Annotated in this window: 50 protein-coding genes (1 of these 50 running past the window's edge); 25 read left to right on the plus strand and 25 right to left on the minus strand. The window is 67.8% G+C overall.

Translation table 11 applies throughout. The features are described 5' to 3' along the window. The first annotated feature begins 149 nt into the window (after positions 1-149). Entirely contained in the window at positions 150-1,130 is a 981-nt protein-coding gene (locus tag QZ546_RS13940; protein WP_294238692.1) for a TonB-dependent receptor plug domain-containing protein, read from the plus strand. Beyond that, complete coding sequence (locus QZ546_RS13945; RefSeq protein ID WP_294238695.1) at positions 1,127-2,392, plus strand: TonB-dependent receptor; 1,266 nt, start codon at positions 1,127-1,129, stop codon at positions 2,390-2,392. The genes QZ546_RS13940 and QZ546_RS13945 overlap by 4 nt, the downstream gene beginning before the upstream one ends. 63 nt (positions 2,393-2,455) lie before the next feature. Here QZ546_RS13945 and QZ546_RS13950 read toward each other — a convergent pair whose 3' ends face one another. From QZ546_RS13950 to QZ546_RS13960, 3 genes are all read right to left on the minus strand, one after another. After that, the gene (locus QZ546_RS13950) at positions 2,456-5,365 is read right to left on the minus strand and encodes a TonB-dependent receptor (protein WP_294238698.1); all 2,910 of its coding nucleotides are present in this window, start codon (positions 5,363-5,365) and stop codon (positions 2,456-2,458) included. Positions 5,366-5,594: 229 nt separating this feature from the next. After that, positions 5,595-6,653, minus strand: a complete 1,059-nt coding sequence (locus QZ546_RS13955; RefSeq protein WP_294238701.1) for a PepSY domain-containing protein — start codon at positions 6,651-6,653, stop codon at positions 5,595-5,597. Further along, positions 6,653-8,785 (minus strand): TonB-dependent receptor, encoded by a 2,133-nt coding sequence (locus QZ546_RS13960; protein WP_294238704.1) that lies wholly within the window; start codon positions 8,783-8,785, stop codon positions 6,653-6,655. Before QZ546_RS13960 ends, QZ546_RS13955 begins: the two co-directional genes overlap by 1 nt. 370 nt (positions 8,786-9,155) lie before the next feature. Here QZ546_RS13960 and QZ546_RS13965 point away from each other — a divergent pair, with 370 nt between their 5' ends. Beyond that, entirely contained in the window at positions 9,156-11,498 is a 2,343-nt protein-coding gene (locus tag QZ546_RS13965; RefSeq protein ID WP_294238706.1) for an EAL domain-containing protein, read from the plus strand. Between the two features lie 65 nt (positions 11,499-11,563). Beyond that, positions 11,564-12,259: an aspartate/glutamate racemase family protein gene (locus QZ546_RS13970; RefSeq protein ID WP_294238709.1), complete on the plus strand. Its 696-nt coding sequence runs from the start codon at positions 11,564-11,566 to the stop codon at positions 12,257-12,259. 16 nt (positions 12,260-12,275) lie between these two features. On the opposite strand, the gene QZ546_RS13975 is transcribed toward QZ546_RS13970, so the two are convergent. Further along, on the minus strand, positions 12,276-13,478 hold the full coding sequence (locus QZ546_RS13975) for a heparan-alpha-glucosaminide N-acetyltransferase domain-containing protein (RefSeq protein ID WP_294238711.1): 1,203 nt from the start codon (positions 13,476-13,478) through the stop codon (positions 12,276-12,278). Positions 13,479-13,738: 260 nt separating this feature from the next. On the opposite strand from QZ546_RS13975, the gene QZ546_RS13980 reads away from it, so the two are divergent. The 6 genes from QZ546_RS13980 (at position 13,739) to QZ546_RS14005 (ending at position 17,280) form a co-directional block, all read left to right on the plus strand. After that, complete coding sequence (locus tag QZ546_RS13980; protein ID WP_294238714.1) at positions 13,739-14,071, plus strand: hypothetical protein; 333 nt, start codon at positions 13,739-13,741, stop codon at positions 14,069-14,071. 38 nt (positions 14,072-14,109) lie between these two features. Further along, positions 14,110-14,487, plus strand: coding sequence for a CsbD family protein (locus tag QZ546_RS13985; RefSeq protein ID WP_294238716.1), 378 nt, complete (start codon positions 14,110-14,112; stop codon positions 14,485-14,487). 10 nt (positions 14,488-14,497) lie between these two features. After that, a complete protein-coding gene (locus QZ546_RS13990; RefSeq protein ID WP_294238719.1) occupies positions 14,498-16,006 on the plus strand; it encodes a PAS domain S-box protein in 1,509 nt (502 codons plus the stop codon). Further along, the gene (locus tag QZ546_RS13995; protein WP_294238722.1) at positions 16,003-16,185 is read left to right on the plus strand and encodes a hypothetical protein; all 183 of its coding nucleotides are present in this window, start codon (positions 16,003-16,005) and stop codon (positions 16,183-16,185) included. The genes QZ546_RS13990 and QZ546_RS13995 overlap by 4 nt, the downstream gene beginning before the upstream one ends. Before the next feature lie 2 nt (positions 16,186-16,187). After that, entirely contained in the window at positions 16,188-17,069 is an 882-nt protein-coding gene (locus tag QZ546_RS14000) for a hypothetical protein (protein WP_294238724.1), read from the plus strand. 64 nt (positions 17,070-17,133) lie between these two features. After that, a complete protein-coding gene (locus QZ546_RS14005) occupies positions 17,134-17,280 on the plus strand; it encodes an entericidin A/B family lipoprotein (RefSeq protein ID WP_294238727.1) in 147 nt (48 codons plus the stop codon). 307 nt (positions 17,281-17,587) lie between these two features. On the opposite strand, the gene QZ546_RS14010 is transcribed toward QZ546_RS14005, so the two are convergent. Beyond that, the gene (locus QZ546_RS14010; protein WP_294238731.1) at positions 17,588-18,358 is read right to left on the minus strand and encodes a transporter; all 771 of its coding nucleotides are present in this window, start codon (positions 18,356-18,358) and stop codon (positions 17,588-17,590) included. A 198-nt stretch (positions 18,359-18,556) separates the two neighbouring features. Between QZ546_RS14010 and QZ546_RS14015 the strand changes: the two genes are divergently transcribed. Together QZ546_RS14015 and QZ546_RS14020 are read left to right on the plus strand one after the other, a co-directional pair. After that, positions 18,557-19,450 carry a DMT family transporter gene (locus QZ546_RS14015; protein WP_294238735.1) on the plus strand — a complete coding sequence of 298 codons (894 nt, stop codon included), beginning with the start codon at positions 18,557-18,559 and terminating at the stop codon, positions 19,448-19,450. Continuing rightward, entirely contained in the window at positions 19,447-19,926 is a 480-nt protein-coding gene (locus QZ546_RS14020; protein WP_294238738.1) for a GNAT family N-acetyltransferase, read from the plus strand. The genes QZ546_RS14015 and QZ546_RS14020 overlap by 4 nt, the downstream gene beginning before the upstream one ends. Positions 19,927-20,276: 350 nt before the next feature. Here the strand turns inward: QZ546_RS14020 and ppa are convergent, their stop codons facing one another. The 11 genes from ppa to QZ546_RS14075 all read right to left on the minus strand — a co-directional run bounded on the left by ppa (position 20,277) and on the right by QZ546_RS14075 (position 33,840). Then, on the minus strand, positions 20,277-20,855 hold the full coding sequence (gene ppa, locus QZ546_RS14025) for an inorganic diphosphatase (protein ID WP_294238740.1): 579 nt from the start codon (positions 20,853-20,855) through the stop codon (positions 20,277-20,279). Positions 20,856-20,965: 110 nt separating this feature from the next. Continuing rightward, complete coding sequence (locus QZ546_RS14030; RefSeq protein ID WP_294238744.1) at positions 20,966-22,891, minus strand: peptidase M61; 1,926 nt, start codon at positions 22,889-22,891, stop codon at positions 20,966-20,968. A 92-nt stretch (positions 22,892-22,983) separates the two neighbouring features. Then, positions 22,984-24,393: an O-antigen ligase gene (locus tag QZ546_RS14035; RefSeq protein WP_294238746.1), complete on the minus strand. Its 1,410-nt coding sequence runs from the start codon at positions 24,391-24,393 to the stop codon at positions 22,984-22,986. A gap of 133 nt (positions 24,394-24,526) precedes the next feature. Next, a complete protein-coding gene (locus QZ546_RS14040; protein WP_294238748.1) occupies positions 24,527-25,834 on the minus strand; it encodes an O-antigen ligase in 1,308 nt (435 codons plus the stop codon). Between the two features lie 131 nt (positions 25,835-25,965). Beyond that, a complete protein-coding gene (locus QZ546_RS14045; RefSeq protein ID WP_294238751.1) occupies positions 25,966-26,907 on the minus strand; it encodes a hypothetical protein in 942 nt (313 codons plus the stop codon). A gap of 79 nt (positions 26,908-26,986) precedes the next feature. Further along, positions 26,987-28,069 carry a glycosyltransferase family 4 protein gene (locus QZ546_RS14050; protein WP_294238753.1) on the minus strand — a complete coding sequence of 361 codons (1,083 nt, stop codon included), beginning with the start codon at positions 28,067-28,069 and terminating at the stop codon, positions 26,987-26,989. Beyond that, complete coding sequence (locus QZ546_RS14055; RefSeq protein WP_294238755.1) at positions 28,062-29,399, minus strand: hypothetical protein; 1,338 nt, start codon at positions 29,397-29,399, stop codon at positions 28,062-28,064. The genes QZ546_RS14050 and QZ546_RS14055 overlap by 8 nt, the downstream gene beginning before the upstream one ends. 97 nt (positions 29,400-29,496) lie before the next feature. After that, the gene (locus tag QZ546_RS14060; protein ID WP_294238758.1) at positions 29,497-30,633 is read right to left on the minus strand and encodes a glycosyltransferase; all 1,137 of its coding nucleotides are present in this window, start codon (positions 30,631-30,633) and stop codon (positions 29,497-29,499) included. Between the two features lie 120 nt (positions 30,634-30,753). Continuing rightward, complete coding sequence (locus QZ546_RS14065; protein ID WP_294238761.1) at positions 30,754-31,902, minus strand: glycosyltransferase; 1,149 nt, start codon at positions 31,900-31,902, stop codon at positions 30,754-30,756. 19 nt (positions 31,903-31,921) lie between these two features. Beyond that, positions 31,922-33,061, minus strand: coding sequence for a glycosyltransferase (locus tag QZ546_RS14070; protein ID WP_294238764.1), 1,140 nt, complete (start codon positions 33,059-33,061; stop codon positions 31,922-31,924). Between the two features lie 197 nt (positions 33,062-33,258). Continuing rightward, a complete protein-coding gene (locus QZ546_RS14075) occupies positions 33,259-33,840 on the minus strand; it encodes a putative colanic acid biosynthesis acetyltransferase (RefSeq protein ID WP_294238767.1) in 582 nt (193 codons plus the stop codon). Between the two features lie 309 nt (positions 33,841-34,149). On the opposite strand from QZ546_RS14075, the gene QZ546_RS14080 reads away from it, so the two are divergent. After that, positions 34,150-34,578 (plus strand): hypothetical protein, encoded by a 429-nt coding sequence (locus QZ546_RS14080; protein WP_294238770.1) that lies wholly within the window; start codon positions 34,150-34,152, stop codon positions 34,576-34,578. Then, positions 34,575-36,020, plus strand: a complete 1,446-nt coding sequence (locus tag QZ546_RS14085; protein WP_294238774.1) for an SGNH/GDSL hydrolase family protein — start codon at positions 34,575-34,577, stop codon at positions 36,018-36,020. Before QZ546_RS14080 ends, QZ546_RS14085 begins: the two co-directional genes overlap by 4 nt. 36 nt (positions 36,021-36,056) lie before the next feature. Here QZ546_RS14085 and QZ546_RS14090 read toward each other — a convergent pair whose 3' ends face one another. From QZ546_RS14090 to gmd, 4 genes are read right to left on the minus strand one after another with little or no spacing between them, the layout of a single operon-like run. Beyond that, a complete protein-coding gene (locus tag QZ546_RS14090; protein WP_294238777.1) occupies positions 36,057-37,493 on the minus strand; it encodes an O-antigen ligase in 1,437 nt (478 codons plus the stop codon). A 17-nt stretch (positions 37,494-37,510) separates the two neighbouring features. Beyond that, on the minus strand, positions 37,511-38,752 hold the full coding sequence (locus QZ546_RS14095) for a WcaI family glycosyltransferase (protein WP_294238778.1): 1,242 nt from the start codon (positions 38,750-38,752) through the stop codon (positions 37,511-37,513). 16 nt (positions 38,753-38,768) lie between these two features. Beyond that, positions 38,769-39,716, minus strand: coding sequence for a GDP-L-fucose synthase (locus QZ546_RS14100; RefSeq protein WP_294238781.1), 948 nt, complete (start codon positions 39,714-39,716; stop codon positions 38,769-38,771). A gap of 1 nt (position 39,717) precedes the next feature. Next, positions 39,718-40,785 carry a GDP-mannose 4,6-dehydratase gene (gene gmd, locus QZ546_RS14105; protein ID WP_294238783.1) on the minus strand — a complete coding sequence of 356 codons (1,068 nt, stop codon included), beginning with the start codon at positions 40,783-40,785 and terminating at the stop codon, positions 39,718-39,720. Between the two features lie 269 nt (positions 40,786-41,054). Here gmd and QZ546_RS14110 point away from each other — a divergent pair, with 269 nt between their 5' ends. Genes QZ546_RS14110 through QZ546_RS14120 form a run of 3 tightly spaced genes read left to right on the plus strand, consistent with a single transcriptional unit; the run spans position 41,055 to position 42,930 of the window. Continuing rightward, positions 41,055-41,477: a hypothetical protein gene (locus tag QZ546_RS14110; protein ID WP_294238786.1), complete on the plus strand. Its 423-nt coding sequence runs from the start codon at positions 41,055-41,057 to the stop codon at positions 41,475-41,477. Further along, the gene (locus tag QZ546_RS14115) at positions 41,474-41,770 is read left to right on the plus strand and encodes a hypothetical protein (protein WP_294238789.1); all 297 of its coding nucleotides are present in this window, start codon (positions 41,474-41,476) and stop codon (positions 41,768-41,770) included. Before QZ546_RS14110 ends, QZ546_RS14115 begins: the two co-directional genes overlap by 4 nt. Further along, positions 41,767-42,930, plus strand: a complete 1,164-nt coding sequence (locus tag QZ546_RS14120) for an acyltransferase (RefSeq protein WP_294238792.1) — start codon at positions 41,767-41,769, stop codon at positions 42,928-42,930. Before QZ546_RS14115 ends, QZ546_RS14120 begins: the two co-directional genes overlap by 4 nt. Before the next feature lies 1 nt (position 42,931). Here QZ546_RS14120 and QZ546_RS14125 read toward each other — a convergent pair whose 3' ends face one another. After that, a complete protein-coding gene (locus tag QZ546_RS14125) occupies positions 42,932-43,966 on the minus strand; it encodes a cell wall hydrolase (protein WP_294238795.1) in 1,035 nt (344 codons plus the stop codon). A gap of 66 nt (positions 43,967-44,032) precedes the next feature. Here QZ546_RS14125 and QZ546_RS14130 point away from each other — a divergent pair, with 66 nt between their 5' ends. Further along, entirely contained in the window at positions 44,033-44,431 is a 399-nt protein-coding gene (locus QZ546_RS14130; protein WP_294238798.1) for a Rap1a/Tai family immunity protein, read from the plus strand. Positions 44,432-44,516: 85 nt separating this feature from the next. Here the strand turns inward: QZ546_RS14130 and QZ546_RS14135 are convergent, their stop codons facing one another. Genes QZ546_RS14135 through QZ546_RS14145 form a run of 3 tightly spaced genes read right to left on the minus strand, consistent with a single transcriptional unit; the run spans position 44,517 to position 50,131 of the window. Next, on the minus strand, positions 44,517-46,715 hold the full coding sequence (locus QZ546_RS14135; RefSeq protein ID WP_294238801.1) for a GumC family protein: 2,199 nt from the start codon (positions 46,713-46,715) through the stop codon (positions 44,517-44,519). Positions 46,716-46,742: 27 nt separating this feature from the next. Continuing rightward, positions 46,743-47,480, minus strand: coding sequence for a polysaccharide biosynthesis/export family protein (locus QZ546_RS14140; protein ID WP_294238804.1), 738 nt, complete (start codon positions 47,478-47,480; stop codon positions 46,743-46,745). 56 nt (positions 47,481-47,536) lie between these two features. Further along, positions 47,537-50,131, minus strand: a complete 2,595-nt coding sequence (locus QZ546_RS14145) for an O-antigen ligase (RefSeq protein WP_294238806.1) — start codon at positions 50,129-50,131, stop codon at positions 47,537-47,539. A gap of 143 nt (positions 50,132-50,274) precedes the next feature. Between QZ546_RS14145 and QZ546_RS14150 the strand changes: the two genes are divergently transcribed. Both QZ546_RS14150 and QZ546_RS14155 read left to right on the plus strand, forming a co-directional pair. Then, on the plus strand, positions 50,275-51,765 hold the full coding sequence (locus QZ546_RS14150; RefSeq protein WP_294238808.1) for a hypothetical protein: 1,491 nt from the start codon (positions 50,275-50,277) through the stop codon (positions 51,763-51,765). Between the two features lie 83 nt (positions 51,766-51,848). Continuing rightward, entirely contained in the window at positions 51,849-52,088 is a 240-nt protein-coding gene (locus QZ546_RS14155) for a hypothetical protein (protein ID WP_294238809.1), read from the plus strand. 258 nt (positions 52,089-52,346) lie between these two features. On the opposite strand, the gene QZ546_RS14160 is transcribed toward QZ546_RS14155, so the two are convergent. Then, complete coding sequence (locus QZ546_RS14160) at positions 52,347-53,102, minus strand: metallophosphoesterase family protein (RefSeq protein WP_294238811.1); 756 nt, start codon at positions 53,100-53,102, stop codon at positions 52,347-52,349. Between the two features lie 253 nt (positions 53,103-53,355). Here QZ546_RS14160 and QZ546_RS14165 point away from each other — a divergent pair, with 253 nt between their 5' ends. The 5 genes from QZ546_RS14165 to QZ546_RS14185 form a co-directional block, all read left to right on the plus strand. Then, positions 53,356-53,946, plus strand: coding sequence for a hypothetical protein (locus tag QZ546_RS14165; protein WP_294238813.1), 591 nt, complete (start codon positions 53,356-53,358; stop codon positions 53,944-53,946). Then, positions 53,943-54,500, plus strand: a complete 558-nt coding sequence (locus QZ546_RS14170) for a glycosyltransferase (RefSeq protein WP_294238814.1) — start codon at positions 53,943-53,945, stop codon at positions 54,498-54,500. The genes QZ546_RS14165 and QZ546_RS14170 overlap by 4 nt, the downstream gene beginning before the upstream one ends. A 75-nt stretch (positions 54,501-54,575) precedes the next feature. Then, entirely contained in the window at positions 54,576-55,160 is a 585-nt protein-coding gene (locus QZ546_RS14175) for a polysaccharide biosynthesis/export family protein (RefSeq protein ID WP_294238816.1), read from the plus strand. Positions 55,161-55,228: 68 nt separating this feature from the next. Further along, complete coding sequence (locus tag QZ546_RS14180) at positions 55,229-56,533, plus strand: outer membrane beta-barrel protein (RefSeq protein ID WP_294238818.1); 1,305 nt, start codon at positions 55,229-55,231, stop codon at positions 56,531-56,533. A 60-nt stretch (positions 56,534-56,593) separates the two neighbouring features. Beyond that, positions 56,594-57,671, plus strand: the 5' portion of a protein-coding gene (locus QZ546_RS14185; protein ID WP_294238819.1) for an AAA family ATPase. Its footprint extends 1,037 nt past the window's final position; 1,078 of the gene's 2,115 nt are visible here — the first part of the coding sequence; it begins with the start codon at positions 56,594-56,596; its stop codon lies beyond the right edge, outside the window.

Below are 57,671 nucleotides of genomic sequence, written 5' to 3' on the forward strand. Positions count from 1 at the left end.
CGCCCGCGCCCTCGTCAAAGGCGACAAGCATCCCCGCTACCGGCGCCACCGCAAGGCGGCCTGCCGAACACGCTTACGACGATGCAATGGATGACTGATATGGTATAACACCGCAAATGGCGCCTTCGTTTCAGGGGGACAAGACACCGATGCTACCGAATCTCATCCTGCTGGCGGTTGCCGCAGGACCGACTGCCGTACCGCCCGAGCCTGCCACGTCGCCATCGACGATCGTGGTCGAAGGACAGCGGGATCATTCCTCCACTGTCCAGCAACTGTCGAGCGCTTCGGGCGCCACGGTCGACGGTGTGGAATTCGACCGGCGCAAGGCACCGACGCTGGGCGAGACGCTGGCGCGGGTACCGGGCATACAGAATGACTATTTCGGACCGGCGGTGGGGCGTCCGACGATCCGGGGGCAGACCGGCGGCCGGGTCGCGGTCCTGATCGACGGCCTGCCGACGCAGGACGCATCGGGCCTGGGCGCGGAGCATGCCGCGGCGGTCGAACCATTCCTTGCCGACCGGATCGAAGTGCTCAAGGGCAGCGCGGCGATACCCTATGGCGGTGGGGCGATCAGTGGCGCGGTGAATGTGGTCGATGGTCGCATCCCCACGCAGCGCCATGACGGCGCGCCAACGGGGCGGGCCGAAGTCCGCACCGGCGACAATGTCGGCGTGACGGCCATGGCGCGCCTCGATGGCGGTCGCGGCGCATTCGCGTGGCACCTCGACGGACTCTATCGCTATCAGGGGGATCAGGCGATACCGGGCCGGGCGAAGGCCGACGCATGCCGGATCTGGTCGTCGCTTGTATCGGACGTCCCGCTCCAGGCCTTGTGCCAGGTCCGATTGGCGCGACCGACCTATGCCTATGATCCCGCCATCAAGCGCTATGTCGATGCGACGCCGCTCTCGGGACAGATCATCACGAACTTCGACCCCATGGGCGATGCCGATGGACGCCTGCCCAACAGCGCGCTCCGCACGACGGCGGTCACGGCGGGTGGCAGCATCATCGTCGATGGCGGCTTTCTGGGCCTGTCGATCAGCCGCTACGACAACAGCTATGGCGTGCCCGGCTCACCCTCATCACCGCATCGCGAACCGGCGCCAGCCCGATCGGCGTGACCGTGGGGCAGACGCGCTTCGATCTGAAGGGCGCGCTGTACGATCCGCTACCCGGTATCGCGGCGGTGACGCTGCGCGCGGCGCATGTCCGGTCGCGCGACCGCGAACGCCTGCCCGATCGCGACTGGAGCCGGTTCGACGGCCATGGCGAGGAGATGCGGGTCGAGATCACCCACCGTCCGCTCGGCCCCCTCAGCGGAACGATCGGCGGGCAGATCGCCGATCGCAGCCTGCGCACCGCCGAGACGACCTCTTATCTGCCCAGCGTCGCCACGGCAGAGCGGTCGGCGTTTCTGGCCGAACGGCTGGTGCTGGCACCGCTGACGCTCAGCGGGGGCATCCGCTATGACGCGGTGCGCTACGACCTTGACGAAGCCAGCGTGCGCGCCGGTCGGGGACAAGGTGCGGCCTATGTGCGCGATACCGAATTCCATCTGCTGAGCGGGGATGTCGGCGCGCGCCTGTCGCTGTTCCGATCGCTCTATCTGCGGGGGCGCTGGTCGCATGCCGAGCGGGCGCCGGGGATCAACGAACTCTACGCCAACGGCAACCATTTCTCGATCCTAACCGAGGAGCAGGGCGACGCCCGGTTGCGCAAGGAGCGCGCCGAGACGGTCGAAGTCGGCGGCGGGATCGACACATCCTGGCTGTCGGCCTCGGTGTCCGCCTACAGCACCAGGTTCGTGGACTATATCTATCTCGGCAATACCGGCGTGTCGCGGACCCTGCCGGTACGCGAATGGCGCCAGGGCGATACGCATTTTCGCGGTATCGAGGGTGAGGCGACGCTCCGGGCGACGACGCGGCTCGGGCAATTCGCGCTGCACGGCTTCGGCGATTACGTGCAGGTCCGCCCGATCTTCACCCTGCCCGACGGGTATAGCCCGTTCGACAGCGGTTCGACGGCTGCCTTGGACCGACAATATTATCGGCAACGGCTCGACGGGGATTACCTGCCCCGCACGCCGATGTCGCGTTACGGCGGTGATCTCGGTTGGGAAAATGGTGCGTTGCGCGCGTCGATCGGCGCGGTGCGCTATCTGCGGCAGGCCGATGTGGCGAAGGGCGAGCCGATCTCGAACGGCTTCACGCTGGTCGACGCCCATGCCGCCTATCGCTTTGGCGCGGCGGCTCGTTACGAGGCGTTTGTCGATGTCGCCAATCTGACGGACGCAGAGGCGCGGGTGCACAATTCCTTCCTCCGGCTACGGGCACCTTTGCCCGGACGGGCGGTGGCGGTGGGCCTGCGCGCGGCGTTCTGACGCCGACCCACCCGTCGCGCCGCCTGCTGATGCGGCCGGGGGACAGCCCCCGGCCGCACAGTGTCAGAACTTGAAGCCCAGCCGGGCATAGCCGAACTGGCCCGGAAGGTCGTAGGTGGTCGGGTCGAACCCGCCACAGCTCAGGCAGTCGGGCGCCCGCTGGCCTAGGATATTGTTGACGCCCATGGTCAGGGTCAGCCGCTGCGACAACCAGGGCAGCGTCCAGCCGACCTGCGCATCCAGATATAGGATCGGCTTCATCTCGCGATTGTCATAGGCGGGCTCGACGACCTTGCCGATATAGCGGCCGGTCAGCGAGGCGAGGAACGTCTCGCTCGACCAGTCGATCGTCGCGGTGCTCTTGAAGCGCGGATAGGCCTGGTCGCCGCGTTCGGTGCCCTGGCGCGCCAGCGTGCTGCTGCCCGTCGCGGTCGGCAGCGTCGTCGAATATTCGAACAGGACGTTGCTCGCCCAGTTCAGGCCGAACGTTCCCGCCCCCACGCGCGGGCTGCGATAGAGGAGGGTGATGTCCAGCCCTTCGCTCTTCAGCGAGGCGATGTTCTGGAGCAGGCCGCGAATCTGGGTGATCTGGCCGCTGCCCGTCGCCGAGCGGGTGATCGCGCCGCAGCTGACCGCATCGCGCTGGTTGATGCAATTGGCCAGCAGCACGTCCGCCCCGACCGAGGCGATCGCGTCGTCCACCTTGATCGTATAATAATCCACCTCCAGGCTCAGCTGGCTGGCGAACCCGGCCTCGCGCGCCCAGCTCGGGCTATAGACGCCGCCCAGCACCCAGCTTTCCGACTTTTCGGGCTTCAGGGCGCGGTTGCCGCCGGTCAGGATCGGCAGCTGCAACCCGTTCTGGACGTAATTGACCGGCACGCCCAGCGCGACGCAATTCTGTCGCACCGTGCTGTTGGCGGGCAGGCTGGCCAGGCCGGAACAGGGGTCGATGACGTTGCCGTCGAAGCGCGACGGCGTGCCGAACAGCTCGCCGATGCTGGGTGCGCGGAACCCTTGCGCCCAGGTGCCGCGCAGGCGCAGGTCCTCGAACGGTTTCCAGCTGAGCCCACCCTTCATGACGGTACGGTTGCCGCTGGTCGAATAGTCCGAATAGCGTGCCGCGAACGATCCCTCGAGCAGGCGGAAGAAGGGTACGTTCTTGAGCACCGGGATGCTGAGTTCGCCGTAGACCTCGTTCACGTCGAACCGGCCCGCGCTGGGCTGTGCGGGAATGTCCGAGCCCAGGCCCGCCGCGACGATCGCGTCGGGCTGGAACGCGCCCGTCTGGCGTCGGAACTCATAGCCGGTGGCCAGGCCGAGCGGTCCTGCGGGCAGCTGGAACAGGGTGCCGGTCAGGTTCAGCGTCGCGTCCGCCATGGTCTGTTCGGACCGGTCGCGCTGGGTGAAGGTGACATAGTTGATCATCGCCGGGGTGATCGACCCGGCCCCGCCGAAGATGTTGAACGGCACGCACGCGCCGGTGCAGTTCGCCACCGGGCCGAGCGCCTGGGCGAGATTGGCGGCGTTCACATTGCCATGCGCGACCTGCTTGGCATGGTTTTCGGCATAGATCAGGTTGGCGTCCCAGTACCAGGTGCCCTCGCCGAGCGCGAACTGGCCGTCCAGCGTGCCGGACATGTACATGGTGTCGACGCGCTGGCTGTAATGGCGCGGGCCATTTTCGACGAAGCGCCGCCCGATAAAGCCGTAATTGGCGGGCGTGCCGTTATTGCCCGCGCTGAGCGTCGCGCCGAACGGGTTGAACGGATTGGTGCGGTCGATCGAGATGGTGTCGAGCAGATTGCCGTTGCCGGCATCGGGTCCGACGAACAGCGGCAGCGGCGCGGCCTGATTGTCCGAGGTGCGGCGGTTGTAGATGATCTTGGTGCTCAGCCGCACATTGTCGGCCAGCTCGCCGGTGAAGTTGACGAACGCGCCGAACCGCTCCTGCGGCGTCAGCAGATAGTTGTACGGGCGGAAATTGAAGCGATCGGCGACGGTGAACGCCTTGAAGTCGCTGTTCGCGCCGGTCGGGTCCGAGGGATCGAAGCGCGGCCGGGTCAGCGGGTTGCTCTTCAGCGTCAGGTTCATCGCCGCGCCCGTGACCGGGTTGTTGATGATGAACCGGCCATTGGGCGTGCCCGAGCTGCAGCTGGTGGTGCAGGCGGTCGCACCCGGATCGGGGAAGGCATAATAGGGGCGGTCGCCCGCGAAGACCGAACCCTGATTGATATAGTTCGCGCCCGCCACGATCGAGACGCGGCCGTCCTGCGTCCGATGGCCCCAGCTGAGCTGGTAATTCTGGGTAACGCCGTCGCCCTTGTCATAGCCGCCGAGCTGGGCGGTGGCGAGGAAGCCGTTCTGGCGCTTCTTGGTGATGATGTTGACGACGCCCGCGATCGCGTCCGAGCCATAGATGGTGGAGGCACCGTCGCGCAGCACGTCGACGCGCTCGATCATGCCGTCGGGAATGGCGTTCAGGTCGACCGCGCCGGGAATGCCGCTGGCCGCGCTGCCGTTAATGAAGCGCAGGCCGTCGACCAGCACCAGGGTGCGGCGGCTGCCCAGATAGCGAAGGTCGATCTCGGCCGATCCGGCGCCCACGCCGCCGCCATCGGGCGGATTGCCGTTATTGCCCGAACGGTTGAAGCGCGAATTGAGCCCGCCCGCGGCGCCCGGCAACCTTTGGAGCACGTCGCCGATCGAGGAAAGGCCGGTGCGCGCGATATCGGCGCTGTCGATCGCGGTCAGCGGCGCGGTCTGATCCAGCGGATTGCGGCGGATGCGGGATCCGGTCACCACGATGGTGTCGCCGGTCGTGTTCGAATCGTCGCCGACCGTGGTTCCGGCCGTACCGGTGGCGTTCGTCTGCTCGGCCTGCTGTGCCTGCGCCTGCACCGCCAGCATGAGCGTGCTGACGGCCACGCCGGTCAGCGCCCATCGCCGCATAAGGCCTGGTGAATATGCCATGATCTTCCCCCGTTTGCTGTCTGCCTGGACTCCCGTTCCTGCTGCTGACCTGGGCGACCTCTATCGGGTCGTCCCGAACTTCCACCGGGGACGGGTGGCGCGGCGCTGTCCCCTTCGCCTGACGCGCCGCACCAACGCCCATACCGGCCCTATTCGGTATACGGTATCAGCGACGAGTAATTGTCAATATGCCGCATGGAGAGGCGACCGAGCATTCGGGCCGCTGGTCTCAGTGCCGGCCTTTCCGGCGTCGGGCCCGGCGGATATTCGACCGGGTCCGCCAAAAGGCGTAGACCGACAGGCTGCCGAGCAGGGCCATGGCAATGCCCGACAGGCTTATCGCGAGTTTCCAGACCAAGCCGCCGGTCTTCGCCGCATGAACCGGGTACAGTTTCTCGCGAATCGAGGCGGCGGTGCCGCGCGTCGCCGGGTCGGCCACGCCGACCACGCGCAGCGTTGCCGGATCAACATAGAGGAAGGTCCGCCCGTTCGGCGTCCATTCAAAGGGCTGGCGAAGGCGCAAGGTGATCGGCTGACCGGCCTTGCGCGGCCATTGCAGGCGGCGAATTTCGGCGCCGGGAAACCGGGTGGCGGCATAGCGGAAGAGCGGCGTCACATCCCGGGGAGGCCCTTCGGCCCGAATGGCCGCGAGCTTGGGCGGGCGGGGCGCCGTCTCGGCAAGCCATGATCCGCCCAGCGCCGGAAAGACCATCAGTACCCCGGTCAGCAGCGACACGAGCAGCAAGGGCGCGGCCCCCACCCCCAGGTCGCGATGGTGATGCACGATCGCGCCCGGCTTCATCGAGGCGGGCCAGAGCCGCAGCCGGAAGCGGGTACGGGTTCGCCACCACAGGATGATGCCGGTCGCCACGAAGACCAGGCCGACCAGCCCCGCCACACCGGTGATCGCCTCGCCCATATCGCCAAGCAGCAGATGGTGATGAAGGTCGAACAGCCAGAGTTCCGGCCGCTGCCAGGATGTGGACCAGCGCGCGACGGTCTCGCCCGCCTGGCTGATATAGGCGCCGCTGCCATCGGCGAAGACGAGCTGATGCACGCCCAGGCCGTCGCCGGCAAAGGTGATGCGATCGACCGGTTGCGGGCCGTCCGCCAGCCGATCGGCGATCCGCGCGAGGATCGCCGGGTCGGCGCGGACGGGATCGCCCGCATGGGGCACGAAGGTGAGCTGGTTCCGCCAGACCAGCAGCGCGCCGCTCACCCCGATCAGCGCGAGCAGCAGGCCGCCGATCGCGCCGACCCAGCGATGCAGCAGCGACAGCAGCCGCATCAGAACCCGGCTTGCCAGCTCAGCGTAAAGTTGCGGCCCCGGCCGGTATAGAAGCGGGCATTGTCGGTCGGCCCCTGGGTATCGCTGTAATAGGTCACATAATCGGTATTACCGAGATTCTGCACGCTCAGCATTACGCGGCCTCCCGACACGTCATAGGCGATATAGGCGTCGAACAGCCGGTAGCCGACGAAATCATTGGCGATCGGCTGTCCCTGGAAGCGGCGCGACAGATAATAGCGGCCCTGCACGCGCGCGCTGAAGCGTCCGCGATTATAGTCGAGATTGAGGTTGAGCCGGTCGGGCGAGATATTGGCCCCGTCCAGGTCGGCGTCCATGATCCCGTCCCCGTTGGTGTCCGTGCGGCCGGTGACATGGCTGAAGCCGGTGCCGACCTTCAGGCCCGGCAGCGGGGTACGGACGGCTAGGTTCAGCTCGAGGCCGCTAATGTCGATCGGCTGGCGCGAGACGTTGAAAAAGCCGTCGCTGTTGCGCACCAGAAGCTGGCCCAGATCGCTGGACGACCAGTAATAGGTGGCGCTGGCTTCCAGCGGGCCCCGGTTCACTTCCACTCCGATCTCGCGATTGTTCGAGATGACCGGGGTCAGATCGAGGAAATTGGCGATCCGGATGTTGGGCTGGCTGATGCCGCGCAGGACGCGCCCGATATCCGCAATCGTATAGCCCTCGGCATAGCTGCCATAGGCGCGGATGCCCTTGACCGGCTCGAACACGACACCGCCATTCCACAGCGCCCGACGGAAGGAAGGCTTGCCGCCGATCACCGCGCGCGAGCCCGAGGTGGCCAGCGTGGTATAGTCGGGGATGTCGAGCTGTACATTCTCGTACCGGACACCGCCGGCCAGCCGGACCAGGCCGTCGAACAGCTTCAGATTGGCCTGCCCGAACGGCGCCAGGCTGCGGAAATCGGTCTGCGGAACCCAGGCTCGCCCGGTCTGCACCAGTTCCTGCCGCGTGCGGTCGAACAGCGCGTCGAACCCGGCGGTCAGCGTCAGCGCCTCCAGGCCCGGCACGGCGCGCTCATAGCTGATCTTGCCGCCCAGTTTCCGGGACACGTTGCGCGACTGGTCGAACAGCGTGCCGACAGGTGCGATCCGGGCGTCCTGGAAGGTCGCGATGATCCCGCCGCCAAAGGTGTCGCTGGTGCGATTATAGAAACCCTGCAGCGTGAAGGCGCCCCCGGCCAGATCGCCATCGGTCAGCGAGGCCGAGACCATCTGGGCAAGGCCGGTCGACGGCTGCCCCGGTGACGTGCCCGGACGGCTGGTCGCGGGAATGCCGAGCGTCCGGTTGCCGTCCACCGGGACATAATGATTATTGCCCTCCAGCCGGAAGCGGTTGGCGATCACCTCGAACCGGGCGGTGTCGGACAGATCGACTCCGACCCGGCCGAAAAAGGACAGGCTGTCGGTATCCTGGATCTCGCTCTGGTTGCCGTCCAGGCCGATGCGGCGGTCCCGCCCGTCGAGAAAGACCCCGCGCCGCTCGAAGGCGACGCCGCCGGTGGCATCGAACCGACCGCTGCGAAGGCTGACCAGCCCGGCGACCTTGCCGCCGAGCGACGCGCCGGAGAAATCATTGCCGCTATTGCCCTGAATCAGGGTGCGTCCGCTCCAGCCATTTTCCTTGGGCGCCTGGACCGTGACCTGGTTGACCACGCCGCCGGTCGCACCGATGCCCTGCAGGGCGTTGGAGCCATAGATCACCTCGACCCGGTCGATGAAGAAGGGGTCGATCGTATAGCCGTCGCGCGCGCCGTCGCGGATCGGCGTCGTCTGCGGAATGCCGTTGATCGCATAAAGCGGCGAGCGGCCGCGAAGCGTCTCGCCAAAGCCGGTGATCTTCTCCCGCGTGGGCGAAAAGGCGGGCAGGAGCGCGGACACCGCATCGACCACCGATCCGGACACGGCGACCTGACGCGACAGGGTCTCGCGGTCGATCACATCGACCGTCAGGGGCAGCGCGCTGGCGGGAAGGATCGTCCGCGCGGCCGTCACGACGACGTCTTCCCGCTTGGCGTCCCCGGCCTCGTCGCGGGTCTGGCTGTCCTGCGCGCTGGCGCTGCCCGTCCACAGGGTGGCGGCGGCGATCATACCGATTGCGATCTTCATGGTCTTCCCCTTCGGCGGGGCGCATAGAAGGTAGACGCTGTTTTTGCAACAGGCTCGCATTAGCGTTTGCGGGATGCTGCGAATCCTGTCGTGGATCGGTATGAACCGAACGGGCGCGAATCGCCTAGCTGCCCATTTCGGGCAGTGGCGAAAAGTTAAGGCAAGGCCGCAAAAAGACCCGATCTGGCAGGCCCGTGCTTCGATTCAGATTCCTCGATACGCGCCGCCTTCATGACGGGAAAGCGAGCCTTTTCGTCGTCGGCGATGCGACCGGGTTGATCATGGCCGGGGATCTTAACCAAAGGCTTTTACCAACTGCGTTAGCGGCGTGTTTAACGTATGTTTATAAATGCCGCGTCTTGGAGGAGAGATGCGTTTTTTGACCTGTCTGACGCATGACCATGATCTGCGTCTGGTGCTGTTGGCTGCGGCATTCTGTCTGATCGGCTCGGTCGTCACGATACGGCTTATCCAGCGGATGCAGTCGGCCGATCCCGGAACCCATCTGGCCTGGGTGTTCATGGGTGGCGTATCGACCGGCGCGACCATCTGGTGCACGCATTTCATCGCGATGATCGCGTATCAGCCGGGGATGGCGGTCGCCTATGACCCGCTCATCACCGGTCTGTCCCTGCTTATCGCCATTATGGGCAGTTCGGTCGCGCTGGCCCTGGCGGTCCGGCCCCGGGCGTCCGCGCCGGCGCTGGGGGGCGCGCTCTTCGGCCTGGCGGTCACCGCCATGCACTATACCGGCATGATGGCCTTTGCGGCCAAGGGGTTGATCCAATGGTCGACCGCCTATGTCGCGGCATCGGTCCTGTTCGCCATGATCTTTGGCGCGATGGCCTTTGTTCGCGCCTTGTCGAGCGGCGAGCAGGGCGATGTGTGGTCCGCGACCACGCTGATGGTGACGAGCATCGTCCTGCTTCACTTCACCGGCATGGCCGCGCTGGCGATCGTGCCCCTGTCGCCGGAACTGGGGCAGCCGGACAGCCATAGCGCGACGATGATCATGGCATGGGCGGTCGCGGGGGTCGGCATGCTGGTGCTCGGCACGGGCTTTTCCACCTATGTCCTGGACATCTCCGCGCGCGTCACGTCGCAGCGCCGCCTGGCACGGGTGATGGAGGGCAGCGTCGACGCCATGATCGTTGCGAAGGACGGTGCGATCGTCGCCGCGAACGGCGCCTTTGGCGAGCTTCTGGGCATCGACGACGATGTCGTGGGCCAGTCGCTCGGCCGCTGGGTGCGGGACATCGCCGCGATCGAGCCGGGTGCCCTGGCCCAGCGCACGCTCCAGGCCCCCGACGGCACCGCCATACCGGTCGAGATCGCCTTGCAGGTCGACCGCGAGCACGACACCGCCTATATGATCTATGCGCTTCGCGACGTGCGCCAGCGGCTGGCCCAGGAGCGTCGCATCGCGCATCTCGCGCGCAACGACAGCCTGACCGGACTGCCCAACCGCGCATCCTTCCTGGAATGGTCCCATCGCCAGACCGCGCCCGACGGGCCCGGCCAGCGCCTGGCGCTGCTGTCGATCGACCTCGATCGCTTCAAGGACGTCAACGACACGCACGGCCATGCCGCCGGCGATCATCTGCTGACGATCATCGGAACGCGCATGAAGCAGTTGCTGCGCCCCGGCGAGTTCATCGCCCGTCTGGGCGGGGACGAGTTCGTGGCGTTGATCCCCATCGTCGAGCATGAAGAGGCGATCGACCTGATCGACCGCCTGCGCGGCGCGATCACCCAGCCGGTCGATTACGATCACTCGTCGCTGAGTTGCGGCATGAGTGTCGGCGTCGCGCTCTGGCCGCAGGATGCCGGGGAGATATCGGCGCTGATCAACAATGCCGACCTGGCCATGTACCGGGCCAAATCGAGCATCGCGACCGACTTCTGCTTCTATGAGGAGGATATGGACCAGGCGGTCCGCGCCCGCCGTCGGATCGCGACCGAATTGCGCGACGCGCTGGACCAGGAGCAGTTCGCGCTCCACTGGCAGGTGCAGACATCGGTCGAGACCGGCGCGATCACCGGTTACGAGGCGCTGCTGCGCTGGACCAAGCCCGACGGTACCCGGGTTTCGCCGTTCGAGTTCATCGGGATCGCCGAGCAGACCGGCCTGATCCTGCCGATCGGCGAATGGGTGCTTCGACGGGCCTGCCAGGAAGCGGCGGCCTGGCCGGAGCCGTGGAAGATCGCGGTGAACCTGTCGCCGGTCCAGCTCGGCCATGTCGATCTGCCCCGGCTGGTCCATCAGATCCTGGTCGAGACCGGCATCGCGCCCACTCGGCTGGAACTGGAGATCACCGAGTCCGCGATGATTTCGGACCCCGAGCGTACGACGCATGTGCTGCGCCAGTTGAAGGCGCTCGGCGTGTCGATCGCGATGGATGATTTCGGCACCGGCTATTCGTCGCTGTCGACGCTGCGCTCCTTCCCCTTCGACAAGATCAAGCTCGACCGCTCGTTCATGACCGAACTGGACATTGCGCCGCAATCGGCCGCGATCATCCGGGCGGTGCTGGCGCTGGGCGAAAGCCTGTCGATCCCGATCCTGGCCGAGGGGGTCGAGACCACCGCGCAGCTCGACTTTCTCCGGGCCGAGGGCTGCAACGAGGCGCAGGGGTATCTGCTCGGCCGCCCCGGGCTGATCGACGTGGATGGGAGGGTCGTGGATCCCGGCGGCGCCCGGTGTGCCGCCTGACGGGGTTCCCAACCCGCGCGCACCATGATCTGATGGCAGGATAAAAGCCGGGAGCGACCTGCAGCATGAAGATGATCGGCCTGATCGGCGGAATGAGCTGGGAAAGTTCGGCCGAATATTACCGCATCATCAACCAGCGGGTGCGGGACCGGGTGGGGCCGACCGCATCGGCCCCCTGCCTCTTATGGTCGTTCGACTTCGCCGAGATCGAGGCGTTGCAGCACCGGGGCGACTGGGCGGGGCTGACGGCGCGGATGGTCGATGCGGCACGGCGGCTGGAGGCGGGCGGGGCGGAGGTGCTGCTGATCTGCACCAACACCATGCACCGCATGGCCGATGACGTTCAGGCGGCCGTGGGCGTGCCTTTGCTCCATATCGCCGATCCCACGGCGGAGCGGATCAAGGCCGCCGGTTTCGGCAGGGTCGGGTTGCTCGGCACCGCCTTCACGATGGAGCATGGCTTCTACAAGGGGCGGCTGGCCGACCGCCACGGGCTGGACGTCATCGTCCCCGGGCAAGAGGATCGGGCCACCGTCCATCGCATCATCTATGAGGAACTGGTCGCGGGAAAGGTCCTGCCCGCCTCGCGCGATGCGTACCGGGCGATCATCGCCCGCCTGGTCGAGGATGGCGCGCAAGCGGTGATCCTGGGCTGTACCGAGATCATGCTGCTGGTCCGACCCGAGGACAGTCCGGTGCCGATCTTCGACACGACCGCGCTCCACGCCGCCGCGGCGATGGAATGGGCGCTGAGCGGGTGATAGACCGCTCGAGGGATCAGAAATATTTGAGCCAGCCGATATCCCGGCGGCGCGCCTTCAGTTCGGCGAACCAGCGCGTGGGCAGATAGAGCGGGACGATCAGCGCGATCCACAAAAGCCAGACGGCGGGGATGGAGGGCAGGCCGAAGACCGATCCGTGATTGGCGCCCCACAGGCCGAGGCACAGCAGATAGAACCCGCGCAGCACATAGAGGTGGAACAGGTAGAAGAACATCGGCGCCCCGCCCAGCACCGCCAGCCAACCGACCGGCCGCGCGCCGGCGATCCCCTCGAACCACGCCAGCAGCAGCAGCCCGACTCCCAGTGTCGACAACAGGAACAGCAGCGACGGCGGATATTTGGTCAGTGCCAGGAAGCTCATGGCCGAACGGAGGGGCGATCCCGGCACCACGAACCATGGCGCGTCGCCATAGATGTTGAGCACGCGCAGCATGACGAACGCGATCAGCATCGCCGATCCCGCCCGCACCAGCCGCCGACGGCGCATCGCGGCGTCGCCCGACACGAACCAGGGACCGGCCGCCCAGCCCAGGCAGATGACGCCGAACCAGGGCAGCACCGGATAGCTGAACCGCACGGGGAAGCCGCCGAAATGGACGATGTCGCGATCGTGCAGCAGCGCCCATGGCAGATGGAGGGGATGGCCGGCCGACACGGCGATCGGATCGAGCAGGTTATGGCCCGCCACGACGATCAGCCCGATCGCCGCGACCATGGCATGGGGCAGCCGGATCAGCGCCGCCAGCACGATCATGCTGAGCCCGATCGCCCAGATGACCTGCAGATACAGGATCGTCGGCGGAAACTGTGCCCGCCACACGAAATTGACCAGCGTGAGTTCGAGCAGCACCAGGAACGCGCCCCGTTTCAGCAGGAAGGCGCTGGTTTCCGCCCGGCTGTGCTTCTGGGCGTAGAGATAGGCGCTGAGCCCGGTCAGCGCGACGAAGACCGGCGCGCACACGGTGCTCGTCAGCCGGGTGAAGAAATAGACGGGCCCGGTGGTCAGCGCGTCGACGGGATCGCCGACGGGAACCCATAGCAGGAACGTCTCGCGCACATGGTCGAGCAGCATCAGCAGCATGACGAAGCCGCGTAGCGCATCGATGCTCGTCACCCGCGACGTCGCCCGGGCGAGGACGGTGGACGGCGTTTGGGCGAGGGTGGCGGGGCGGCCTGGCACCGTCGAGATGCTCGCCATAAGCGGGACTCCAGCAAGATGATCGCATCCGCCAATGACATGGAATAACATCACGTTCAACGCCGGAAGGACATGGTGCATTTCTACCCCGCGCCGCCGGTGATCGGTCCCGATGACTCCATCTCGGGGCGCATTGAGGCGATTTTGGTACAAGACTACCCAGGGCTACCTGCAAAAATACCAGGAACGGCTTAACCTATCATAGGTTTATGCGGCCTGATCGGTTGCATCTTCGCCGCCGGTCGCACGGGAGACACCGGGTGGCCAAGTCCGCCGCAAAGACTGGCGCAAGCATCGGCCTCACCCTTGTGGTGATGGCCTGCACGCCGCCGTCGACGCGGATCGCCACCGGGCTGGAGCGTTATGGCCTGGACAGCCAGCGTTCGACCTGTGTCGGCCAGCGGCTGGAGCGCAACCTGTCGCTCGGCCAGTTGCAGCAGCTGGGCAACGCCGCAGCGGCCTATCGCGGTGACGATCCGAACCCCGCGCAACTGAGCGTCGGCGACCTGATCCGGGTTGCTGGCGAGATCAAGGATCCGAAGGTCGCGCTGGAAGTCGGCAAGGCCGCCGCGGGATGCGGCATTGCGCCCTGATCCCCGCAATCTCTTCCTTCTTCATACGGAGACGAACGATGAACAAGCATGAACTGCATGGCAATGCGCGCCATCTGGGGGGCAAGGTGGAGAAGGCCGTCGGGGATCTGGTCGACAGCCGCGACTGGAAGGTGGCGGGCGTCACCGACCAGGTCGCGGGCAGCGCCGAGCATCTGTTCGGCCGCGCCCAGTCGGTTGCTGGGGAGGTGGCGGACGCGACCCCCAGCCTGATCGAGGAGGCACGCGAACGCATCGGCGACGCCACCGATCGCTCGGTCGCTGCCGCCCGTCGCGGCTCGGACAAGGCGCTGAAGGCGGTGCGCGCCAATAACGGCAATAACGGCGTTGTCTGGGCAGTCGTCGCGGCGCTGGGCGGCTATGCGCTCGCCGCGCTGCTCCACGGGCGCCGGGACTGAGTCCAACGCCTTGGCCCCCTCGCTCGCCACCTTGCGGGATACGCTCGACTTCCGGCACCTGCGACAGATCGTCGCGGGGCTGGACGAGGGCGTGATCCTGATCGATCCCGACCAGAGCCTGCTCTGGGCGAACGAGGCTGCGCTCCGGATGCACGGCGTCGAGCGTCTGGAGCAGCTCGGCCGGTCGGTGGACGAGTATCGCGACCGGTTCCGCCTGCGCTATCGCAACAACCATCGGCTGGAGGCCGACGACTATCCCGTCGAGCGGGTGGCGGCGGGCGAGTCCTTCTCCGAGGTCGTGGTCGAGGTGATGGTGGCGGGCGAGACGGCGCCGCGCTGGGTCCATCAGGTGCGCAGCCTGGTGCTCAATGACCGCGATGATGGCGCGCCGACGTGCGTCGTGCTCGTCATCCAGGACGTCACCACCCGCTATGAGGCGGAGGACCGGTTCGAACAGTCGTTCAACGCCAATCCCGCGCCCGCCGTCATCTGCCGCCTGGCCGACCTGCGCTTCGTCAAGGTCAACCAGGGTTTCGTCGAGATGACCGGCTATCCACGCGACCAGGTGCTGTGCCGGACCGTCTATGACATCAACGTGCTGCGCGGGGCCGAGCGCCAGGAACTGGCCAAGGAAAGGCTGGCCGAGGGGCGGACCATCCCGCAGATGGAGGCCGAGCTGACGCTGCCCGGCGGCGGCACCAAGCTGGTCATCGTCGCCGGCCAGCCGATCGACATGGGCGACCAGCCCTGCATGTTGTTCACCTTCGCCGATCTGGAACCGCGCCGAAAGGCCGAGTCCGCCCTGCGCCACAGCGAGGAGCGGTTCACCCGCACCTTCCAGATGGCGCCGGTGCCGATGGCGATCGGCGCGCGCGACGGGCATGTGCTGTGCGAGGCCAATGCCAGCTTCACCGCGCTGACCGGCTATGGCCCGGCGGAGATCGTCGGGCGGTCGCTGGCCGATGTCGGCCTGTGGGCCAATGACACGGCCCGGGCCGAGATCGAGGCGGCGATCAATGACGGCCGCGACCTGCGCGGGGTCGAGGCGCGGATCGTCGCCAAGGACGGCGGGTGCAGCGACTGTCAGGTGTCGACCGAGCTGATCACGCTGGGCGACGATAGCTGCGTCCTCTGGGCGTTCCAGGACATCACCCAGCGCAAGGCGACCGAGCTGGAGCTGGTCGAGGCGATCGACGCGGTGATGAAGGACACCAGCTGGTTCAGCCGCTCGATCATGGACAAACTCGCCCGGCTGCGCGCCCCGCAGGAGGATCTGGGCGGTGCGGGTCTCGACGACCTGACCGCGCGCGAGCGCGAGGTGCTGGGCCTGATCTGCCGCGGGCTGGACGACAAGAGCATCGCGCGGACGCTGGGCGTGTCGGGCAATACCGTGCGCAACCATGTCGCGCGCATCTATGCCAAGATCGGCGTGAGCCGTCGCACCGCCGCGGCCGCCTGGGCCCATGCCCGCGGTTTCGACGGCGAGGGCGTGGTCGGCCGCCGGGAGGTCGCCGCATGACCAGGAAGAATTCCGGAACTCCGATCGACCGCGTTCGCCACGCCCAGGGGGCGGCGCGCGAGACGATCGGCAAGCTCATCGGCGATGATGCCGAGATCCGTCAGGGGCGGAAACAACAGGAGGCCGCCGGTCGCAAGACGTCGACCGATGCCGCCCAAGAACCGAAAGAACAGGAGTGAATATGGCAACGCACGCAACCCCCGGCTTCGTACCGGCAGAGGAGGGCGCGATCCTGCGCACCGCCCGTCGCATATCCTGGGGCGCGATCTTCGCCGGTGTGGTGATCGCGGTCGCGGTCCAGCTGGTGATGGGCATATTGGGCACGGGCATCGGCCTGTCGATGGTCGATCCGGTTCAGGGATCGACGCCGGGGGCGACCGGCTTCGGCATCGGGGCCGGGCTCTACTGGCTGATCACCACGATCGTGTCGCTGGGTGCCGGCGGCTGTGCCGCGGCGCGCGTCTCGGGCGTGACCGAAAAGTTCGATGCGCTGGTCCACGGCCTGGTCGTGTGGGGCGTCACCCTGATCCTGACGCTGTATTTGCTGACCTCGGCGGTCGGCGGGATCATCGGCGGCGCGTTCCGCACCGTCGGTGCGGTCGCCAGCGCCGCCGGTTCGACCGTGGGTGCTGCTGCGCCGAAGGTGGCGCAGGTCGCGGGTGTCGACCAGAATGACGTGCAGGCCGAAGCGGCGAAATATCTGACCGAAACCCCCGCCGACCCGGCGCAGATGACGCCCGAGCAGGCGCAGAAGGAAATCGCCAAGCAGCTGCCTGCCATGGCGCGCGGCGGCGTGGACGGCGCACGGGCCGAGGCGCGGGTAGTCGATATCGTCGCCGCACAGCGCAAGATCAGCCGCGACCAGGCTCAGGCCCAGGTCAATCAGGCCAAGGCCGACTTCGTGAAGGCCAAGACCGACGCGGTCCAGACCGCCAAGACGGCCGCGGATGCGGCTGCCGGCGCGGCGTCCAAGACCTCCTTCATCCTGGTGCTCGCGCTGCTGGTCGGCGCCGGTGCCGCCGCCTTTGGCGCAACGTCGGCCACGCGCCGCCGCCTGCGCTGAGTAGCCGCGGCGGGCCGGCGTATCGGGCCCGCTGCACCCCTTTTTCCGAAAAGAGGAGATCGTCATGACCAGGAAGATCGCGCTGGGTGCCACCTTGTTGGCCGTGCTGACGCTGACGGCCTGCAACACCGTCGTCGGCGCGGGCCGCGACCTTCGCTCGGCAGGCTCGGCCATTTCCGATGCGTCGGGCCAGGAAAAGCCGAAGAGGTGAGGATCGGGGCAGGGACCAGGGGTTCCTGCCTCGTCTTTATTTGGCCCGATCGACGTTCAGGGTGGCCTATTCTTCCCTCGCCCCTCGCAGAGGGGAGAGGGTTGCGCAGACTTAGGCTTTGCGAAAGCAAAGGCTTAGTCGGAGCTGGGTGAGGGGTGGGCGCTCGCTGGGGGCGAGCGCGCGAGCCCTTCGGGCTCGCTCAACCCCTCACCCAAGCTGCGCTAGCCAGCAAAGCTGGCAAGCTCCGCTAACCCTCTCCCCTGTCCAGGGGAGAGGGATGAATGACCGAATTGAATGCCGATCCGGCCTAGAGCCGCACCCCCAGCCGCAACCCTGCACCGACATCGGGCGCGCCCTTGCTGACCCCGGCGCTGCCCTGCAGGCCCAGCGACAGGCGCTGCGACAGGGCGGTGTCCAGCCCGGCGCCGATCTCCTGCCGGTCGGCCACCTGGTCGCTGACCCGCGAGGCGTAATTATACGACACGCTGACCTCGCTCGCCTTGCCGATGCCGACCGCGACGCCGCCGCGCGCGCTGGTTACGTCGCGCAGACGATAGCCGTCGGGCTGGCCGACAAAGGTGTGGCCGATCGCGGCAAAGGGCGTGATCTTGCCGGGCACCGCGGCCTCCGCCACCACCGAATAATCCGCCTTGCCCGTGCCCAGTCCGCGCGAGGCCGATGCGGTGGGCAGCTTCGCGCTGCCGGTCAGGGCCAGCGCCAGATGATGGCGGCGCGGCGGTACGACCTGCACCGAGGCGCCGACGACTGCATCGCCCAGCCCGCTGCGCTTCACGCGCGTGGCGGGGCGGGTGGGGTCGACCAAGATGGGCAGGCCCAGCGGCCCGCCCGGCGCGACGACATTGCCCGGTGCGTCGACCTGCACATAGGGCAGCGCGGCGAACACCGTCACGCGTTTGTGCTTGGCGCGCAGCGACGCGGTGGAACTGGCGCTGCGCACCTCCTGGGTCGTGCCGTACTTGCCCGAGGCATAGTCCGCGCCCACCGAGGCCGTGACCTGCGCGGTTGCAGGGGCCGCCAGCATCAGCGTCAGGCCAGTCGCGGCGAAAAGCGTCTTCATACCCTTTGTCCCTCGGTATCGTGTTCGACGGGGCAACGGATGCGAAACGGGGTTTAATCCCGGGAAATTCCGCCCCGGCACGGGGAGGGCGCTATCGAAAGGGCGATACCCCTCCGTCGCGCTGCGCGCGCCACCGCCCCTTACCGGGGAGGAATGCAATGCTCGCCTTTCGCCCCCCGCCCCGGTATCGCCCGTGGCATGACCGCGCGCCCGTCCCCCGTCATCGCCTTTGGCGCCGCCGCGCTCGGCATTGCGATCTATTCGGTGATGGACACGCTGATGAAGCGGCTGTCGATCGACAGCGGCGCCTATAGCGCGGTGCTCTGGCGGTCCTGGGTCGGGGTCGCGATCACGGGCGCACTGTTCCTCGCCCAGCGCGGGCGCTGGCCGGGACGCCACGCGCTGACCCTGCATATCGCGCGCGGGGCGACCGGCGGCGCGTCGGTGCTGCTGTTCTTCTGGGGACTGGCACGCGTGCCCATGGCGCAGAGCATCGCGCTGACCTTTCTCGCGCCGCTGATCGCGCTGTTCCTGGCGGCCTTCGCGCTGGGCGAGACGATCCGGCGGGCGGCGATCCTGGGCTCGCTGGTGGCGGGGGCGGGGGTGTTGGTGATCGCGACCGGGGAGGTACAGGCGCAGGCCTCTACCCAGGTGGTGCTGGGGTCGCTCGCCATCCTGGCCGCCTCGATCCTCTACGCGGTCAGCCTGGTGCTGCTGCGGCGGCAGGCGCAGGTGGCGGGCCCGGCCGAAGTCGCGCTGTTCACCATGCTGGTGATCGCGGTGCTGATGACGCCCGCCGCGCCCTTCCTATCCGGCTGGCCCGCCGTGCAGCAATGGCCGAGCATCGTCATCGCCGCCGCGCTGGGCAGCCTGTCCGCGCTGCTCCTCGCCTGGGCCTATGCGCGGGCGGAGGCGCAAGTGCTGGCGCCGGTCGAATATACCGCCTTCGTCTGGGCGGCGTGCCTGGGCTATGCGGTGTTCGGCGAGCATGTGTCGCCCTTCACGCTGGTCGGGGCGGCGCTGATTATCGGGGGCTGCGTCGTCGCGGTCCGCCAGCCTGGCCCCGGGCCGCAGAGCGAGGCAGGATTATGAGCATCACCCTCCGCGCGGCCGCGCCCGCCGACACCGCTACCATATTGGGCTTCGTCCGCGAACTGGCCGCCTTCGAGCGCGAGCCCGATGCGGTGGTCGCCACCGTGCCGATGCTGGCCGAGGCCCTGTTCGGTACCCGTCCGGCGGCCGAAGCGGTGATCGCCGAGCGGGATGGAGAGCCGGTCGGCTTCGCGCTGTTCTTCGCCAATTTCTCGACCTGGACGGGACGGCAGGGCCTGTATCTGGAGGACCTGTATGTCACGCCCGCCGCACGCGGGGCCGGGGTGGGTAAGGCCTTGCTGATCCATCTGGCGGGCATCGCGCGCGATCGCGGCTGGGCACGGTTCGAATGGTCGGTGCTCGACTGGAATAGGCCCGCGGTGGAATTCTACCGCGCGATGGGGGCGCAGGCGATGGACGAATGGACCGTCCAGCGGGTGTCCGGCGCGGCGTTGGAGCGGCTGGCGGGGCGGTAGGTTTGAGGTTCGCACGGAGGCGCGGAGGTGTCTGGCTTCCGGGTGTGCCGCATTCATTTTCCCTCGGCGGATGAATCCGCATTGCGCTCTAGGTCGGCGGCGGGCGAGCCACCTCTGCATCTCAGTGCGAACCGATCGTCCGAGCCGCCGCACACCCCCGCTCCGTTCGGCCTGAGCGAAGTCGAAGGCCAAGGGATTCCTGTCGCCAAGCCGCGATGATGGACCGTGCGCTTCGACTTCGCTCAGCGTGAACGGAGGAGGGGGAGCGTATTCGGGGCGCGCGACGGGCAAACAAAAACGCCCCGGTGCGGGTGGCACCGGGGCGTTTCTCAAACCGAAACCGGAAAGGATCAGGCGCGGCCGGGCACGTCGTGGTCGTGCGGCTCTTCGCCCTTGGCCTTGGCCTCTTCATAGCGCTCGATCGCCTCGACGACGATGCGACGCGCTTCGTCACGGTCGCCCCAGGTGCCGATACGCACCCACTTCTTCTTCTCCAGATCCTTGTAATGGGTGAAGAAGTGCTCGATCTGCTGGAACACGATCTCGGGCAGGTCGTCGCGACCGCCGACATTCGAATAGTAAGGGAAGGTCGAGTCGACCGGCACGCAGACCAGCTTCTCGTCGCCGCCGGCTTCGTCTTCCAGGTTCAGGACGGCGATCGGGCGGGCGCGCACGACGCAGCCCGGAATGAACGGGGTGCGCGACACGACCAGCGCGTCCAGGGGGTCGCCATCGGGGCTCAGCGTGTGCGGCACGAAGCCGTAATTGGCCGGATAGCGCATCGGCGTGTGCAGGATGCGGTCGACGAACAGCGCGCCGGACGCCTTGTCGAACTCGTACTTCACGGGCTCGCCGCCGGTCGGCACTTCGATCACGACGTTGATGTCGTCGGGCGGGCTCTTGCCGACGGGAATGAGGTCGATGCGCATCGAATCGGTCTTTCTTGCCTAGAAGCCGGAAGAGTTCCGGTGAAAAAACAATGGCGGGCGCGATAGCGCAACCCGCCATGTCGTGTCGATAGATGTCGGTTGGAACGGGCTCAGCGTGCCGTCAGCAGACGGTCGAGGCCGGTCTCGCCGCTGCCCACCTTCTCCAGATGCGGGTAACGCGGGCCACCGGTATAGTTCAGCGTCACGTCGCGGAACACATCCTGGTTCTTTATCACCAACTTGACCGGCTTGTTCGGATCCTTTGCCGCCACGATCGCCGCCTTCAGCCGGTCGCCGGTATAGGCTTCGCCGTTCACCGCCTGAATCTGGGTGCCGACGTCGATCCCGGCCTTGAAGGCGGGGCTGTCCCAAATTGAGCTGGTCACGTCGCCGCCGTTCGACACGATCATGCCCAACGAATAGCTGACATTGGTGCTGCCCTTCTCGCCCTGCTTGAAGGTCGGGGTCGGCTGGTCGGTATAGACCAGCTTGTAGCCGTTCATGGCAAAGCCCTGGATCGGCGCGGGCTGGCCGGTCTCGGTGATCCGCTGGCGCAGGAAGCCCGCCCAGTCATAGGGCACGATCTTGTTCAGCGTGTCGGCGACATCCTGGAAGGTGTACGTCACCTCGCCCCAGTCGCCATTGCGGATGCCGAAGAACGCCTTGGCGAAATCGTCGATCGACTTGGTGCCGCCCGACTTCTGGCGGAGCATCGCATCGACCTCCATCCACACCATCAGGCCTTCGTTGTAATAATCCTCCGACCGCTGCCAGCTGGTCCAGCCCTTGGGCTTGCGGGACGAGATGACGGGATCGTTGGTGGTGTCGAGCAGATTGCGCCACTGCCGCGCGGGCGCGGTGTCGTAGATGGCGAGGATCGCGGCATATTGGTCCAGCGTATCCTGCTTGGACACCATGCCCGACCGCGCCTGGAGCACATAGCCCCAGAACTGGGTCTGCCCCTCATAGACCCATAGCAGCGAGTCGCGCATCGGTGTGCGGAAATCGGGCGTCCACAGGTCGGCGCCGCGCCGGAACTTGCCGTCCCAGCTATGGGTGAATTCGTGCGGCAACAGGTTGCGGCGCCCCGGCCCGGCATCCCATTCGGTGAAATAGCCCGGCGTCACGCCGTTTTCGGACGAGCGATGATGTTCCAGGCCGATGCCGCCCAGCTGGTCGCTGATCGACAGCAGGAACTCGTAACGGTCGAAATGATGCGCGCCGAAGGTCTTTTCGGCCTGCTCGACCAGGCGGCTATGTGCCGCGATCTGCTCGGGCTTGGCGTTCAGCTCGGCGGCGTTGTCGGCAAAGACGTTCAGGTCGACATTGGGCGTCAGCGGAAAGACCTTGCCGTACTTGCCCGCCAGCACGGGGGAGTCGACCAGGACCTCGTAATTGGTCGTGTCATAGGTGTAGGTCGATCCCGAGGCCTTGGCCGGGACCGCGCCCGCCGCCGTCCAGCCCGCGGGGAAGGTCGCGGTCATCTGGATCGGGATCTGGCGGGTATAATAGCCCGCCGGATACAGGCTGACCGAATTGGGCTGCAGCGAGATCATCGTCGGGGTGACGGCGATGCGGCCCTGGTCGGGCTTGGTCGCCGACAGGAACTGGAACTCCAGGTCGAGCGCCTTCGCGCCCGAGGGCACGTCGATATGGAAGGCGAAGACGTCCACCGGGTCGCGCGTCCAGGGCAGGATGCGGCCATTCGCCTTGATGACCAGGCCCGCGAGCTTCTCGATCTCGCCGCGTGGGGAGTGGGCGCCGGGCAGCCATTTGGGGAAGAGCAGCGCCATCGGCCCCGCCTTGGCGACGGGGATCGTCTCCTTCACGCGGAAGATGCCGCGTTGCGTGTCGGTGGCGTCGACGACCAGCTTGATCGTGCCCGGATAGGGCGTGTCGACCGCATCCGGAATGGTGTTGACGAAGGGTTCCTGCGCGGCCGGGGCCGAATTGCCCGGTGGAACCTGTGCGATAGCGGCGGCGGTGGAGGCGAGCAGCCCGGCGACGAACACGGAACGAAACGCGGTGAGGAGCATGGAGGGCCTTTTGCGGCGAAAGGAGAGGCGCGCAAGTTAGGCATCCGATAGGCCAGTCGTCCAGACCTTTCGCGGGCAACCCCGAACCGGCTCTACACCTCGGGCGTCGCGGTTTCGCTGTCCTGTCGGGCGCGTTGGCGGCGGCGCATCGTGCGCATGACGTCGTCGCCTTCGGTCCGTTGCCGGGCCGCGGTCGCAGGCGCGCGGAAGGACAGGACGGTCGTGCCGTCGGTGCCATATTGCGCCAGCGCGGCGACAAGGAACAGGATCGTGCTGACGATGCCGTCGCGCTCGAACAGGCCGGACTCGGTGACGTTGTGGCCGATGCAGAACAACAGCATCGCCGCGATCAGCCCGCCCTGGCCCGGCGCCAGCCGGTTGCTCGCCAGCAGCCGCGCGAGCGGCCAGGCGGCGACCGCCAGCACCATCAGGACGACGCCGGGCACACCCACCGCGACCAGCTGGTCCAGATAGCCCGAATGGCCCACCGTGATCTGGCGGACATAGCCGATGCCATATTGGAAGATCGGGCTGGTCGCGTCGATGTTCCAGAAGGATCCGAATCCCGCGCCCAGCATCGGGTGGTCGCTCGCATATTTCAGCAGCGCCGACCAGATCAGCCCCCGCCCGGTAAAGGCCGAGGGGTTGAGCACGGTGGTCACGAACATGTCCTGATAGGCGCTGGTCAGCCCCCCGATCACCGCGGTCGCCACCGCCAGGATCGGCATCAGATAGGCACGCAGCCGAAAATTGACCGTCTCGAACACATAGCCGCCGAGCACCGCCATGACCAACATGCCCATCGAGGTCTTGGATTGCGAACGATAGAGGAAATAGCCCGCCGCCAGCACGACGAACAGCCGCAGCAGGCCCGGCAGGCGCCGGGCGTCGAACAGGAACATGATGATGCACAGCGCGCAGACCGCGCCGGCGAAATTCTTGTGGCCCAGGAAACCGCGCCAGTTGCCGACCAGCGCGGTCGGCATCTGCGTGTCGACCAGCAGGTGGATGCCGGTCGCGGGCAGAAGGACCACGACGCCGTAGGAGATCAGGACGGTCGCCAGCAGCGTATAGCGCAGCGTCTCCGTCGTGGTGCGATAGCCGCCCGCGCGGACCAGGTTGAACACCATCCAGGCGATCAGGTTGGTCAGGATCAGGCGGCGCACGGCGATGCTGGGGTCGAGCGCCCAGCCGATGCTGAGCCAGCACCATCCGAAAGCGATCAGGAGCGGCCCGCTGAGCGCGATCGCGTTGCGCCGGTTCAGCGTGGGCCAGGTGGCGTAGAGCGAGAAGGCCAGGATCAGCAGATAGCCGATCTGGCGCACCGCATTGCCCTCCGCCGAAATATTGCCGCCGCTGATCGTCATCAGCGGGCCGAGCATGACCATGGCGAGCAGGGCGACCAGTGCGGCGCGGATGGCGCCGTCGCGCGGCGGCGCGGCGGCATAGGTCGCATCGGCCGACGCGCCGCTCAGCCGACGCAGCCACTCATCGACACGCACCGAACCCCCGGGCGCCGGACGGGCCAAGGCCGATGGGAGCAGGGGGTCGGAAGAAGAGGGCAAGTCGGACCTCGAACTGGCGTATCGCCGCCGATACGTTACCCTTCTGCTATATCCCGGCGCCGGGGGCGCGTCATGCGCGCAAATTGCGCCCCTTTGGGACAGCTGGGGCGAGGGTGGCGAGCCTATCGTCATCCGCCGCGTCCCCCTCGTCCTCGTCACCCGCGTCCTCGACCATCTCATCCATGGTCCGGCGATAGCTGACGATCAGCATCAGCCAGGCGATGATCTGCAGCGACCACAGGATATTCTCCCGCATGAAGCTGGTCTCCTGCAGATTGTAGAACATCAGCGAGACGGTCAGCATCATGCCCGAGCGGAACAGGCCGTAATCGACCGACACGGTGCGCCCGACATCACGCAGCATCTTGCCCAGGATCAGCAGCAGCGCGACCCCGGCGATGACGCCGCCCTTGGCGGTGACGTCGAGATAACCGTCGTGGAAATGGGTGTATTTCTCGGGCGCATTGATCGTGCTGCGCGCCCAATAGGCGGTCAGATTGTCGTTGGAGATGCCGAAGGGGTGGTTCAGGATCGTGTCGATCCCCGCCGCCCAGATCTCCGGTCGACCCGATAGCGAATCGGTCGCGCCCTCGCGAACCCCGAAAAAGGGCAGGTTCATGCCCAGCGCCGACAGCGTGACCGCGCCGAAGCCGACCAGGCACAGGGCGATGACGAGCCGGGTGGCGATCGACGCTGGTCTCAGTCGCGATCCGCCCAGGATCCAGAACAGCGCGACCATCACCGCAATGGTCAACTGCGAGGTGCGGCTGTCGCTGAGGACCGTCGGGATCAGGATGACGATCGCCGCTATCCCGCCGCGCAACATGCTCCCCATGGTCCAGCGGTGGCGCGCCGCCAGCGACAGCAGCGCCCACATGCCCGCGATCCCGATCGCGCCCAGCAGATTGGGATGCCCCGTCACGCCGACCCAGCGCAGATTGTTCCACGCCGGATTGACCATGCCGCGGGCGGGCAGGACGATGACCGTCACGATCGACAGCGCCATGCAGGTCAGGCAGAACCAGAGCATCACGCGCAGGAACCGGTCATAATCCCCGCGAAAGGCCAGGTCGGCGCATACCGCCATCAGGAAGAGACCCAGGACATGGCCGCCGCGCAGCAGCGAGACGCTGCTGTCGCCGTTGAACGAGGTAGCGAAGACGATGACGCACAGCATCACGAAGGGCCACAGGCGCAGCAGGGTGCGTTCCAGCGTGCGATAATGGACGACCGCCATCGCGGCGGCAAAGGCATAGCTGGCGAAGAGGAGCGCCGTCTTCACCGGCGTTTCCTCGAACTGGGTCGCGGGCGCGATCGACAGCTGCACCGACCGCGCGGTCAGGTAGATCAGGAAGACGATGGTGGAGAAAAAGGGCATCGCGCCGTGATTATCCTCGGGACAGGTTAATGGCCCATAAGCGTGGTTGCCTGACGTTTATCGGTCGCCCCTGTTCGTAACTAGTGTGGATCGTGGCCGATCGCCGCCAAAGGGTAGCCGGTTCGACATCCTCAGTAATGCAGGTTGTGTCGGTCGTCGCGTTGAAAAACGCGGACCGATTTCAGTCGGATAGGCGTCGAATTGCTGCCCGCGATCAGGACCAGATGCTGGTCGTCCAGCGCCGCGAACGCTTGCCCTCCTCCCAACTGGGGTAGGCGGGTCGGGTCGCCCTTCGCCCAAGTGAAGGGGGCGGCGATCGGTTTGCCGTCGAAGAAATATTGCACATGGCCCGGCCGTCGATTCGTCGCGGGGCGCCACACCGCGCCCACCCGGTGCCAGTCGCGCCAGTCGGTGTCTTTCGGCACGATGCCCGGCATGGTGTCGAACGAGCGCTCGACGTCGCAGAAGGAGCGGCCCGGACATGTCCGGCGATACTGGCCGTACCAGTCGTGCATCGTGCCCAGATAGTCGGGCAGGGGACGTTTGAACGCCTCCATGATGTCCATCTCGATGAAATGCTCGAACCCGGCGGGTTGTCCGGGCATCTGGGCGCGGGCGCCATGCTGGTCGAGATGTTCGACCGCCATGGCCCAAAAGGCGGGAAACCCCTTGGCGGTGTCGATCGCGTCGGGATCGAACGCCATATCGGCCTCGACGCAGAAGCCGCCGCCAAAGGCGGTGCCCACCATATAGGGCGCGGTCGGGATCGCGGCCGCGGTCGCGATCTGGCCATTGGGGCCGCTGCGACCCGACACCGCGATCGTCCCGTCGCTGGCCGGGCTCAGCGTGTCGCTCGCGTGACCGCCGGAGAACCAGTTCCACCGATACCAGGAAAAGCCGGGGCGGTGGCTGTTCGCCAGATCGACCGACGTGGTGTCGAAGCGGTCCGTGGCGAAGGTCTGCATCTTATAGTCATTGGGGCAGATGCCGGGGGACGCGGGGCGGTCCGGCCGCTCGGGATAGGGCGTCGCCGGGGTCGGGGTCAGGAATGAGGACAAAATGGCGAGCAGCATGCCGCGATGATCCTTCAGGAAAGTGACGGCGCGGCGCGGCGCGGCGCGAAGACGCGTTCGCCCCGTCAACCGCCGGTCGTCACGCCGGTGTCCGCCGGGCGTTCGCCAGGCCGTCGCGATAGGCCGCCAGATGCTGCCGGGCGGCCAGGTCCGGCGCGAAGGCCGACAGGTCGCAGGTCGCGCCCTCGCGCCGCCGCGCCACGACCGTCCGCGCGCGCCGCAATATGTCGGTCGACAGCGGACCGTCATAGAGGAACAGCCATTCCTCGCCGACCAGGGCCTGTATCTCGCTGTTCACCGGGCTGCGCACCGCGATGACGGGCACGTTCAGCGACAGCGCGGTATAGATGGTGCCCGAGTTGAAATAATCGGTCCCCGGAAAGACGAGCACGTCCGAACAGGCGTGAAGCCGCGCCATCTCGTCCTCGGGGATGCGGTCATAGCGGCGCAGGCTGTTGGGATTGTCGGCCAGTATGGCCTCCAATTGCTCGCGCATATCGTCGGTGGCGCCGCCCGCCAGGATCAGGAAATTGCCGTCCTGCTCCAGGCCGCGAAACGCCTCGGCCAGGATCTCGGGCGACTTGTTGGCGCGCATCCGGCCCAGAAAGGCATAGACGAACTGCCCCTCGGCCGCACCGTAGCGGGCCAGCCCGGCGGTGTCGAAGGGCTGCGGCGGATAGACCGTGCGATAATGCGGGTGGCGTCCCAGATGGAACGGCTTGTCGCGCAGCATGGGCAATGCGGCCTTTACCGGGGCGATACCCGCCTCGGTCAGGCTGATGACCGCGTCCACCTCGTTCAGGAAACGGGCGAGCAGGCGGCTGGTGAAGGGATCGTCGCGCAGCCGCTGTTCGTGGGGCGTGATGTCATGCGCGGTCCAGACGAGCTTGCCGCCGCCGCGCTTGACCCGCCGGATCGTCCACCAGAGCAGTTGCGCCGCCCACCAGCCGCGCAGGCCCTGGCCGCGCCGGGCATGGATATGGCCCAGCACCTCGGGCCAATGGACGTGGAAGACGTCGGCAGGCCCTGAGGGAACCGCCTTTTTCCAGGGGCGGACCTCGACGTCCAGCGCGCGCAGACCGTCGACCAGCACGTCCAGATAGCGGTTCTCGCTGGCATTGCCCTGGGCGGGGAACATCAGGACGCGAAGGGGTTCAGGCACGGCCTTGCCTCCAGATGACGGGCATCAGGCCCGCGAGTCCCGCCCGCCAGTCGGGCAGGATGTCGAGTTGCAGCTTGCGGCTGTTGGCCAGCACCGGGAACAGCCCCGCCGTCGCCGATGCGCACAGCACGCTGACCGCGACGCCCTCCCCGCCGAAGAGCCACCCGGCCGGGATGCCCAGGACCAGCATGACGACCAGGGCCGAGATCGTGCCGATCGCATTGTAGCGCAGCACCCCTTGCGCGACGGCGGCATTTTCCACCGGCATGGCCCAGATATGGATGGCGGCGCCGATCGCGGTCAGCGCGGCGAACAGCAGATAATGGCTATGGATGCCGCCGAGCATGATCCAGGCGGCGAGCGGCGAGGTGAGTATGACGCCCACCGCCACCGCCGCCGCGCCCAGGCTGAAACGGGCATAGGTCAGCCGGTAGAAGGCGGCGAAGGCCGCCCGCCCCTCCGCCGCGCGATTGACGAGCGCCGGGCCCAGCGGCTGGGCGATATAGACGAACAGGACACGCGGCTGGTTGGCCAGGCGATAGGCGATCTCATACTGTCCCAGCAGCGCGGCGCCGCCGAAGCGCGACATCAGGAACCGGATCGAGGTTTCGAAGCCCGCCCACGCGATGGAGGGAATCTGCAACCCGGCGCCGAACCGTATGACCTCGCGCGCCAGCGTCGCGTCGAAGCGGAACAGCCGGCGCAGCCGCACGCCGCCCGAGAATTTGAGCAGGACGAACGTCCCCGCCAGCACGAAGCAATAGCCGACGATCTGGGCATGGGCGAGGCCGACCAGCCCCCTTTGCCCGATCCAGATCCACGACAATATGCCCTGCACCACCATGCCGGTCATCACCAGCTGGCTCTTGCGGAACCCCAGATGCAGGCCCGTCAGGCAGCCCGAGCAGGTCAGGGAGATGACCAGCAGGAAATAGCAGGCGGAGGAAAAGGGCAGGATCGCGCGTGCTTCGGCCAGCATGTCGGCCTGTACGATCGCGGGCAGCGCGACATACATGATCGCATAGATCGCGGCGGACACCAGCAGATAGAAGGGGATGGTGACGAACACGACGATCGCGATCACCTTTTCGATATCGTCGCGCAGGCCCTTGGCATGGGCGCGGGCCAGATAGCGGCTGATCCCGCCGGTCAGCCCGAAATCGAAGAACCCCGCCACCTGCGCGGCGGCCATCAGCACCGCCCACAGCCCCATCTGCGCCGTACCCAGCGTGCCGACGATATAGCGCATGACCAATAGCTGGATCGCGGTCACGGAGGCGAATTCCGCGACCACCCAGATCATGTTCGTCTTGAAGCTGGCCAGCCGCATAAATGGTCTTCAGTGCTCGGGATCATCGCTGTGTCGCACCTGGCGGCGATGATCGGCAAGGCGGCAAAACCGGCGCACCGTCCGGTTTCGACACGCTTCAGGCGGCGCTATGGCGATGAAAGGGGGCGGGGCGGGGGCCACGCGCATAGACATGCGCCATGATGTCCAACAGATAATGCGCACCCGCCTCGGCGCTGATACGCGACATCGCCCATTGGCGGCGGCGTTCGCGCATCGCGGGTGTCAGGCGATCGGGCTGGCCCGCCCTGACGATGGCATCGGCCAGCGCCCCCGGCGATCCTGCGGGCACGACTTCGCCGCGCAGCGGATCGTCGAGGCAGATCGACCCGCCGACCCGCTCGCTCGCCACCACCAGCGTGCCGGACATCAGCCCCTCGCTGACGACCGCCGCCCAGCCGTCGTTCATGGTCGTCGACGGCACGACCAATATGTCGAGCGCGTGCAGGAAGGCGGGGATCGCCGACATCGGCAGGACACCCGCATAGTCCAGCAGGCCCTGGTCCGCCGCCGCCATGACCGCCGGCTCCCGTTCGCCGCGCCCCGCGACGCGTGCGGCGAAACGGCCGGGCAGCCGGCGCAGCGCGGCCAGGAAGACGTCGATGCCCTTGCTCGGCGTCAACCGCCCGACATAGCCGATGCGGACGCGATCCGGATCCACCTGTCGGTCGGGACGGCGGACAAGGCCGGTGACGAAATAGGCGAAGTCGAAAATCCTGGCGCGGGAATAGCCCCCCAGCCGGAACCAGCGCGGGCCGTGTCGCCCCACCGCCAGCACGAAATCGGCCGAGCGACGCAGCCGTCCCTCGGTCAACCAGGTCTGGGCCAGGCGCGCCATGCCCGAAATCCCCTCCAGCACGCGGGGTTCGGAGAACAGGCCATAGCGGGCGCCGCGCTTCTGCGCCTCGGCCAGGGCGGCGACGATGACGGGCACGCGGCGCATCCCCATCATGATATGGATGGCATCGGCGGGCGCCGTGTCGAAGATATGGGCGATCGCGGCCGCATCCGGGGCGATCGTGACATCGACGCCCTGATGATCCGGTATCTGCCATCCCTGATCGACCCGCTCCGGCGCCAGATCGCATTGCGCGATCGACCGGATGGCGTTCACGCGCGGATCGCGGGACAAGGCCAGCGCCAGCGGCATCATGTGCGCCGATACTTCGGGTTCCCAGATGATGAACGTCCAGCCGCCCCCCGACCCCGCCCGCATGTCAGTCGCCCCCTTCAGCATAACTGGCCTCCGCCCTAATCGGCACATGATGACCCGACCATGAGGGATTGATCCATATTAGGAGAAAGTGACCAAAGTGGGTACTTCGACCGAAATATTCTAAAGCGTCCCTTCATACATGGCCAAAAGCGTCCGACCGACGCGTTCGGACGAATAAGTCCCTGCAATCAATCGGCGACTGGCCGCGGCACGTTCGGCATGGCGTTCCGGGCCTTCGTCCGCCGCCTGTGCCAGGGCCGATGCGATCCCATCAGGGGAGACATCGCAGCATATCGCCGCGCCGGTCGAAAAGCCCAGCGGCAGGTTGCATTCCTGCGTCATGATCGTCGGTACGCCGCCGCTCCACGACTCGAGGATCGCCAGCGGCAGGCCCTCGCTCTTCGAGGGCAGCAGCATGTAATCGGCGGCGGCGAAGGATCGCCATTTGTCCGCGCCATATTGCGGCCCGGCATAAAGAACGCTGCCGGTCTCGGATTGCGCCTCGGCCACCAGCGCCTCGAACTCGGGGAAATCATCGACCCAGCCGCAAAAGACCAGCAGCGCCTCGTCCCGCCATCCGCTGCGCGCGGCCGCCAGCCGGCGCCAGGCCTGAACCAACTCCTCCACGCCCTTCTTGCGGTGGATCCGGCCGAAGAACAGGAAGATCTTGCGACCGGCATGGCTGTCCGCCCACCAGCCGGGATGTTGCCCGTCATGCGGCGGTGCGGGGGGCACCAGATTGGGCACCTCGTCCAGCCGCGCCTGCGGGTATAGCGCGCGAACGTCGCGCCCTTCATTGTCGGTCAGGACGTGAACCGTTGCCGCCCGGCGGAACAGATCGTCCTGGAACAGCCGCGACACCCAATGCTTCAGCCGGGGCGACCGCTTCAGGATCCAGGGCTCGACCATGCCATGGGGGGCGATGACCACCGGCTTGCCGGTGCGCCGATGCCAGCGCAGCGCCGACCAGCCATGCGCGGCCCAGATGCCATGGACGTGCAGGACGTCGAGATCCGCGGCCTCCATCAGGCCCGCCAGACGCGGTGCGACGGGAAAGCGGCGCACGCCATAGGCCTTGGCCAGATGGACGGTCGCCAGGCCGTCGAAGCGGCGGCTGTCCTCCCGCGAATAGGCGTCCTCGGCGGCGAAGATGTGAAGCGCATGGCCTTCGCCGCGATCGGCGATCGCCTCGCAGAAGCGATGCATGGCCTCGCTGACGCCGCCATTGGCCCGGCTCATGCTCTGGGCGACCATTCCGATCCGCATCATTCCCCCCTTTGTGGCTCGCCTAGGTCACGCTGCGCCGGGCGTTCACGACCCGGTGCAGCGCCTCGGACAGGATCCGCGCCTGCGCCTTGGGATTCCACCGGTCGCGGGTCGTCGCCCGACAGGCCGCGCGCACCGTCGCGCGGTCGGGCGCCTGCGCCAGCCAGTCGGCGATCGTATCGGCCAGGCTCCCCGCATCGCCGTTGGTGAAAAAGGCGCCGGTCCGCCCCGGCTCGATCGCCTCCACCTCCGGCATCTGGTCGTCCAGCGTACCGTGGGTGATGGCGGGCGTGCCGTACATCAGCGAATGCAGCGCGGTCAGCCCGATCTTGCCCGGCGAGACGGTCAGGTCGGCATGATAGAGCAGCGGCCCGGTGATCGTCTCGTCATAACAGGCGCCGTGGAAGATCGCCGCGATGCTAAGGCGTCGCGCCTGGTCCTCCAGCGCCTGCCGCTCGGGCCCGTCGCCCAGCAGCAGGATGTTGATCGGCCGGCCCCGCTCGGCCAGCCGCGCGGCGGCGTCGAGCAGCAGGTGGAACCGGCATTTGTCGGTCAGCCGCGCGGTGCATACGATCAGCGGGCGATCGGGGTCGGCGAAGCGGCGCTGCGGGATATGGTCGTCCAGTTCGCCCCGTTCGATCCGGGCGATGATGGCGTCGGCCTGGTCCACCGACAGGCTGTTATAGACGACGGTGATATCCTCGTCCTTCCACCCCGCCGCCATGCCCAGCCGCTTTCCGCGCTCGGCATAGAGCAGCAGGTGATCGGCCAGGCGATAAAAACCATGGCGGAACAGGCGCTTCGGCCCTGTGTCCTGGCGCAGCCAGCCATGGCCCCAGAACAGGACGGGAATGCCGCGCAGCCGCGCCAGCGGGGCGGCGATCCATGTCGACAGGTGATTGGGATTGGCCAGCAGGACGATCGCGTCATAGCGTCCGGTCAGCGCAGCCCGAACCGCGCCTCCCTGCCACAACAGACGACCGATCGACGTCGACCGCGCGATCACGAACCGGCCGAGGCGCGATATGTCGAGATGCTCGATCCCCTCCAGCCGCTCGCCGCTTCCATAGAAGCTATAGGCGATGGCCGGGTCGGCATCCATTTCGAGCGCGACGGGCAGCCGGTAATGGGGCCATACCTGATAGATGACCGCTACCCGCATCCTCGCATCCTCCGCCCCGACATGGGCATATTCTGAAGTCGGGAAGACGGCATCGCAATGACGCGATGGGCCATGTTCGGGACGGAATAGGCGACTTGTCCCCATTTCGGGACGATCCCGGCACCTGTCTGCCATAGACGCCCGTCCCGACCGGCGGGTTGCCAAGGCTCGGACAGGCCGGGCGATGGAGGTTGCGGTCATGCGGCGTCGAACCGGATATGCCGCGGGCGGAGCGGCCGGGCCGGGTTGCCCGCCGCGATGGTCCAGGCGGCGATGTCGCGCATCGCCACCGCGCGCGCGCCCAGCACCGCACCGTCGCCGATCGTCACGCCCGGGCCGACAAAGGCCTCTGCCGCCACCCAGGCGCGGGTGCCGATGACGATCGGGCGGGTATGAAGCTGGAAGGCCGGGCTTTCGACGTCATGCGTGCCCGCGCACAGATGCGCGCCCTGCGACACGATCGCATAGGCGCCCAGCCGGATCGGCGCCATCGCATAGATGGTCGTGCGCGGCCCGATCACCGAATGATCCTCCATGGTCAGATTGGCGGGCGACCAGATCCGCGCGCTGCCATAGACGATCGCGGTCGGCGCGATCCGGGCGCCGAACAAACGCAGGATCAGGCGGCGCCAGCCGCGCAGCGGCGGCGGCGTCCAGGCGGCGAGCAACCCCCAGGTGACGATGAAGGCCAGCCGGTAGAGCCGATTGCGCCGTGAAAAGCTGGCCCCGCCGTCCCAGATGGTCTTGTCCCGCGTTTCCAGCGGCGTACCGGCTACCATGATCGTGCGATGCTCCCGGCCGCGACCGGGGGCGGCCGGGCGGCGGCGTACCGGTCCGAAGACGCCCTGCGCCTTCGTCGGATCGCTGCCCGCCCCTACCCCCCGGTTTCCACGGTGACGAAAGGGATCGCGTGCGGGCCGGACCCTGTCAACCGACGGCAGGACGCGGCTGTCCCTGAATGAGGCGGCCTGCCCATCCGGTCGGCCTTCGTCATTTTGTTGGATCGGCCAGACGGTCATGCGCTTGTCGTGTTGGAAATCCGGTTATAGATGGTTGCGCTAGAACAAATGGCGAACAAGGGGCGCGATATGGCTGGCCTGATCGATCAACCCGCGGAATATGTACCGCTTCACGCGCTCGCCTTCGGGGCGCTCGGCACGCCCGGCGTCGTGGTGGATGCGGGCAACCCGCTGCCCGTACGCGTCGCGGGCACGGCGTCTCCGGCGACACCGCTGGCCGGCGTGGCGACCGGCGCGGCGATCCTGGGGCCGTTTCTGCCCGCGCTGTCCTGGCCGATCTGGGTCAGCCTGTCCGGCGCATGGACGGGGCAGGTACAATTGCTGCGTTCGGTCGATGGCGGTGCGACGAAGCTGCCGCTGACCGTCGCGGGACAGCCCTGGGCCAGCTATACCGCGCCGGCCAACGAGATCGCCGTCGAGGAGACGGTTGCGGGCGCCAGCTATTATCTGTCGGTCGCGCTGACCGGCGGCACGCTGACCTATCGGGTGGCGCAATGAGCGCGGACGTCATCGCACGCGGGCTGGTGGCGCAGGCGCGACAGAGCGCCGCGACCGACCTGGCGCTGACCCGGTTGCGCGGGGCGATGCGCCAGGCGCGGGACGGCGCCGTCTTCGCCCAGCCGCCGCTGATCGCACCGCCTGCCTGGAGCGCCTCCACCGCCTATGCCAAGGGGCAGATGGTGGCCGCCAACGGCAATTGCTATGTCGCGGTGACGGCCGGGACGAGCGCATCGAGCGGCGCCGGCCCCGCCGCCCGGACGGTCAATGGCGGCGGCGCGATCGCGGATGGCGGTGTGCTCTGGACCTATTTCGGGCCGGTGCGGATCACCGTGAACGACGCCGCTGCGCCGACCCTGACCCAGAGCGCGACCGACCCGGCCTTCGGCATCACTATCACCTACAAGGCCTATCCGCAATCGTTCGCGCTCTACGGCGCCTATGGCTCGAGTTTCGACGGGGCAAACCGGCTGATCCCGAACGGCTTCGGTGCGAAGCCGGGCCAGCCCGGACCGGCGGCGGGGCGGCGGATCGAATTCTGTTCGGACGGCGCGAACGTGATGGTCAGTCTGGCCGGATCGAATGCCGCCAGCTTCTGCCGCGTGGCGGTCGACCAATATGACGGCCGGGGGCTTCGCCTCGTGACGCCGGGATCGCTGCTCAGCGCGTCGCCCTTCATCCGGCTGGGCTGGGCGACCGCGGAGAAGCGTCGTTACGTCGTCTTTCTGAGTACGGCCAATTACGATGTCTTTGCGGGCGTCCAGGTCGATAATGGCGCGACCGTCTGGGCGCCCGTGGTCGCCGATCCGCTGCGCGCCGTGCTGATTGCGGACAGTATCGTGGCGGGATCGGGCTTCGGGCCGTTCCTGGCGGGCAACGACATCGCCACGCGACTGGCGCTGGGCCTGGGCATCGCCGACATCTGGGGTTTCGCGGCTGGCGGCACGGGTGAGTTGAACCCCGGCGCGGCGGGGCTGTCCACCTTCGTGCAGCGACTGCCCGAGGCGATGGCGCTGAAGCCCGATCTGTGGCTGATTCTGGGGTCGTGCAATGATCGCAGCGCCAATGGCTATACGGGAGCGGCGCTGAGCGCGCAGGTGACCGCGACGATGCAGGCGATTCGCAGCGGCGGCGCGACCGCGCCGATCATTCGCGGCGGGGCGTGGCCGATCGCAGACAGCGCCGACATCGCGGCGTGCGAGGCGGCGATCAAGGCGGGCTATGACGCCTTCGCCGCGACCGATCCCTATCCGCATGGCTATGTGCCCGTCAGCGCCGCGACCCCGCCGATCATCACGCGCGGCTATAATAATGGCGGCGGCGTGCTGATGAGCAATGTGAACCAGTATCTGGGCGGTGACGGTCATCCCACCGACTGGGGCATCGCCCATGCCGCGAACCGCCTGGTCGAGGGGATTGCGGGCGCGCCGGGCACGGCATGACCTCTCCCCGCACCGGTGCTGGCGACGATCCGTGCGTCAGCGCCGCGTGGGCCGGTCAAGCGTCGCCCGGCCGTTGCGCGAACGGCGGCGCAGGATTGGGTCGATGGTGGGGACGGTTTCGTCCCGGCGCACCGCCCGGGGGCGGGCCGACATGCCGTTGCGGCGCAACAGCGCCGCGATCAGGCCCAGCGCCATCATCGCGAAGACCTGCGGCACCTGGTCGCCATCGAACAGGCTGGTCTCGGCCATGTTGTTCAGGAGGAAGAAGAGCAGCAGGGCAAAGCATAGTGCCCCCGTCCTCTTGTCCGCCTTCATCGCCTTGGCCAGCAGGTCGAGCGGCCAGGCGATGACCGCGAACAGCGCGATCAACAGGCCGGGCAGGCCGATCTGCACCGCCAGGTCCAGATAGCCGTTATGCCCCTGGGTCACGCCGCTCCACCGGCTGGCGTCGCGGATCATGCCCGGCGCGCCGGGATCGGCCGACGACCAGAAGGCGCCGAAACCCGCCCCCGACCAGGGATGCGACAGATAGGACAGGACCATCGGCTGCCAGATCTCGCCCCGGTTCGACCAGAGCGCGGGATTGGCGACCAGCTGTACGAACCAGTCGCCGCGCAGGGTGAGGAGGATCGGAAGGATCGCGGTCGTTGCCCAGGCGAGGGGACCGATCCGCCGGAACCATGTCGCCTCGTCTTGATCGCCCTTGCGCGCGATCGCATCGCCGTGACGGTGCAGCACGAAGGCGAGGATCAGGGCCAGGGCCGTGCCGATCATCGAGGCGCGCGAGCTGGTCAGCCCCAGGAACACCAGCGCGGCGAGCGCCACGCCGTAGCGCAGCCAGCGGGTCCGGACCGTGCCGTACAGCGCGAACATCAGCACGGTGATGCCCGATACCGTGCCCGCGATATTCTTGTGCCCCATGATCCCGCGCCAGGGGTTGTTCTGGTCGACGCCGTAATTGTGGATGCCCAGCCACGGATCGACCAGGACGGTGGCGTAATCGACGACCAGGGCGATCAGCAGCATCGCCTGGATCAGGCGGATCGACCGCCGCGCGCCCAGCCGGTCGGTGCACAGGAAACAGGTCCACACGACGATGGCGGTCAGCGCCCATTTGGCCAGCGACGTGGCGGGCGTCACCGACCATAACAGGCTCAGGCCTGCCCAGCCCATGGTGAGGAGGATGGGCAGGGGCAACACCATCCATTGCCGCTTGCCCGGCCCGGTCCACAGGGTAATCGCGGTCAGCGCCAGCAATCCGGCATAGGCCATCTGCCGCGCGGTACTGGTCACGCCGTGGTCGAACGCGCCGGTCAGGGTCAGCAGGGGGCGGGTCAGCGTCAGGCCGAACAGGATCGCGAGCGCGACCTGCAACAGGATCTTTTCCAGCCGGTCGTGCACCGGGCGTCCCGCCGGCCCGGCACCGATAGTGCGGTCCGGGGCGTCGGCTTCGGTGGGGGACGGCGCGGTCATCGGCGAAAATGGGTCGGTCAGGATATCGCGACGGCGGGGCGCGGGGCCAGCGCGGCGACGTCGCGTTCCAGCTTGGCCAGGATGGCGCGCTTGCTCCACCGTTCTTCGGCCCGGGCCCGCGCCGCAGCGCCGAAGGCGATCCGCGCGGGTTCGTCGTCGATCAATTGCGCGATCGCCCCGGCAAAGGCCGCGGCATCGCCCGGCGGCGTCGCCAGGCCACAACCCTCCACCTCCTGCGCCAGGCTGGTCCCCGCCGTCGCGGTCGCGACCACCGGACGGCCCGAGGCGAGCATGTTGGTCAGCTTGGACGGGAGCAGCAGGTCGGCCGCGCCCGCGATCTGCGGGAGCAGATGGACGGTCGCCAGCCCGACCAGTTCGGGCAGCAGTTCGACGGGCTGCAGGTCGAAGAAGCGGATATTGTCCAGCCCCTCGGCCATCGCCATCAGGTTGGCGCGATTGGGCCCGCCGCCGCAGATGGCGAACATCAGGTCGCGCCGATGCGTCAGCAGTCGTGCCGCCTCGACGATGATCTCGATGCCCTGCTTGTTGGCGATATTGCCCGAATAAAGCGCGACATGCGGCCGGTCGATGCCCCATTGTTCGCGCAGGACCGAGGGGCGCTGGAGTGGGCGCACCCGGTCGATATCGGCCCAGTTGCGGAATTCGATCACCCGCTCGGGCGAGATGCCGCGCTCGATCAGCTTGCGGCACATTTGCGGCGAGATGGTGCTGATCCGGTCGGCCTTCAGATTCCACCCCTCGAATCGGCGCGCCAGCCGCGCGACGACCCCCGTGGGCGCGAGCAGGCCGGTGGCGAAGGCGGCCTCCACCTCGAAATCCTGGAGATGGATCCAGTAGCGTGCGCCCGACAGCGCCGCGCCGATCCGCCCGGCGGTCAGCGAGATCAGCGAGGGCGCGATGCCGATGATCAGGTCGGGCCGGTCGCGCAGGATCTCGCCCAGCAGCATCGGCAGCGCATAGGCGGTGAAGCTGGCGTGATGGACCAGCCGTCGCGCGCCGCTGGGATGCGCGGGCACGTAATGCGGCAGGCGGATGACCTGGACACCCTCCTCGACCGAGCGCCGCGCGCCGCCCCCGGCAAAGGCGGGGTCCGCCTTCCACGCCGGATAATAGGGTTTGCCGCAGACGACCCGGACCTCATGCCCCGCCTCGACCAGCGACTGGGCGAGCCCGGTCGTATAGGGGCCGATCCCGACCGGCTCGGGGGCATAGTTGATGCCGAGGATGAGGATTTTCACGGCCGTCCTCCCCCGCTCAGGCCAGGGGCGAGTCGAGGAAGGTCCGATAGACCGCCTCCACCCCCTCGCGCAGGGCGATGCGCGGTTTCCACCCCATGGCCGCGAGCTTGTCGCCCGACATCAGCTTGCGCGGCGTGCCGTCGGGCTTGGTCAGGTCATGGGTGATCTCGCCCTCGAAACCGACCACCTCGGCGACCAGACGGACCAGGTCGATGATCGCGATGTCCTCGCCCGAGCCGGCATTGACATGCTCGTCGTCGGAATAGGTCTTCATCAGGAAGACGCAGGCATCGGCGAGATCGTCGACATGCAGGAATTCGCGGCGCGGCGTGCCCGTGCCCCAGATCTCGATAGCGGGCGCGCCGGCCTTTTTGGCGTCATGCGCCTTGCGGATCAGCGCAGGCAGCACATGGCTGGACGCCAGGTCGAAATTGTCGCCCGGGCCGTAAAGGTTGGTCGGCATCGCCGAGATGAAGTCGCGGCCATGCTGGCGGCGATAGGCCTGGGCCAGCTTGATCCCGGCGATCTTGGCGATGGCATACCATTCGTTGGTCGGCTCGAGCGCGCCGGTCAGCAGCGCGCCCTCGACGATCGGCTGCTCGGCGAACTTCGGATAGATGCACGACGATCCCAGGAACAGCAGCTTGGCGACATCGCTGCGGTGCGCCGCCTCGATGATGTTCGCCTCGATCATCAGATTGTCGTAGAGGAAATCGGCCGGATAGCTGTCATTGGCCAGGATGCCGCCGACCTTGGCCGCCGCCAGGAACACCGCGTCGGGCCGCTGTTCGTCGAACCAGCGCCGCGTCGCCGCCTGGTCCTTAAGATCGAGTTCGGCCCGCCCCGCGGTCAGTATCTCGCAGCCCTCGCCGCCCAGGCGCCGCACGATGGCCGAGCCGACCATCCCGCGATGACCCGCGACGAAGACCCGCTTGCCGGTCAGATCGAAGGGCTGTCCGATCATCTCAGGCGTCCTTGGCGATGGGGGCGTTTTCCATCACGATCAGGTCGGCCTGCACCATCTCGCGCGCCAGGTCGCGCACCGAGGTCTCATGGCTCCAGCCGAGCTTGGCCTTGGCCTTGGCCGGATCGCCGATCAGCAGCTCGACCTCGGTCGGGCGGAAATAGCGCGGGTCGATCTCGACCAGGCACTTGCCCGTCTCGGCGCAATAGCCCTTCTCGTCGACGCCCTCGCCTTCCCAGCGCAGGGTGATGCCGACATCCTCGAACGCCCATTCGACGAAGGTGCGCACCGGCGTCGTCTCGCCGGTCGCCAGCACATAGTCGTCCGCCTCGTCCTGCTGCAGCATCAGCCACATGCCGCGCACATATTCGCGCGCATGGCCCCAGTCGCGCTTGGCGTCCAGATTGCCCAGCCACAGCTTTTCCTGGCGGCCCAGCTTGATCGCCGCCACCGCGCGGGTGATCTTGCGCGTCACGAAGGTCTCGCCGCGCAGCGGGCTTTCATGGTTGAACAGGATGCCGTTCGAGGCGTGCATGCCATAGGCCTCGCGATAGTTCACCACGATCCAATAGCCGTAGAGCTTGGCCACGCCGTAGGGCGAGCGCGGATAGAAGGGCGTCGTCTCGCGCTGCGGCACTTCCTGGACCAGGCCGTACAGCTCCGAGGTCGAGGCCTGGTAGAAGCGGCAGGTCTTCTCCATGCCCAGGATCCGGATCGCCTCGAGCAGACGCAGCGTGCCGATCGCATCGGCATTGGCGGTATATTCGGGCGTCTCGAAGCTGACCGCGACATGGCTCTGCGCCGCCAGATTGTAGATTTCGGTCGGCTTCACCTGCTGCACGAGGCGGATCAGGTTCGTGCTGTCGGTCAGGTCGCCATAATGAAGATGGAAGCGCGCATTTTCGGTATGCGGATCCTGATAGATATTCTCGATACGGCCCGTGTTGAACGACGACGAACGCCGCTTCACGCCGTGAACCTCATAGCCCTTTTCGAGCAGCAGCTCGGAAAGATAGGCCCCGTCCTGACCCGTCACACCGGTAATGAGTGCAACCTTACGCTCCGTCATCGTCACCGTCCCCCACACACGTCGACATCGCAGGCGCGCATGGCATCATCCCCGTGATACCAATGCCCGCAATCGGCGCGGTTCGGGCCATCCGATCCGCGCGCCGCTGCTCCGCTCCCCCGCCATAAGGTCGAACAGGTTCGCCGGGCCTTGTCCAGTATCCGTGTTGCACCTGCGTCCCAAAATGAAAGAGGCGGGGCAGACTCGAGGGGCGCGGGGCATTTCTGACCGATTGCTACCCTGCAGCATCTCTGACACTGTCGCGCGTCATGGCAGATCACCGACCCGAGGGCGTGTTCCGTTCGCGATGGCCCGGATGGATCGGCCGGACCATCGACATGATCTGCCTGGGCGCGTTGCTGCTGGTGATCGGCACCGTCATCTATGGCTTCTGGCTGCGTGCGACCTGGGCGCATGGCTATTATCTGGCGGTCGTGGTCGCGGTGATGGGGGCGCTCGTGATCCTGATCGGCCTGGCGCAGCAGGCGATCGCCGCGCGCGACGCACAGACCTGGCGCGCCATGGCCGAATGGCAGGTGCACGCCGCTCGACGGCGGATCGGCGACGGGGCGCATGACGAGGATGTCGATCCGGCCTCGACCGAATATTATGAACTGCTGATCGGCACGCTAGTCCGCCAGGCGGCGGATGGGCCGGATGGGGCGGGCATCAGGGCCGGGGGGCAGGGATGAGCGACAATCCGCATCTCGAACTGGGCGAAAGCCTGCCGCGATTCCTGTCGCACTGGCTGGCCGCCTGTTTCGGCCATTTCCTGATGGTCCTCCTGCCGCTGATCACCAACTGGGTCGAGGTGCGCGATGCGACCTGGCCCGCCTGGTGGTATCTGCTGCTTTTCGCCAGCGTCACCTCGCTGATCGCGGCGGTCATCAACGCCAATCTGCCGGTCACCCCGCGCGAGCTGATCAAGAGCGTGGCGCTGGGCTTCGCGCTGAACGCCACCCTGACGATGCTCCGCATCGCGTGAGCCTGCGCGACCGGCTGTGGCGCGGGCCGGCCGATCCGGCGCAGATCGTGCCCCTGCAATGGCTGCGCGGCCTGGCCGCCTGCGCCGTCGTCGTCGAGCATCTGATCGAGCGTTATGCCAGGCGGGGCATCCTGCCGCTAGACACCCCCGATTTCGCGGGGCGCATGGGCCAGACGGGCGTGTTCGCCTTCTTCGCGATCAGCGGCTTCATCATGGTCCATATCTCGCTGCGATCGGAAAGCGGCGGGGGCTGGCGCGCGGGCGTGCGGTTCCTGCGCAACCGCTATCTGCGGGTCGCACCGCTTTATTATCTGACGACCCTGCTGATGATCCTGTTCGCGGGTGCGACCCGTTCGCTGGGCACGCATGGCGATTACCGGGCGCCGGGCGTGCGCGAGCTGATCCTGTCCTTCGCCTTCGTGCCGCATCGTGGGACCGAGGGGAATCTCCAGCCGGTCTATGGCCTGGGCTGGACGCTGAATTACGAGATGTTCTTCTATCTGCTGTTCGCGGGCGGCCTGATGCTGGGCGCGCGGCGAGGGGCCTGGGCGGTGCTGGCGCTGCTCGCCGTGCTGATCGCGATGGGCGTGGGATGGCGCGCGCCGGTCGAGGCGGTCGGCTGGCCGGTCCTGGCGTATGTCTATACCCGGCCGGTCATGCTCTATTTCGCGATCGGCATCCTGGTCGCGCTGCTTTGCGACCGGCTGAAGGTGCGGACGCCTGCATGGCCCGCCTGGGTCATGGCGCTGGGCGCCGCGGTCGCGCTGGCGATCGCGGTGGTCGGGCCGGGTGGCCCCGGCGGGTCGGAGATGGACCGCGCCCAGCCCGCGACATTGGCGGCAATCACCCTGGGGCTGATGCTCTGTACGATCCCGACCGTGCGACCCGGCGGCGCGCCGTGGCTGGAGCGGCTGTCGCGCGCCTTGGGCGACAGTTCCTACAGCATCTATCTGACCCACAGTTTCCTGCTCGGCGCGCTGGCAGCGCTGTCGGCACCGCTCATCGTCAAGGGCGGGATCGTGGCGCTGGTCGCCATGGCGCTGCTCGCCAGCCTGATCTGTTTCGTGGCCGGATGGCTGGTCTGGCGGCTGGTCGAGCGGCCGATCAGCGATGCGCTGCGGCATCGGCGGCTAAACCCGGCAGAGGCGGTGGCGCCCTGATCTAATGCCCGGCCGGGGCCTCGGCCATCGGCAGGATCCGGCGCTCGTCCAGGCCCACGATCGGCGCTGCGGCTTGCGGTGCGGTGGGCCGCATCGGTAGGATGGGACGGTCCGGCGTCGCCACCAAGGCGCCGGGTTCTTTCCGGCTCTCGTCCGGCTTTGCTTCGGTCGCCGGGACCTGCGCAATCAGCGAGCCCAAAGCGGGTTCGCCGCCCCGATAGCGGCCGCGAAAGGCCTGCGCCTCGCCCCAGCCGCCGGGCCAGCGATAGAAGATATGTGCGCCGATCGTCGCGACCTTCGACAGGCGGGCCGCCCAATAGGGGACGATCCAGTCGGCATGATAATGGGTCGCCCAGCCGACCGGCGCGAACACAGCGCCGCCCAGCGCCGAGGCCGCGATCCGCGAGGCGCGCCGCCACCCGGTGGCGGAGGGCGGCCGGGCGAGCGAGCCGTCGCAGGCGAAGCTGAACTGGCACCCGGTGCGCCGGGTCGCACCCTCGAACACCACGCCGCACACCGTCTTGGGATAGGCGGGGTGGCGCAGCCGGTTCAGCACGACCTGCGCGACCGCCCGCTCGCCATCGTCGCTCTCGCTCGCCGCCTCGTAATAGATGGCGGAGGTCAGGCATTGCAGCGAGCGGGCATAGTCGCTGCCCTGGGCGCCCTGCAGCAGGAACATGGCGGCGGGGACGGTGGGCGCGGCGCTGATCGCGACCCGCCGGTTCCAGACCCGCGCCTGTTCCTGCGACAAGGGGCGCAGCGTCGTGGGGGCAAAGGGGGCGTCGATCCGGGGCGGCAGGGCCCCTGTCGGATGCGTCTGCCCCGGAGCAGCGGGATCGGTATCCCGGGCGGTCAGCACCCGGAATGCCACGGCGCCCAGCCCGATCAGAAACACCAGCACCAGCGCCGCCGGAATCGCCACCCGCCAGGACCGCCGGGCCGGGGCCTCCACGATGATCGCGCGGTCCGCCACGGCCCGCGCCGCCAGGCGACGGTCGATCCGATCAGGCGAGGATGGGGCGGGCTGCGTCGTCATGGTGGCGAATGCTGGCCAAGCCATAATGGATTGCCGGTCGGGCCACCAGCGCGTAACGCGGACACCATGGTTTCGTCCGCCGCGATCCTGTTGTCCCTGGTGTCGATGCCGGTCCAGTCCGCGCCCGCCGCCGCTCAGGCGACCGAGTCGTCGGTGGCGGGCGGGCTGTTCACCGCCAATCAGCTGCGGGATCGGTGCAATGCCTCCAGCGCCGCCGACATCTCTTATTGTTTCGCCTATGTCACCGGCGTCCATGACAGCGCGCGCGCCTATGAGGTGTGGCTCGGCAAGCGCGAATTCTGCGCGCCGCCGCGCATCCCGCAGGGCGAGCTGCGCCACGCCTTTCTGGACTATCTGACCGAGCATCCGGGCAACGGCCCGGCCGCGGCTGCCTCGGTCGTGGTCGTGGCGTTCAAGCTGCGCTTCCCGTGCGAGGCCGACGCGAAGCCGGAGCCTGCCCGTTAGCGCGGATCGCGGTTCCCGATAGTTTCCTTTCCCTCTCTCTCCTCAGGAAGGGGAGAAGGGGAAAGGCTCATTCGACATATGGCTCTCAGGCTGAGGCATCCTCGTAGCGATAGCGGTAATAGTCCTGCGACCCGCTATAGCCCGCCCGCTTGGCGCTATATTTGGTGATGACCACGCCGATGACATTGCCGCCCGCCCGGGTCAGGCGCGACACCGCGGTGCGGACCTGCCCGAACAGCGCGCCGCCCGCCTGGGCGACGAAGACGGTCGCCTGCGCGATCGCGGTCAGCTGGGTCGCGTCGGCCAGCGCCAGCACGGGCAGCGCGTCGATCACGATCACCTCGTAATCCTCGCCCAGCCGGTCGAGCAGCGCGCGCATCGCATCGCCCGCGAACAAGGTGGCGGGATCGGGGGGCAGGCGTCCGGCGGGCAGGAAGCTCAGCCCTGTAAATTGGGTCGGCTGGATCGCCGATTCGGCGGGGTTCAGCTGGGCCAGGACGGTCGACAGGCCCCGATCGGGCAACGGCACCCCGAACACGCGGTGGAGCGACGGGCGCCGCAGATCGGCGTCGATGATCAGCACCCGCCGCCCCAGGCTGGCGAAATCGCGGGCGAGCGCGACCGAGGTGGTCGACTTGCCCTCCGACTTGTTGCTGCCGGTGACCAGGATCGAGCGCAGCAGACCCTGGTTCGACGACAATTCGATCGCGGCGCGGATCGCGTGATAGGCCTCGGCGATCTCCGACTTGGGATCGTCGAGCGCACCGACCGCGTCGCCGCTCCCCGCATCGGGCACCACGCCCAGCAGCGGCAGGTGCAGCTTGGCCTCGACATCCTGCGGATCGCGGATCGAGTCGTCGATATAGTCGCGGCCGATCGCGTAGAGCGCGGCGAGTGCGATACCGCCGGCCAGCGCGATCACCATGTTGAGCAGCGGCCGGGGCGAGGTGGGGCGGCGCGGCTGTTCGGCGGTGTCGACGATCGTGACGTTGTTGGACGCGACGCCCGCCTCGGCACTGACTTCCTTGAATCGCTGGAGCAGGCTTTCGTACAGCTGGCGATTGGTATCCACATCCCGCTTCAGGATGTTGTAGCGGATACCGCGATCCTGTTCGGCCAGCGTCGAGCTCTTGAGCAGCTGGACCTGCCCGGCGATCGCCCCCGCCTGGCGCGCGGCCGTGTCATACTGGCTGCGGATCGCGTTGCGGATCTCCAGGGCCTGGGTGCGTATTTCCTGGTCGAGCCCGGCGATTTCGGCCATCGCCTGGATGACGACGGGATGCTCGGGCTTCAGGCGGCGGCGGGTTTCGGCCAGTTCGGCGCGCGCCTCGGATCGCTTCTGCATCAGCCGCTGGATCGCTTCGTTCGCCTGGACCTCGGGCAGGGCCATCAGCGGCGTCGACCGGGCCTGTTCCCAGCGTGCGCCCGCCTTCAGTCGGTTGGCCTCGGCGATGGACAGATCGGCGTTCAGCTGGACCAGTTGGGACGTGACCAGCGAGCGCGGCCCCTCTGTCCCCTCTGCCCGTGTGCCCGCGCTGGCGTCGATCAGCCGGGCGCTGCGCGAATAGCCGATCAGGTCCCGCTCCGACCCCTCCAGCCGGGTCTTGGCGAGCGCCAGCTGGTTCTGGAGGAACTGGCGCGAATAGGCGGAGGTGGAGAATTTGCGCTGGATATTCCCCTCGATGAAATTCGCGGCATAGCTGTTGGCGATCTCGGCGGCGAGCGCGGGGTCGCGGCTGGCGAAGCTGACGTTCACGACACGCGAATTGCGGCGCAACTCGACGCTGAGGTTGTGCTGCAGCGTATCGAGCACCAGCGTTTCCAGCCCGCCATCCTCGGGCTTCACCTTGATCTCGCGCGCGCCGGTCATGCGGCGCAGGAAGCTGTCATTGCCCGTCAGGCCCAGGCTGTCCGACACGCGGCGCGCCATCGCGCGGCTGGTGAAGACGTCGATCTGGGTCTGGAGGAACCGGTCGGTATCGGGATTGCCCGCTTGCGGATCGCGATCCTCGGTGCCCAGCACGCGGGCGACCTGCTGGTCGATCTGGACGCTGGCATGGGCGGTATAGATGCGCGGCATCAGCACCGCCGAGGCCAGGCCGAGCAGCAGCGATATGCCGATGATCGCCGCCATCATCACCCGGTTGCGATAGAGCGTCGCCCAGAGTGCGCGGACGTCGATGACCGGCGCATCCTCTTCGTCCCGCAGGTCGTCGATGCCGACCGGAGCGGGACGATCCACCGGCCCCCCGGCCGTGGCGATCATGCCGTTGCCCATACCCATATTCCCCTATCCCCGCCGTCGGGCCGATCAGAATCGCGTGAAGACGCCAAACACGTTGAGCAGCGGTGCCGCGCGCAGCAGGTCGTGCCAGGCCGACTTGCTCGACGAATTGCCGACGATGATCGAATCGCGCGGCAGGATCGCCGGGTCGGGATCGTCGCCGCGCCGGATCCGCCGCATGTCGAACACCGCCCCCATACGCTGGCCGTTGACGTAGCGGACCACGATCACCTGGCGCAGCGCGGCATTCTCGTCCTCGCCCTTGGCCAGCGCCACCGCATCGAGCAACGTCATGGGGCCCGAGATCGGATAGATGCCCGGCTCCTTCACCTGGCCCTCGACCGTGATCCGCTGCGCCACCGACCGTGCGATCGACACCGTCACCTGCGGGTCGACATAGAATCGCTCGGCCAGCTTGGCGCGGAGTTCGTCGGCGAGCTGTGTGGTGGTCCGCCCCGCCGCCTGCACGCGCCCGATCAGCGGCATCGAGATCAGCCCGGCGGCATCCACCTGCGCCCCGCGCGTCGAGATATCGGCTTCCTGATAGACGGTGATGTCCAGCGCATCGAGCGGACCGATACGGTAATCCTCGACCTTGGGCTCGCCCTGCGGCGCGGGGATCAGGGCATAGGCCTTATCCCCGGTGCGAAGATTGGGGCCGACATTGGAATCGGCGCAGCCCGACAGGGCCGCCGCCGCCATGGCTGGCCCCAACAGGGCCGATCGGACCCATGGCACGACCCTCACCCGGTCGGTGCTCCGCATCGCTCGTTCCCCACCCATCCCCGAAGCCCCCACATCACATCGCGGCTCGCACAGCGTCAAGCCTGCGGCACGCGTCCTATCCGAACAGTATCGACAAACCATTTCACCGGCTGGCCCTCGCCCGCCGTCAGCACGACCCCGATCCGCTGTGCGACGCACCCCTGCGGCACCATCACCGCGCCCGACAAAGCGCGCCAATCGCGGCCGCCGGGGAAGGGCAGGGTCATGACCGGCGTCCCGTCGGCGCACAGCAGGACGAGCGCGGCGCGGTTGGCCGTGCCGTCCGCCATCGGCGCGTCCGTCATGTCGCCACCCCCCCGGACCCGCACCGCGATCCGGTAGCGTCCCGGCGTCAGCAGCAGCGGTTGTTGAAGCGCCATGCCGCTCGTCAGCCCATCGGCGGCGATTCGTACCCCCTTGCCCTCGGTACCGCGCTCGTCGGACGTGACATGCACCCCGGCCAGCGGCGGCGCGGACCAGCCATAGGGAATGGCATAGTCGGGCACGGGATCGGGCAGCGCCTCGAACCCGCCATCCTCGATCAGGCCGCGCCCACCGCTCGCGAGCCAGACGGCGCGGGCGCCGGCCATATCGCCATGCTCGGCCAGCTTCGCGCGCGCGCGGGCGGTCTCGGCGGGCGTCGCGGCCAGGCCCGCGCTCGCCAGTGCGCGCAGGAAGCCGGTCAGGCGGGCAGGATCGGCGACACCGTCATCGGCCAGCATCGCCAGGAATCCGCCGCGCCAGCCCGGCCGGTCGTCCAGCCGCTCGACCAGCGCCGCCGGACCGCCGGGCAGGCGATAGACGGCGAGCAAGCCCTGCATCGCCGCCTCGGGCGACTCGCGGCGCCGGAGCATCGCGTCGATCTGTTGCGCGGCCAGCGTCGCATCGCCGTTGGTCAGCGCGGTCTGCGCCAGCCAGCGCGCGATCAGCGTATCCTGCCAGCCCAGCCCGGCCCCGATGCGCAGCAGCGCCGCGCCCCGCTTCGGCGCACCGTTCAGCAGATCGGCATAGCCCTGCGCCCGCACCGCCCCGGCATCCAGCGGCGAAATGGCGAGCGCGCGGGTGGCGGCGGCGCGCATTGCGGTGCCGCCATGGCCCGCGCCCGTCGCATCGGCCAGCGCGGTCCAGGCCGCCGACGACCAGGGCGCGACCCGGGTGGCGGCCAGCGGCTGGCGACGGGCGACCAGCGCCTGGGCCAGGCCGTCCCCGGTCGCGACCAGGCCGATCAGCAGCGCGACCGCGCCGCTCGCATAGAGGGCGATCCGGCCGCCCTGCGCACGCACGCTCGGCGCGCGTCCGGTCATCGCGATGACGGCGACCATCGCGCCCGCGAGTCCCGCGATGGCGGGCATGCGCAGCGGATAGTCGACCAGCGAGAATAGCAGGATCATCGCCAAAGCGGCGACCGCGGCGACCAGGGGCTTGCGCTCCGTATCGCGCACAGTGCGTCGCCACGCCCGGGCGATCATGACGATCAGGACGACCAGCCCGGCGATCATCAGCAGCGCGCCCGCCAGCCCCGCCTCCATCAGCCATTCCAGCGCGTCGTTATGCGCATGGTTGACGGTCAGCGGCCCCACCTCGGCCAGCGGCTCGACGGTGCGATAGACGCGGTCGAAGCTGCCCAGCCCGGTCCCCCAGGGAAAGGTGCCGCGCACGACGAACCAGCTATTGTCCCAATATTGGTAGCGCGCCTCGGTCCCGATCCCCGCGAAACGCGCCAGGATCCGCTGCATCAGGTCGGTGCGCGACAGAATGAGGGCGCCCAGGCCATAGCCCAGCGCCAACCCCAGCGCCGAACGCCCGGCGCGCCGCCCGCCCGCGATCAGCCAGCCCGCCGCCAGCAGGACCAGCGGCAACAGGAGGAGCGCCGTGCGCGACCGGGTCGCCAACACGCCGAGCGTCAGAAAGGCGATCAGCGCGGCGCCGATCGCGCGCCGCCGCCCGAACAGGTCCGGGATCGCCGCGATCGCGATGGCGGCCAGCAGGAAGGTCGCCTGATGGTTGCGATTGACGAACAGGCCGATGCCGTCGCCCTGATGCGCGCTGTCATAGAGAAGCGGCGCGTCGCCCGCCCCGAGGCCCGCCTGCACCATCCCGATCGCGGCCCCGATCGCGGCGATGATGACGATCAGGCGCAGCGCGGCCATGCGGTCGGCGGCGGAAACCAGCGCCATGCCGGTCATCGCCGCAAAGGGCACCGCCAGCGCAGGCAGCATCGCCAACGTCGCATCGGGCGTCAGGCTCAGCGGACGCCACGGTGCCGCCTGGGCCAGCAGCGCGTCGATCGCCACGACCACCGCGCGGCCGGGCAAGGCGTGCCACAGGCCGGGGGGCAGGGGGACGATCTGGAGCAGGATCAGCAGCACGGTCGCGCCGAACAGGATGATCGGCGCGCGCAACGCCCGCGCCGTCTCCGCCTGGCGGGCCAGTTGCGAACCGGCGATGGCGGCGACGATCAGCGCCAGCCACTGGCCGATCATCGCGATCAGCGGATAGCTGCGCCCCGCGCCGCCGCCGATCCCCAGCGCGAGAAGCAGGGCAAGCGCGAACAGCCGCAGCCGCGCCTCGCGACCGAATAGCACCATCGACAGGATCGGCGTCGGACGTTCGGACCGATGGAAACCACGCCTGATGCTGCGACCGCTCATGCGCTTGGCATGGCACAGCAAGTTTACGATTTCACGCGCAAGTCCCGGTGGTGGCGAGCCCGGAGCGGGACAGTTTGCCGACTGTCGCGCAGGCCGCCAAGGCTTTACGATCGGACGCGGGGCATGGGGGAAGGCGGACCGAGGTGACGACCGGGCGGGGCGGCAGGATGCGGGCAATCGCGGTGGTAGCCATGGCCGCGCTGCTGCTGACGGCCAATCTGGCCTATCAATGGCCGGGCGCACTCAACCCCGACAGCCAGGGGCAGATGGCGCAGATCGCCAGCGGGCGGCTGCACGACTGGCATCCACCCGCCATGACCCGGCTGTGGCAGGCGCTGGGCCTGATATTCGGGCCGGGCCCTGCGCCGATGCTGGTCTTCGACCTCGCCACCTATTGGGCGGGGCTGGCGATCGTCGCGCTGCTGCTGGTTCGCGCCGGGCGTCCGCTCGGCCACGCGGCGGCGGTGCTGGCGGCGGGGGCGGTGCCGCTGTTCCTGATGCTCAACATCGCGATCGGCAAGGATGCGAGTTTTTGCGGGGCGTTCCTCCTGGGGGCGGCGCTGCTGATCGCGGCGCGGACCGTGCGCCGGTGGCGGGGGGCGGCATTGGCGGGCGGGGCAGCGATGCTCGGGCTGGCGGTGCTGATGCGGCACAATGCGCTGTTCGTGGCGGGGCCGCTGATCGCCTATGCCGTCGCGCCTGCGGCGTTGCGGCGACCGTTCTGGACGATGATCGGCTCGGTCCTGCTGGGGCTGGCGCTCGTGCCCGTGGCGGGGTGGGTCAATCATCGGCTGCTGGGTGCGGCGGATGCGCGGGCCATCGCCTCGCTGCAATATTTCGACCTGGCCGGGATCGCCGCCGCAACCGGCGACACAGGCGTGTTCGGAGCGGGCACCCGATTGACGGAGCGGGACGTGCGCTCCTGCTTCGCGGTCGAGATGTGGGATACGCTGTCGCCCTGGGGCCGATGCCCCTGGTTCACGGCCAAGGCGGGCGATCCGGTGCCTGCGTCGGTCGGGGCGGGGCAGGAAACCAGGTCGCCGATCAGTCTGGATCGCCTGTGGATCGCCGCGATCCTGCGCCATCCGTTCGCCTATGCCGGGGTGCGGCTTCGCCATTTCAATTCCGAGACCTATTTCTTCGTCCCCGAAGGCCATGTCCGCGCGGTTCGCGACAATCCCAAGGAGGATGTCGCCGCGCGGCGTTACCGGGGATCGCGCCTCTTCTATGCGCTGCGCGCCGCGCCGGTCTTCATGCCCGGGTTTTTCCTGGCGATCGCGCTGGCGGTGGTCGGGGTGTCCGCCGGGCGGCGGGACAGTGATACCGCCCTGGGGCAGGCCGCGCCGATGCTGGCGATGGCCAGCCTGTTGTACGGCGCGTCCTATCTGGTGGTCGGGGTGGCGACCGACCTGCGCTATTTCCTGACGAGCGATCTGGCCGCCCTGGTCTCGGCGATCCTCGCCTGGGGCGATCCGGGGACGCGCGGGGCCCTGCGGCGGGACGGGTGGCGCCGGGCGATGGCGATCGGCCTCCCCGTCCTCGCGCTCGTGGCGATGCTGCTCGGGCGGGTGATCCTGCCGGTACCGACGGTGCCGCCGCCGGTCCCGTCTTGTGTATCCGTAACGCAAACGTAACGAGTGGACAGGGAGGGCCGAATCGGTTAACCATATTGTCCGCACCCGGCCCGTCCGGGGGCTTTGAGCGGGATGGTACGAACATGATGTGGGCGATCGCATTATCGGGTATCGCCGCCGGGATGGTCGCGGCGGCCATCGTGGCTCGCGGCGCGGCCCAGCAGCGTCATCGTCGCCAAAGCCAGCGGGCGCGCAGACGGATCGACCGCGATGCCAACGCGCGGCTGAACGGCTGGCTCTACGAATGGCTATGGGCGCGTCATCGCCGCAAGCGGTTGACCTACAGGCCCGAGGGGCAGGCCTGGGACCGCATCGCCGACTGATTCGCTCCGATCCGGCCGTTTACCGCCTGTTCATTTTTTTTCGACATAAGGGCACCTGTTCGGGAGAAGCGTCTCCCGCGGGAGGCTGCTATGGAATCGCACGTCGAACATTCCTCGGTGGTGCAGGGCATCGTCCTGGCGATTCCGCTGTCGATGCTGATGTGGGGTGTGATCCTCGGGGCGATCCTGCGCCTCTGACGCACGTCCCCTCCGGCGCGAAAGGCGACGCTCGTGGCCGATCCCCGGCGACCCTTTTGCTCAGCGGCGGGCCGCACCGTCCCGAAATGGAGCGGGTGCGGCGCTGACCGACAGGATTTCCTGCCGATCATCTTCCAAATAAATCGCGGTCAGTGTTCCACTTCGGTACGCTCCGGTGTCGATCCCGATCCGGTTGGCGCGCCGGTCTGCGGTGCGCGTCACGCTGTGGCCATGGACGACGACCGCGCCATGATCGCGCGGGTCCTCGAGGAAATCCTCGCGAATCCAGAGCAGGTCCCGGCGCGCCTGGCGGTGCAGCGGAATGCCGGGACGGACCCCGGCATGGGCGAAGAAATAATCCCCCGATTCCGCGCTCAGCGGCAGGCCCGCCAGCCAGCTCAACCACGGCGCCGGAATGGCCCGGCGCGCCCGGCGCAGAAAGGCGCGGGAGGGCTCGCCGGGCTGTGGCGGCGCCACGTCGAAGCTCGCCAGCGTCTCCATGCCGCCCACCGCCAGCCAGGTGCGCAGCATATCCTCGTCGCCGTCCAGCGCCTGGACCATCGCCTCTTCGTGATTGCCCATCAGGGCGAGCACCTGGCCATTGCGGCGTTGCAGGTCGTGGACCAGCGCCAGAACGCCCGCGCTGTCGGGTCCGCGATCGACCAGATCGCCCAGGAATACCAGGTGCAGCGCGCGCGGCGCGGGGCGTTCGTCGCTATGCGCGCCGATCCGGTCGAGCATCTTCTGGAGCAGGTCCAGCCGCCCGTGAACGTCGCCGATCGCATAGATTCGCTCGCCCGAAATCGTGCTTGGCAACGAAAATCCTCCAGTATAGCGTTTTCAAGCGATTGGGCGCGTGGGGGCGGCTCGAACCATAGCGGCGGGGGCTGGCGGCGATCAATCGCCGGTTGCGCCATCGTGGCATCGGATGGGCGGGCATTCCATGGCGGATGATCGATTTTCGGGAGCGGAATGCGGGCCGGGGCTTGGGTCCGGGCGCGATCATTGGGGCGGTCACGGGGGATGCGGCAAGGGAAGGAATGCCGGTTCTGGCCCGGTGACGGCGCACATGGCGACATGGCCGCCGGTATCGGCCGCGACCATGACGCGGATCGGCATGGCCAGCTGGCGCACGCCGTTCGTGGCGGATGTGGCCATGGCGGCTGACCGACAGGCGGATCACGACGGTGGGCATGGTCTGGATGCGCGGCCCTTGCGCGTCCTGCTGGTCGCGTCTGCCGGGGGGCATTGGATCGAGCTGACCCGGCTGGTCGATGCCTTTGCCGGATGCGATTGCCAGTTCGTCAGCACCGCGTGCGGCATGACGCCGCCGCTGGGCACGCGGCCGGTGATTGTGGTCGCCGACACCGCGCGGGATGCGAAAGCCACGATCCTGGGGGCGATCCGCGGCTTGTGGGGCGCCTTTCGCCGGTTCGATCCCGATCTGGTCGTCTCGACCGGGGCGGCGCCGGGCGCGCTGGCGCTTTATGTCGCGCGTCTGTTCGGCGCGCGCACCATCTGGATCGACAGCATCGCCAATAGCGAGCGGCTGTCCCTGTCCGGTTCGCTGGTGCGGCCGGTCGCCGACCTGACCGTCACCCAGTGGCCCGAAGTGGCGGCGCGCCATCCCCGGCTGCGCTATCTGGGGCAGATCCTGTGATCCTGTTGTCGGTGGGAACCCAGTTGCCGTTCGACCGGCTGGTCGGCGCGGTCGACCGCTGGGCCGAGGCGCGGGGACGCGACGACGTTGTCGCCCAGATCGGGCCGACCACCTACCGCCCGCGCGCGCTGCAGGCCTTCGCCCATGCCGATCACGACCGGTTCCGCGAATTGCAGGCCGAATGCGCGCTGATGGTCAGCCATGCGGGCACGGGGTCGATCATCGCGGCGATGGAACTGGGCAAGCCCATCATCATCATGCCGCGCGATCACCGGCGCGGCGAGCATCGCAACGGCCATCAGCTGGCGACGTTGCGCGAATTCGGCACGCGCCAGGGCGTCTATCCGGCCGAGGACGAGGCGACGTTGGTCGACTTGCTCGACCGGGCCGACAGCCTGCAGGGCTGTCCCTGCCTGACCCCACGCGCGCCCGCCGATTTCGTCGCGCATCTGGCGGCGCATGTCCGGGCGCCGTCGCCGCCCACGCTGGTTCGGCGAATACGAAATCTTTGGCAGGGCAGTACTATTTCGGGGCAGGTCGGCCCGTGGAACTGATTTCAGGCCAACTTGATGCAGTGCGGCACGACTGATAGCCCTGATGCAATCATCCTGGGGCGGGGGCCAACCAAAGTGAGGAAAACAGCAGTCGTCCTGGTGGGCGTGCTCGCGACGCTGGCAGGTTGCTCGCATGGCGGATTGCCACCGATCTCGACCGGCGAGCGCTATGCCGCCGATGGGCCTTGCAACGAAAGCTATCCGCTGGCGCCGGGCGACAAGGTCCGGCTCGCCGTCTATAACGAAGGGCAGTTCAACGGCGATTACGCGGTCAGCAGCGACGGCAAATTGTCGCTGCCGTTGATCGGCGACGTGCCGGTGGCGGGCCATACGGTCGAGGATGTGGTGCGCGACGTCCGTGCCCGGCTGGCCGATGGCTATCTGCTCAATCCGCGGGTCAGCATGGAGGTGCAGACCTATCGCCCGTTCTTCGTGATGGGCGAGGTCAAGATGCCGGGGCAATATCCCTATTCGAACTGCCTGACGCTGTTCAACGCGATCGCGACCGCGCAAGGCGCCACGCCGCGCGCCAGCCTGAAGAGCGGGTCGCGGGTGGTCATCCAGCGTGCTGGCGAAACCTTCGCGCGCGAATATGTCGTGAAGCCCAATCTGCGCATCTATCCCGGTGATACGGTGCGCGTGAAGGAGCGGCTCTTCTGATCCAGCGCCGCGCCGTCGCGGCGGCTCGTGATCGGCGGAGCGTCGCCCCGGTGCGGCGTCGGCGGATCATGGCCAGGCCCATCGCCTGCACGCTGGTCGCGGGCGCGATCGCAGGCGGGGTGGTGATTCCCGGCATCGCCTGGGGCCAGGCGAACACGCTGCTGCTGCCGTCCGAGACCGCGAACACGCTCTATGATCGCGGCCACAATATCAGCGTGGCCGAGCGTCCGCGTCCCGAATATGATCCGCTGGGCATCCGCCTGGGCAGCTTCGTCGCCACCACCCAGTTGTCGACGTCCTGGGCCTATAGCAGCAACGTCTTCAACGATAACACCAACCGCCGGGCGGACAGCCTCCTGATCCTGCAGCCCTATGTCGGCATCTATTCCGACTGGAAGGCGCATCAGGCGCAACTGGTCGCGACGGGCGACCTGCGGCGCTATGCCAATACCACGATCCGCAACCAGAATGCCTGGTCGCTGGCACCGTCCGGGCGGCTCGATATCTCCGACGCGCTCAAGGTGCGGGTCGAGGGGCAGGTCGAGCGTGGTTACGAATCGCCCTTTTCGGGGGACGTGATCGCCAATCTGACCGTCCCGTCGCGGTTCCTGCACAGCAGCCTGGCGACGCGGGCGGTGTACGGCGTGGGCCGCTCGCGGATCAGCACGGCGCTGGAGCGCAACGCCTATAGCTTCGACGACCTGGTGTTCGCGGACGGCACCGTGCGGCAGCAGAATTATCGCGACCGGGTCGGCTATAAGGGGTCGCTGACCTACGAATATGGCTTTTCGCCCAGCGTCTCGCTCTATGCCCGGGCGGAGGCCGATCGACTGCGCTATTCCTTCCTGTCCTTTGGCCAGCCAAACCGCGATTCGAACGGCTATCGGCTGCTGGGGGGCGCCAATTTCGACCTGGCGGGCGTGGCGCGCGGGACGATCGGCATCGGTTATGGCGTGCGCAATTTCGATGCGTCCTATCTCTACCAGAATCTGCGCGGCTTTTCGGCCGAGGCGCGGGGCGACTGGTTTCCCAGCGAGCTGACCACGGTCAGTTTCCAGTTGCAGCGCGTGCTGTCCGATACCGAACTGACCAATGTCGGGGCGATGTGGACCAACCGGGCGCATGTCTCGGTCGACCATGAACTGCTCTACAACCTGATCCTCACCGGCATGGTCGAGGCGGAGCGCCGCGATTATCCGCAGCGCCAGCTCGCGACCAATGTGTACCAAGGCGAGATTGGCGCGCGCTATCAGGCCAGACGGGGCCTCGGTTTCCAGGCGGCCATCGGCTACGGTTCCAGCCGTCCGGCACGGGGGTTGGCCAATTCTTTCGACGAGTTGCGGGCGCGCGTCTCGGTAATCCTGCGACGTTGATGGGGGACAAGGTGATGACCTTGGCATGGGTCGCCGACTGGCGGTTGGGGGATCGTTGACATGAAAGTGGTGAAGACGGCCGGCTATGAGACCCGGCTCGGCGATCTGGTCCGCGATGCGCGCGATCTGCTGCGCCGCCGGTATCTGATGCTGCTGGCGATCGCGGCGGTCGTGACCGTCATCGGCGTGGCGCTGACCACCCGTATCACGCCGATCTACAAGGGCACGGCGCGGGTCCAGATCGACCCCAGCCGCAACCCGCTTCTGCGCGCACAGAGCGAGGAGCAGGCGCAGCTGGCCAATGAGGCGATCGAGACGGAAGTCTCCGCCATGTCGTCGGGCGACCTGGTGCGCGACGTGGTCAAGCGGCTGAACCTGGCCAACGACCCCGAATTCGTGCCGGCCCCGGCCAGCGGCAAGCCCCCGCTCACCCCCGAGCAGAAGATGGCCGCCGCGATCGGCGCGGTGCGCGGCCGGGTCGACGCATCGCGCGAACGCCTGACCTATGTGATCACCGTCAGCTTCCGCTCGCGCGATCCGGGCAAGGCCGCGCTGGTCGCCAACACCTTTGCCCAGGCCTATCTGGACAAGAAGGTCGGCGACAAGATCGGCACCGCCGAGCGCCAGTCGCAATGGCTGCAGAAGCGGATGGACGAGCTGGCTAACGAGATTCGCCAGGCCGACGAGCGGGTTGCCCAATATCAGGCGCAGAGCGGCATCGTGCGCGGCGCCGCCAGCCAGCAGGGCACCATCGTCGACCAGCAGATCACACCGTTGTCGCTCCAGCTCGCCGCAGCCGAAGCGACTGCGGCCGAGGCGCGGTCGAAGGAACAGTCGGCACGCGATCAGGTCCGGCGCGGCCAACTCGACGCGATTTCCGACGTGCGCCAGTCGGTGACGGTTCAGGATCTGAAGCGCCAGGAGGCCATGCTCCAGCAGACGATGGAAGACATGCGCAGCCGGTACGGGCCGCGCCATCCCGACTTCATCAAGACCGAGGAGCAGCTGTCGGCGATCAGGAAGCTGATGCGCAGCGAAGAGGTGGGTGTGATCGGCTCGCTCAAGGCCAATGCCAATGCGGCCGAGGCACAGGCGGGCAGCCTGCGCGGGGCGATCGCGAAGCTCGAGCAGAAGCAGG

The organism is uncultured Sphingomonas sp., from assembly GCF_913062585.1.
Lineage (GTDB): Bacteria > Pseudomonadota > Alphaproteobacteria > Sphingomonadales > Sphingomonadaceae > Sphingomonas.

Bases quoted from the DNA above. Each gene is read 5' to 3' on its own strand.
- QZ546_RS14055 (WP_294238755.1), bottom strand. From the start codon at position 29,399: ATGCGGCTGGCCAGCTTCAAGACGAACATGATCTGGGTGGTCGCGGAA.
- QZ546_RS14070 (WP_294238764.1), bottom strand. From the start codon at position 33,061: ATGCGGGTAGCGGTCATCTATCAGGTATGGCCCCATTACCGGCTGCCC.
- QZ546_RS14180 (WP_294238818.1), top strand. From the start codon at position 55,229: ATGGCCAGGCCCATCGCCTGCACGCTGGTCGCGGGCGCGATCGCAGGC.
- gmd (WP_294238783.1), bottom strand. From the start codon at position 40,785: ATGACGGAGCGTAAGGTTGCACTCATTACCGGTGTGACGGGTCAGGAC.
- QZ546_RS14080 (WP_294238770.1), top strand. From the start codon at position 34,150: ATGGCTGGCCTGATCGATCAACCCGCGGAATATGTACCGCTTCACGCG.
- QZ546_RS14125 (WP_294238795.1), bottom strand. From the start codon at position 43,966: ATGACGACGCAGCCCGCCCCATCCTCGCCTGATCGGATCGACCGTCGC.
- QZ546_RS13950 (WP_294238698.1), bottom strand. From the start codon at position 5,365: ATGGCATATTCACCAGGCCTTATGCGGCGATGGGCGCTGACCGGCGTG.
- QZ546_RS13955 (WP_294238701.1), bottom strand. From the start codon at position 6,653: ATGCGGCTGCTGTCGCTGCTGCATCGCTGGGTCGGCGCGATCGGCGGC.
- QZ546_RS13985 (WP_294238716.1), top strand. From the start codon at position 14,110: ATGAACAAGCATGAACTGCATGGCAATGCGCGCCATCTGGGGGGCAAG.
- QZ546_RS13970 (WP_294238709.1), top strand. From the start codon at position 11,564: ATGAAGATGATCGGCCTGATCGGCGGAATGAGCTGGGAAAGTTCGGCC.
- QZ546_RS14065 (WP_294238761.1), bottom strand. From the start codon at position 31,902: ATGATGCGGATCGGAATGGTCGCCCAGAGCATGAGCCGGGCCAATGGC.
- QZ546_RS14020 (WP_294238738.1), top strand. From the start codon at position 19,447: ATGAGCATCACCCTCCGCGCGGCCGCGCCCGCCGACACCGCTACCATA.
- QZ546_RS14110 (WP_294238786.1), top strand. From the start codon at position 41,055: ATGGCAGATCACCGACCCGAGGGCGTGTTCCGTTCGCGATGGCCCGGA.
- QZ546_RS14135 (WP_294238801.1), bottom strand. From the start codon at position 46,715: ATGGGTATGGGCAACGGCATGATCGCCACGGCCGGGGGGCCGGTGGAT.
- QZ546_RS14030 (WP_294238744.1), bottom strand. From the start codon at position 22,891: ATGCTCCTCACCGCGTTTCGTTCCGTGTTCGTCGCCGGGCTGCTCGCC.
- QZ546_RS14090 (WP_294238777.1), bottom strand. From the start codon at position 37,493: ATGACCGCGCCGTCCCCCACCGAAGCCGACGCCCCGGACCGCACTATC.
- QZ546_RS14060 (WP_294238758.1), bottom strand. From the start codon at position 30,633: ATGCGGGCGGGGTCGGGGGGCGGCTGGACGTTCATCATCTGGGAACCC.
- QZ546_RS14010 (WP_294238731.1), bottom strand. From the start codon at position 18,358: ATGAAGACGCTTTTCGCCGCGACTGGCCTGACGCTGATGCTGGCGGCC.
- QZ546_RS14005 (WP_294238727.1), top strand. From the start codon at position 17,134: ATGACCAGGAAGATCGCGCTGGGTGCCACCTTGTTGGCCGTGCTGACG.
- QZ546_RS14015 (WP_294238735.1), top strand. From the start codon at position 18,557: ATGACCGCGCGCCCGTCCCCCGTCATCGCCTTTGGCGCCGCCGCGCTC.
- ppa (WP_294238740.1), bottom strand. From the start codon at position 20,855: ATGCGCATCGACCTCATTCCCGTCGGCAAGAGCCCGCCCGACGACATC.
- QZ546_RS14075 (WP_294238767.1), bottom strand. From the start codon at position 33,840: ATGGTAGCCGGTACGCCGCTGGAAACGCGGGACAAGACCATCTGGGAC.
- QZ546_RS14130 (WP_294238798.1), top strand. From the start codon at position 44,033: ATGGTTTCGTCCGCCGCGATCCTGTTGTCCCTGGTGTCGATGCCGGTC.
- QZ546_RS13940 (WP_294238692.1), top strand. From the start codon at position 150: ATGCTACCGAATCTCATCCTGCTGGCGGTTGCCGCAGGACCGACTGCC.
- QZ546_RS13995 (WP_294238722.1), top strand. From the start codon at position 16,003: ATGACCAGGAAGAATTCCGGAACTCCGATCGACCGCGTTCGCCACGCC.
- QZ546_RS14140 (WP_294238804.1), bottom strand. From the start codon at position 47,480: ATGCGGAGCACCGACCGGGTGAGGGTCGTGCCATGGGTCCGATCGGCC.
- QZ546_RS14045 (WP_294238751.1), bottom strand. From the start codon at position 26,907: ATGCTGCTCGCCATTTTGTCCTCATTCCTGACCCCGACCCCGGCGACG.
- QZ546_RS13975 (WP_294238711.1), bottom strand. From the start codon at position 13,478: ATGGCGAGCATCTCGACGGTGCCAGGCCGCCCCGCCACCCTCGCCCAA.
- QZ546_RS14000 (WP_294238724.1), top strand. From the start codon at position 16,188: ATGGCAACGCACGCAACCCCCGGCTTCGTACCGGCAGAGGAGGGCGCG.
- QZ546_RS13965 (WP_294238706.1), top strand. From the start codon at position 9,156: ATGCGTTTTTTGACCTGTCTGACGCATGACCATGATCTGCGTCTGGTG.
- QZ546_RS14115 (WP_294238789.1), top strand. From the start codon at position 41,474: ATGAGCGACAATCCGCATCTCGAACTGGGCGAAAGCCTGCCGCGATTC.
- QZ546_RS14165 (WP_294238813.1), top strand. From the start codon at position 53,356: ATGGCGACATGGCCGCCGGTATCGGCCGCGACCATGACGCGGATCGGC.
- QZ546_RS14040 (WP_294238748.1), bottom strand. From the start codon at position 25,834: ATGCCCTTTTTCTCCACCATCGTCTTCCTGATCTACCTGACCGCGCGG.
- QZ546_RS14145 (WP_294238806.1), bottom strand. From the start codon at position 50,131: ATGAGCGGTCGCAGCATCAGGCGTGGTTTCCATCGGTCCGAACGTCCG.
- QZ546_RS14155 (WP_294238809.1), top strand. From the start codon at position 51,849: ATGATGTGGGCGATCGCATTATCGGGTATCGCCGCCGGGATGGTCGCG.
- QZ546_RS13960 (WP_294238704.1), bottom strand. From the start codon at position 8,785: ATGAAGATCGCAATCGGTATGATCGCCGCCGCCACCCTGTGGACGGGC.
- QZ546_RS14085 (WP_294238774.1), top strand. From the start codon at position 34,575: ATGAGCGCGGACGTCATCGCACGCGGGCTGGTGGCGCAGGCGCGACAG.
- QZ546_RS14100 (WP_294238781.1), bottom strand. From the start codon at position 39,716: ATGATCGGACAGCCCTTCGATCTGACCGGCAAGCGGGTCTTCGTCGCG.